This window comes from Micromonospora sp. NPDC023633, from assembly GCF_040640035.1.
In the GTDB taxonomy this organism is placed as follows: domain Bacteria; phylum Actinomycetota; class Actinomycetes; order Mycobacteriales; family Micromonosporaceae; genus Micromonospora.
The window spans coordinates 1-43,033 of the sequence record NZ_JBFABB010000058.1 but is presented as its reverse complement, the minus strand read 5'-3'; the positions used below and the strand labels follow the sequence as shown (position 1 = coordinate 43,033).

Annotated in this window: 32 protein-coding genes and 1 pseudogene; 20 read left to right on the top strand and 13 right to left on the bottom strand. The window is 70.9% G+C overall.

The genetic code is table 11. The features are described from left to right. Positions 1 to 489 precede the first annotated feature (489 nt). On the top strand, positions 490 to 1,041 hold the full coding sequence (locus tag AB0G13_RS19390; protein ID WP_357875983.1) for a hypothetical protein: 552 nt from the start codon (positions 490 to 492) through the stop codon (positions 1,039 to 1,041). A gap of 230 nt (positions 1,042 to 1,271) precedes the next feature. Here the strand turns inward: AB0G13_RS19390 and AB0G13_RS19385 are convergent, their stop codons facing one another. The 3 genes from AB0G13_RS19385 to AB0G13_RS19375 form a co-directional block, all read right to left on the bottom strand. Beyond that, positions 1,272 to 2,741, bottom strand: a complete 1,470-nt coding sequence (locus AB0G13_RS19385) for a GTPase domain-containing protein (protein ID WP_357875981.1) — start codon at positions 2,739 to 2,741, stop codon at positions 1,272 to 1,274. Further along, complete coding sequence (locus tag AB0G13_RS19380; protein ID WP_357875989.1) at positions 2,738 to 4,588, bottom strand: dynamin family protein; 1,851 nt, start codon at positions 4,586 to 4,588, stop codon at positions 2,738 to 2,740. The genes AB0G13_RS19385 and AB0G13_RS19380 overlap by 4 nt, the downstream gene beginning before the upstream one ends. Before the next feature lie 101 nt (positions 4,589 to 4,689). Beyond that, a complete protein-coding gene (locus AB0G13_RS19375) occupies positions 4,690 to 5,571 on the bottom strand; it encodes an IniB N-terminal domain-containing protein (protein WP_357875979.1) in 882 nt (293 codons plus the stop codon). Between the two features lie 296 nt (positions 5,572 to 5,867). Between AB0G13_RS19375 and AB0G13_RS19370 the strand changes: the two genes are divergently transcribed. The 3 genes from AB0G13_RS19370 to AB0G13_RS19360 all read left to right on the top strand — a co-directional run bounded on the left by AB0G13_RS19370 (position 5,868) and on the right by AB0G13_RS19360 (position 11,660). Then, a complete protein-coding gene (locus tag AB0G13_RS19370) occupies positions 5,868 to 7,139 on the top strand; it encodes an Hsp70 family protein (protein WP_357875978.1) in 1,272 nt (423 codons plus the stop codon). Continuing rightward, positions 7,136 to 9,706, top strand: a complete 2,571-nt coding sequence (locus tag AB0G13_RS19365; RefSeq protein WP_357875977.1) for a helix-turn-helix transcriptional regulator — start codon at positions 7,136 to 7,138, stop codon at positions 9,704 to 9,706. Before AB0G13_RS19370 ends, AB0G13_RS19365 begins: the two co-directional genes overlap by 4 nt. A gap of 301 nt (positions 9,707 to 10,007) precedes the next feature. After that, the gene (locus AB0G13_RS19360) at positions 10,008 to 11,660 is read left to right on the top strand and encodes a hypothetical protein (RefSeq protein WP_357875976.1); all 1,653 of its coding nucleotides are present in this window, start codon (positions 10,008 to 10,010) and stop codon (positions 11,658 to 11,660) included. 447 nt (positions 11,661 to 12,107) lie between these two features. Here AB0G13_RS19360 and AB0G13_RS19355 read toward each other — a convergent pair whose 3' ends face one another. Beyond that, on the bottom strand, positions 12,108 to 13,370 hold the full coding sequence (locus AB0G13_RS19355; protein WP_357875974.1) for a Gfo/Idh/MocA family oxidoreductase: 1,263 nt from the start codon (positions 13,368 to 13,370) through the stop codon (positions 12,108 to 12,110). Between the two features lie 149 nt (positions 13,371 to 13,519). Here AB0G13_RS19355 and AB0G13_RS19350 point away from each other — a divergent pair, with 149 nt between their 5' ends. The 7 genes from AB0G13_RS19350 (at position 13,520) to AB0G13_RS19320 (ending at position 20,741) form a co-directional block, all read left to right on the top strand. Continuing rightward, entirely contained in the window at positions 13,520 to 14,761 is a 1,242-nt protein-coding gene (locus tag AB0G13_RS19350) for a sugar ABC transporter substrate-binding protein (RefSeq protein ID WP_357875972.1), read from the top strand. Between the two features lie 61 nt (positions 14,762 to 14,822). Further along, positions 14,823 to 15,728, top strand: a complete 906-nt coding sequence (locus tag AB0G13_RS19345; RefSeq protein ID WP_357875970.1) for a sugar ABC transporter permease — start codon at positions 14,823 to 14,825, stop codon at positions 15,726 to 15,728. Next, on the top strand, positions 15,725 to 16,627 hold the full coding sequence (locus tag AB0G13_RS19340) for a carbohydrate ABC transporter permease (protein WP_357875968.1): 903 nt from the start codon (positions 15,725 to 15,727) through the stop codon (positions 16,625 to 16,627). The genes AB0G13_RS19345 and AB0G13_RS19340 overlap by 4 nt, the downstream gene beginning before the upstream one ends. Continuing rightward, positions 16,624 to 17,628, top strand: a complete 1,005-nt coding sequence (locus AB0G13_RS19335) for a hydroxyacid dehydrogenase (protein WP_357875966.1) — start codon at positions 16,624 to 16,626, stop codon at positions 17,626 to 17,628. The genes AB0G13_RS19340 and AB0G13_RS19335 overlap by 4 nt, the downstream gene beginning before the upstream one ends. Before the next feature lie 56 nt (positions 17,629 to 17,684). Beyond that, positions 17,685 to 18,566, top strand: a complete 882-nt coding sequence (locus AB0G13_RS19330) for a Gfo/Idh/MocA family oxidoreductase (RefSeq protein ID WP_357875964.1) — start codon at positions 17,685 to 17,687, stop codon at positions 18,564 to 18,566. Positions 18,567 to 18,660: 94 nt separating this feature from the next. Then, positions 18,661 to 19,677, top strand: coding sequence for an NAD-dependent epimerase/dehydratase family protein (locus tag AB0G13_RS19325; protein ID WP_357875987.1), 1,017 nt, complete (start codon positions 18,661 to 18,663; stop codon positions 19,675 to 19,677). An 8-nt stretch (positions 19,678 to 19,685) separates the two neighbouring features. Further along, on the top strand, positions 19,686 to 20,741 hold the full coding sequence (locus AB0G13_RS19320; protein ID WP_357875962.1) for a dihydrodipicolinate synthase family protein: 1,056 nt from the start codon (positions 19,686 to 19,688) through the stop codon (positions 20,739 to 20,741). Positions 20,742 to 20,831: 90 nt separating this feature from the next. Here AB0G13_RS19320 and AB0G13_RS19315 read toward each other — a convergent pair whose 3' ends face one another. After that, a complete protein-coding gene (locus AB0G13_RS19315) occupies positions 20,832 to 22,052 on the bottom strand; it encodes a hypothetical protein (protein ID WP_357875960.1) in 1,221 nt (406 codons plus the stop codon). A gap of 81 nt (positions 22,053 to 22,133) precedes the next feature. Between AB0G13_RS19315 and AB0G13_RS19310 the strand changes: the two genes are divergently transcribed. The 4 genes from AB0G13_RS19310 to AB0G13_RS19295 are packed head-to-tail and all read left to right on the top strand — an operon-like array spanning position 22,134 to position 25,664. Further along, the gene (locus AB0G13_RS19310; protein WP_357875958.1) at positions 22,134 to 23,306 is read left to right on the top strand and encodes a DegT/DnrJ/EryC1/StrS family aminotransferase; all 1,173 of its coding nucleotides are present in this window, start codon (positions 22,134 to 22,136) and stop codon (positions 23,304 to 23,306) included. Beyond that, positions 23,303 to 24,199 carry a dihydrodipicolinate synthase family protein gene (locus tag AB0G13_RS19305; RefSeq protein ID WP_357875956.1) on the top strand — a complete coding sequence of 299 codons (897 nt, stop codon included), beginning with the start codon at positions 23,303 to 23,305 and terminating at the stop codon, positions 24,197 to 24,199. Before AB0G13_RS19310 ends, AB0G13_RS19305 begins: the two co-directional genes overlap by 4 nt. After that, positions 24,196 to 24,936, top strand: coding sequence for a hypothetical protein (locus AB0G13_RS19300; RefSeq protein WP_357875954.1), 741 nt, complete (start codon positions 24,196 to 24,198; stop codon positions 24,934 to 24,936). The genes AB0G13_RS19305 and AB0G13_RS19300 overlap by 4 nt, the downstream gene beginning before the upstream one ends. Continuing rightward, positions 24,933 to 25,664 (top strand): amidohydrolase family protein, encoded by a 732-nt coding sequence (locus tag AB0G13_RS19295; protein WP_357875952.1) that lies wholly within the window; start codon positions 24,933 to 24,935, stop codon positions 25,662 to 25,664. The genes AB0G13_RS19300 and AB0G13_RS19295 overlap by 4 nt, the downstream gene beginning before the upstream one ends. A 245-nt stretch (positions 25,665 to 25,909) precedes the next feature. On the opposite strand, the gene AB0G13_RS19290 is transcribed toward AB0G13_RS19295, so the two are convergent. Together AB0G13_RS19290 and AB0G13_RS19285 are read right to left on the bottom strand one after the other, a co-directional pair. Then, positions 25,910 to 27,730 (bottom strand): hypothetical protein, encoded by a 1,821-nt coding sequence (locus AB0G13_RS19290; RefSeq protein ID WP_357875950.1) that lies wholly within the window; start codon positions 27,728 to 27,730, stop codon positions 25,910 to 25,912. Between the two features lie 398 nt (positions 27,731 to 28,128). Next, positions 28,129 to 31,770, bottom strand: a complete 3,642-nt coding sequence (locus AB0G13_RS19285) for a S8 family serine peptidase (RefSeq protein WP_357875948.1) — start codon at positions 31,768 to 31,770, stop codon at positions 28,129 to 28,131. A 345-nt stretch (positions 31,771 to 32,115) separates the two neighbouring features. Between AB0G13_RS19285 and AB0G13_RS19280 the strand changes: the two genes are divergently transcribed. Continuing rightward, complete coding sequence (locus tag AB0G13_RS19280) at positions 32,116 to 33,069, top strand: helix-turn-helix domain-containing protein (RefSeq protein WP_357875946.1); 954 nt, start codon at positions 32,116 to 32,118, stop codon at positions 33,067 to 33,069. Between the two features lie 675 nt (positions 33,070 to 33,744). Beyond that, positions 33,745 to 33,929 (top strand): annotated as a pseudogene (locus AB0G13_RS19275) (hypothetical protein); the annotation flags it as partial. A 7-nt stretch (positions 33,930 to 33,936) separates the two neighbouring features. On the opposite strand, the gene AB0G13_RS19270 reads toward AB0G13_RS19275, so the two are convergent. From AB0G13_RS19270 to AB0G13_RS19255, 4 genes are all read right to left on the bottom strand, one after another. Then, entirely contained in the window at positions 33,937 to 34,716 is a 780-nt protein-coding gene (locus AB0G13_RS19270; RefSeq protein WP_357875944.1) for an SDR family oxidoreductase, read from the bottom strand. Positions 34,717 to 35,201: 485 nt separating this feature from the next. After that, the gene (locus AB0G13_RS19265; RefSeq protein ID WP_357875942.1) at positions 35,202 to 36,242 is read right to left on the bottom strand and encodes an NAD(P)-dependent alcohol dehydrogenase; all 1,041 of its coding nucleotides are present in this window, start codon (positions 36,240 to 36,242) and stop codon (positions 35,202 to 35,204) included. A 215-nt stretch (positions 36,243 to 36,457) separates the two neighbouring features. After that, a complete protein-coding gene (locus AB0G13_RS19260; protein ID WP_357875940.1) occupies positions 36,458 to 37,453 on the bottom strand; it encodes a PQQ-dependent sugar dehydrogenase in 996 nt (331 codons plus the stop codon). 382 nt (positions 37,454 to 37,835) lie between these two features. Further along, entirely contained in the window at positions 37,836 to 38,726 is an 891-nt protein-coding gene (locus AB0G13_RS19255) for a helix-turn-helix transcriptional regulator (RefSeq protein ID WP_357875938.1), read from the bottom strand. Positions 38,727 to 38,828: 102 nt separating this feature from the next. Between AB0G13_RS19255 and AB0G13_RS19250 the strand changes: the two genes are divergently transcribed. Then, positions 38,829 to 39,548, top strand: coding sequence for a PP2C family serine/threonine-protein phosphatase (locus AB0G13_RS19250; RefSeq protein WP_357875936.1), 720 nt, complete (start codon positions 38,829 to 38,831; stop codon positions 39,546 to 39,548). Between the two features lie 79 nt (positions 39,549 to 39,627). On the opposite strand, the gene AB0G13_RS19245 is transcribed toward AB0G13_RS19250, so the two are convergent. After that, positions 39,628 to 40,164, bottom strand: coding sequence for a hypothetical protein (locus tag AB0G13_RS19245; protein ID WP_357875934.1), 537 nt, complete (start codon positions 40,162 to 40,164; stop codon positions 39,628 to 39,630). Positions 40,165 to 40,249: 85 nt separating this feature from the next. After that, positions 40,250 to 41,032, bottom strand: a complete 783-nt coding sequence (locus AB0G13_RS19240) for a trypsin-like serine protease (RefSeq protein ID WP_357875985.1) — start codon at positions 41,030 to 41,032, stop codon at positions 40,250 to 40,252. Positions 41,033 to 41,114: 82 nt separating this feature from the next. On the opposite strand from AB0G13_RS19240, the gene AB0G13_RS19235 reads away from it, so the two are divergent. Together AB0G13_RS19235 and AB0G13_RS19230 are read left to right on the top strand one after the other, a co-directional pair. Next, a complete protein-coding gene (locus AB0G13_RS19235) occupies positions 41,115 to 41,795 on the top strand; it encodes a hypothetical protein (protein ID WP_357875931.1) in 681 nt (226 codons plus the stop codon). Between the two features lie 261 nt (positions 41,796 to 42,056). Then, a partial coding sequence (locus tag AB0G13_RS19230; protein ID WP_357875929.1) for a hypothetical protein occupies positions 42,057 to 43,033 on the top strand: 977 nt, incomplete at its 3' end.

The following is a 43,033-nucleotide window of genomic DNA, read 5'->3' as shown; positions in this document are numbered from 1 at the left end:
GATGACCGCAACCATCACGCGATGAAGAAACCGGATAATGATCATGTCAAGCATCTGGTGGGACGCGAGTGTCAAGCATCTCCCGTGACGGGACAGCAGAGCAGCGCGAGCAGTTGCCGAATTCCGCTCTATCAGATCAAGGCGGCCCGCAAGCGGGCCGCGCCGGCCCGGCCCCGGCCTGCTGGCGACCTCCGGCCGGCATCGGCCGGGCCGGCCGGCCACGCTTGGGGAGACAACAAGACCTTGAAGACCCTGGGGGCTCCGTCCCGCACCCCGACCCTCCTCAGAGATGCCGCCGCGGATCCCCTCGCCGGGGACCACAAGGGCTACCGCCTCCCCGGACGGGGCCAAGGTCGTTCGGCTGGTGAGGCGCTCCACCTTGTCCCCGTCTGGGGAGGCTGGAAGGTCGGGGACTGCCCGATGAGGAGATCCGCGTCAACGTGGACGTCAGCATGGAACCCTTGTGGCTTCACGCGCGTCGGTGATCGTATGAAGCTGCGCGCGACGATTCTGGCTGTCCTGGCCACTCTCAGCCTCGGCCTGGCCGTGCTCGCCTCACCGGTGAAGCCCGCTTGGGCCTGCTCGTGCGCCTTGCGGCCCGACCAGGAGGACGAGCGGGCGGACCTTATCGTCGTCGGCACTGTCACTGGGGTGACGGACAGGGCCGTCCAACTCGCGGTCGAGTCGGTCGAGAAGGGCAATCCCGGGGCAGATGCCACGCTCAGGCTGGCCGTGAGCCGCGGCGAGGCCAGCTGCGGCTACGACTTCCGCGCTGGCACCCGGTACCGGGTGAATTCCATCGACGGCGCCACGGGGCTGTGTATCGGGATACGCCAGTTGCCGGATACGCCGTCCGCTCCGGCAGCGGCCCCGACGCCTGCCACGGCAGCACCTACGCCTGAGCAGTGGCCGGGCCGTTGGCGGCTCGCGACCGGTGCGATGCTGACCGTCCTCGCCGCCGGATTGGTCGCTGTGGCCCTGTGGCGGCATCGGACCAGGGCGGGCAGCCACCGAACGCGCGGGCCAGCCACGGGCCAGTAAGCAGTTCGTCGAACGGTCACCGACGGGCATCAGCGGTCACCAACGCCCGTGCCATTAGCGTGCCATTGGCGTAGGCCAGCCAGGGGCAGACCAGGCCGCTGAGGACCGAGCCGACCAGGCCGTGCGGTCTGTTGGCAGCCGCACATCGACAATTCCCAAGCTGATGCTGCGTACTGGCCTCGGCCCCTGAGCGGTCCACGCGGCTGGCTACGGCACGGTCGGTCGGGACGTCACCGGCCACCCTCGGCCAGTTCGGCGAGCATCCCCTCGCAGCTGCGGACGACGACCTGCGCCCCGCGCCGCTGGGCTAGCCGGAGCGTTGTGTCCTCCGCCCGTTTCCGCCACCTCCACTGGGCGTCGGAGGCAGCCTCCCAGAGCTGCTGCACGGTCACGTCGTGTGGGATCCCGAGTCGGGGGGCCAGACCGATGCCGTCGCCGCCGACCAGCCGCCGGGCCTCTGCGGCCAGCTCGGTGTCGAATCCGAGCCGGGTGTTTCGCAGCGCCGCGAGCAGGCGCAGCTCCCGGAACTCGTGTGCGCCCGCGAGGATCTGCTCCAGCATGGCGAGTAGTTCACCGCTGCCCGGTTCGGGTTCGGCTCGCAGTAGTGCCTCCACGGCCGCCAGCGCCGAACGCGCCTTGAGCGCGTCCCGCCGGTCGAGGAGCAACCGGTTCACCGACTCGCGTAGTTCGGTCAGGCCGCTGCGGCGGATGAGTTCGGCGGACAGCTTGGCCCGGTCGTCGCAGCCGGTACGGACCAGGGTGGTCGCGAGCTTGATCCCGAAGAGGCCGAGCCGGTCCAGTAGCCCGGCGCGTACCTCGGCGTCCAGCCGGACGGGCAGTTCGCCGACGGCGAAGCGGTCGGCCGAGAGCAGGTGGGGCTCCAGTGCCTCGCGAGACACGCGGGCCAACTGCGCGAGCGTGGCGAAGTCGGACTCGCTGAGCACCCGGCCAGCCAGGCCGATCAGCCCGCTGCACGCCACGGTGTCGAGGCAGAGTGCGTTCACCCGGGGGTCGCGGTACTGCCGGCGGGCGAGTTGGCGGGCGGTGAGCAGCGCGTCGATCCGTCCACCCCCGGTCTCGTCGGCCCGGGCCAGCACCAGGATGGCCGTCACCGGTGCCGCCTGCCCGACCGCGCTTTCCCGGCTGGACTCGAGCACCCGCAGGTCGGTGCCGCGACCGTCGCGCGTCAGGTATAGCACCGCGTCCGCGTCCCGCAGCGCCCTGTCCATCACCGGCGCCCGCCCGTGCTCGTCGATGCCGGTGATCGCGGGTGTGTCGATGAGGGTCAGCTGTCGCAGGGCCCGGGTAGGCCACCGCACCACGATGTCGCGCAGCTCGCCCGCCCGCCAGCCGACGAGGTCGACCCGCATCCCGGTCGCCGACTTGGTCATGGCCAGCTCCTGCGGCGGGTGGGTGGTCGAGTAGGCGATGGCGTGCGGTCGCGCCGCGTCCTCGTACCAGGTGAATACTCCGGTGCCGTCCGCGTCGCCGACGGGCGCCACCTCCTCGCCCATGACCGCGTTCAGCATCGTGGACTTGCCGGATCGCCACGGGCCGGCGATCGCGACACGCAGCGGCTGTTCGAGCCGGGCCAACTGGTGCCGGAGGTGACCGGTGGCCCGGCGATTGTCCCGATAGAGGTCGAGGGCGTGCTGCAGCAGCCCCCACACTGCCTCGCCGAGCCGCAGGCCGACGGTCACGCGGGGGGCCCCAGCCTCGCGGGGGTGGCCCGGGCGGTCAACTGCTGGGCCTGGTCGTAGAGCGCGGCCAGCCGGGTCATCTTGAGCCGGATCTCGCGCTGGCGTTGCTCACGGACTGCCGCGTCGGTGTCGGCAGCCTGCTTGGCGGTGCGGAACGACTGGACGATGGCCTCCTGCAACTCCTCGGTCAGCGCGGTGAAGTGGTCTCTGAGGATCCGCTGCACCTGGCGGGTGGTGTCCCGGCAGTCCTTGTTCATGCGGACGAAGAAGTCGTCGACGTGTCGCTGGATCGCCGTCTTGACGGTCGACTGACGGCGGCGGAGCATCTGTTTGCCCTCGTCGCGGATGCTCTTGCCGCCGAACAGCGCGCCGGCGCCGATCGAGACCGGGTTGATCATCGGCATGCCGGCCAGCGTCATCGCCAGGCCGAACATCAGCAGGCCGCCATAGGAGCCCTTCATGCCGGTGATCACCTTCTGGCTCGCGGTGAACCGGTCGATGTTCGGCCGTTCGATCTCCGGGAGCCGGTCGCCGAGGTCCTCAGGCACGCTCAGGGACCAGGGGGGCAGGACGTCGTAGCCGTACCGGGCGAAGTTGGCAGCCACCCGGCGCGCGGTCCAGTCGCAGCGCTGGATCAGCCATTCGTGGTTGGCCTCCGCCGCCTCGACCAGGCTCTGTTCAAGCCATTCCTGGAAGGTGTCCCAGGCGACCAGGGGATCGGCTGTGTCGAACGCCTCGTCGACCATCCGCAGGATCTGCCGGGTCCGGTCGCGCAGGTCGTACTCGATGTCGGAGAGCAGGTCGGCCACCTCGTCGATGAGGGTGTTCTGCCACCGCGTAGAGCAGCGACGCAGCTCGTCGACCTCCCGCTGGGCCGCGTGCAGGCGGGAAATGGGGCCGGACTGCTGCTCGGCTTCCTGGCTTTCCAGTTCGGCGCGCAGAGGCGCGGCGAGCTGTTCCACCACCGTCCGAGCGGTCAACGCCACCGAGGCGCGGGCCAGCACGTCGGCCTTGCCGGTCAGGTCCCGCTGAAGCCGGGCGATCAGCACCGGGAAGCCCGACTCGGTGTTGAGCCCGCGATCGTCGGTGGCGGCCGCTCGCAGACGCAACGCCGACGAGACCGGAATCAGCGCTGCGGGCACGCCGGCCTCGACCAGATGCCGCCGGTTACGCTCGGCGACCGCACGCCAGTCCGGCACCAGGTCGATCTTGGTCTGTACCACCACCACGTTGGGATGGGACCGGGCGACGTGCAGCAGCATGTTGATCTCGGCGACCGAGAGTTCCCGGGTCGAATCGGAGACAAGGAGCACGGCGTCCGCGCGGTGCACCGCGGCGACCGGGGTGCCGCCACCGATCGTAGCCACCTCGTCGCTGCCGGCAGTGTCCACCAGGACCAGCCCGGCACCGAGGAGCGCGCGCGGCAACGTGACGTCGACGTACGCGTGGCCGCCACCGGGCCGTCGCCCGAGCGTGCCGGCCACCGCGGCGGCGATCTGGCCCACCGGTACCGCGGTCCGTTCGGCGCTCGCCGAGGCTGCGGACGCGACTGCCCCGCTTCCTGTCGACGGCGTGTGGACCACCGCGGCCGAGGCGACCTCGCTGTGCCGCACCACGGTCGGCAGGACGGTGGTGCGGCCGTCGCCGACTGGGCAGACCGGGGCGTTGACGATCGCGTTGATCAACTGGCTCTTACCCTGGTTCGGCTCACCGATGACCAGGACCCGCAGCGCCGGGTCGAGTAGTTGGACACGCTTGTCCCGGACGACCTGGAGCAGATCGCCCCGTCCGTGTTCGCGACAGGTGCGGGCCATCCCGTCGAGCACGTCCAACCAGATCCCCGCCATCACCGCACCAAGTGTGCTGATTTCGGCTCACATATCAAGAGGGATGCGGAGAAAGCCGGATTAGCATAAGCTATCCGGCTTTCCCTCCCACATGGACCGAGTCAGAGCAGACCGCCGGTGAGGCCCAGCAGGCCGCCGCCGGACGAGTCGGGCGCCTCGGCGTGATTCCCCGCATCGCTGGTCAGCCCGCCGGTGACGCCACCGGTCAGGCCGCCGACGGCGCCGGTGACGCCCGGGAGAACGCCGTCCACCTGACCCGTCACACCGCCCACGGTGGACGGCACGTCGACGGGCGGAACCACACCGCCAGCGCCGTCGCCCAGACCGAGCCCGCCCAGGGCGTCGTCGACACCCAGCGAACCGACAACTCCGTCGACCTGGCCCTGGGTGCCCGGCACCGTGCCCCCGAGCAGGCCGTCCGGAGCGCCGAGCGGACCGTCAGCGCCGTCGAGCACGGTGTCCGGGTGGCTGACCGTGCCGGCCACGTCCCCGACGATCGGGTCGGCCGTCGTGTCCACGACGCCGACCACATCGGCGTCGAGGGTGTGCGCCAGGTCGTGCACGCCGATCAGATCGGCGCCCAGACCGTCCGGCCCGAAACTCAGGCTGATCCCGGGCAGCACGGTGGCCCCGACGGCGGCGGCCGCCGGATCGACGGCGATGGCTCCCAGCACGCCGGCCTTGGCGTCCACGCCGCTGTAGCCGCTGATGGTGATCTCCGGCGTCACGGTCTGCATGTGACTGACCCCGTCCGTGACGTCCGCCAGGAGCGGGTCGGCTCCAAGTTGACCGGCAACCGGGGCGATCGGCGCGAGTCCGTGGGCCGGGGCGTAGTCGACCACCAGCGGGACGACGTCCTGCACGTCCGTTGGGGTGATGTCGGTGAGCCCCGCAGCCTGCAGCGCGCCCTCCGGGTCGAGGTCGAACGCCGCCTTGGCATCGGGGTCGGTGAGCAGATTGAGCACGAAGTCGTGCAGGGTCATGAGCGGGATCTCCTCCGAGGTGCGTCAGCGACCGTTGATCGTCGACAGTGACGGTATGGCCGGCGACCGACCCCGGTCATCGGGGATGAGCCCGCGAGCCCCTCCGCCGGACTAGGGCATGCACCCCCTCGTACGTTAGGGGGAATGGGGGACCCGGGTCGGCGGAATTTAGGGTCCTGATGCCGGAGTGATCTCTGGTACGAACGTAGGAGCCCACGGGGTTCGCCGGGGTGTCGCCGCACGGAGCGGACGCCGTCGCCACCGACCGGCCAGCTCGGGTGAAGGAAGAAGAGCGGATGCCGTACGTCCTGGGGATAGACATCGGAAGCACGAACACCGCGGCCACCGTGGCCCGACGACAGGGCGCGACCTGGAGCCGTCCCGAGGGCGTCCCTTTGCACACGGGGTCGATGGCCGTGCCGTCGGTGCTGCACCTCACGATGGACGGAACGCTCGTGGTCGGCGAGCCCGGCATCGACGACCGGGCCCGGACGGCCCGAGGCTTCGTCCGGCGCGTCGGCGACGATGTGCCGTTGATGCTCGCCGACGAGGCGTGGCCGCCGCACACGCTGACGGCGGCGATGACGACGTGGGTGGTCGAACGAGTGCTCGAGCGCGAGGGCGAGCCCGCCGAGGCCGTCGTGCTCAGCCATCCGGCAGGTTGGGGCCAGCACCGGCGGGACCTGCTGGACACGGCCCTGCGCGATTTCGGCCTGGACCACGTGACGCTGCTTCCCTGCACGGTCACGGTGGCCGAGAGCCACGCGGCGCGGGGCTTCCCCGGCAGCACGGCCGTCGTCTACGCATTGGGCGGCGACACCTTCGAGGCGGCCCTGGTGCGCCGCAGCCCGCACGGCACCTACGAGACCCTCGGTCTGCCCCAGGGTGTGGACTGCGTCGGTGGCGCCGACTTCGACGAGGCGTTGGCCGAGCACGTGCGAACCGTTCTGGCCCGCGAGTTCGGCAGTGACGGCCCGCGGCAGACGGATGCCGCCCTGGGCAGACTGCTGCCGGAGTGCGAGCGGGCCAAGCGTGAGCTGACGGTCGGCACGCAGACTGACGTGCTGGTGACCCTGCCGAGCGGGCCGGCCCGTGTGCCGGTGAGCCGGGTGCAGTTCGAAGACATGATCCGCCCGGTGGTGCAAGTGACGGTCGACCTGCTGGTTCGGGCCGTCCACTCTGCCGGGCTGCTGCCGGCGCAGCTCGACGGCGTCCTGCTCGCCGGCGGCTCCACCCGGATCCCGCTGGTGGCCGAACTGCTCGCCGCAGCCCTTCCGGTGCCGGTCGAGGTGGAGTCCGATCCGCAGCTGACCGCCGCCACCGGCGCGGCCCTGGCCGCCTGCCAGATGGTCTCACCGCGCCTCCGCCGTCAGGATCCCCACCGCCAACCCCATCTCGTCAGCAGTGCGGGCCGGGCGACCCCGCCGCAGCACCGACCCGATCGACCTGATCACCACCGTGCGGTCGGCGGCGAGCCACCACCGCGTCCCCCGGTGCGCATCACTCCGCTGGAACTGCCGAAGGCGTCCCGCCTGGTGCTGACCCGTAAGCGGGGACGTGAAGGATGACCGCCATGATCATGAGCGGCGTCGGCGAGGACCGGCTCGTGCTGGACCAAGGGTCGCAGGCCGTGCTCGACGCGGTGGCGGCGACTCCGGTGGCTCCGCTCGCGCTCGGCGTCACAGGTCCCGGCGGCCACGGCCGCAGTGCGTACCTCCAGGCACTGGCCCGGGTCTACCGGCGGGCCGGCATCACCGTGCTCGAGAGCGCCCCCGACCAGCCGGATGCGGTCGACCCGGACACGGTGCTGCTGGTCGACGACGCGCAGTTGCTCGACGACGCCCGGCTGCGGGTACTGCGTCACCTGGTGGCCGCCCGCCGGCATCGCCTCATCGTCGGCTACCGACCGTGGCCCCGGCCGGCGGCGCTGGTCGAGCTGGCCGCTGCGCTGCGGCGGGACGGGCACCTCGTCCTGCTCACCCCGTTCACCAGAGAGCAGACGGCCGCCTACCTTGCCTGTGCGCCCGAGCTCGACCGACACCCCGACCTGGTCGACTTCGTGCACGGACAGACCGGCGGAGTGCCCCGCGACGTCGAACGACTGGTCCGTGGGCTGCGCGGCCAGGAGTATCGTTCGGGCCTCCCCACGGAGCCGTCCCCGCAGGTCATCCTCGAGTTCGGGCCGGATCTGGAGGACCTGGCCCCCGACATTCGGCGGCTGCTGTTGGCCGCCGCCGCCGACGTGCCGTTGCCGGTGGACCTGCTCGGCACGCTGCTCGGTCGTGAGCCGGCCGAAGTGGATGAGCTGATCGGCGAAACCCGGGCGGCCGGGCTGCTCGGTGCGGACGGCCGCCTCACGCCGATCGTGCGGCGGGCGGTGACCGTGCTGAGCCCGGCCACCGAGCGCACCACGGTCTGGGTTCGGCTCACCCGGTTGCAGCTCGCCCGGGGCGGGCCGGTGCTACCGCTGGTCCGCCCGATGCTCGCGGCCGGGGTGACCGACGAATGTCCGGCGCCGACGCTCGAGGCCGCTGCCGAGGAGGCGCTGGCCGGCGAGCCGGCAGTCGCGGCGGAGCTCTTCGCCGCGGCCACCGCCGCCGGGCGGCCTGCCGTCACCCGGCAGGCGGTCGCTGCGGCACTCGCCGGTGATCTCGACCTCGCACTGCGGCTGGCGGACCGGCGCCTTGCCGCGGCCCCTGCGGCCGACCAGGTGGAGGCGGCGGTGGTCGCGGCGACGGTGTTGGCGCACCGTGGCCAGGTCGCTCGTAGTGTGGAGCTGTACCGGTGGTCGGAAGGCGCCTCGGCGGAGGCGTTCGCCGCTCTGGGTGCGCTCGCCATCGGCCAGCAGGTCGACGGAGCGGGTCCGCCGGCGGGCGACCGTGCCGGTGGACCACCCACCCTGCATCACAGCGCCGCCCGGCTGATGGCTGACGCGATACGCGACAGCGTCGCCGGGCCACCCACCGCCGCGCTGTCCACCCTCGTGCAGGCGGCCGCGCTGCTGGAACCGGCCGGCCGGGCGGTGCTCCTGCCGGACAGCCCGGCGGCCCTCGCCGCGCTCACGGCGATGCACTGCGGCGAACTGGACACCGCGGAGGGGGTGCTCGACCGGGCCGTGACCCGGGGCACCGGCGGTCCGCTGATGGGCCGGCGGCACCGGTTGCTGCAGGCCTGGCTCGCGATGGTGCGTGGCCGTACCGGCTTCGCGGCCGATCGCCTCGCCGCGGTGACCAACGGTGGCCCGCCGCTCGAATCGCGGGACCTGCTCTTCGCCACGGCGTTGGACATGGGGATCGCCCGGCGCAACAGCGACCTCGGCACGCTCCAGCGCGGTTGGGGACATGCGCTGGACGCACTGGTCCGCCACCCGGTCGACCTGTTCACGCTGCTGCCCCTCGGCGAGTTGGCCGTCGCCGGGGCGCGGCTGGGCCACCTGAGCCGGCTGGAGCCTTACCTGCTGGAGGCACGGCAACTGCTGGACCGGCTCGGTCATCCGCCGCTGTGGAGTGCGCCCCTGCACTGGAGCGGCCTGCACGCGGCGATCCTCGCCGAGCGGCCGGCAGTCGCCGACGAGCACGTGAGCGCACTGCTCGACGCGGCGGACCACAACCGGTACGCCACCGTGGTCGCCGCTGCCGCCGCCTGCTGGGTCGAGGTGCTGCGCGGGACGGTCGATCCGGTCCGGGTGGAGAGTGCCGCCCGGGGCCTGCACGACGTGGGGCTGCGTTGGGACGGCGCTCGGCTCGCCGGCCAGGCCGCGATCCGCACCGAGGACCGGCGGGCGATGACGAGCCTGCTGGACTGTGCCCGGATGCTGCAGGGCCGTCCGGCCGGGGCCAAGGGTGGGCAGCAGCCACCGGGCGGCGACGCCATTTCCGTCGCTGGCCCCGCACCCCACCGGCTCAGCGACCGGGAGCGTGAGGTGGCCGAGCTGGTGCTCGCCGGATCGACCTACCGCGAGATCGGTGACCGGCTGTTCATCTCGGCCAAGACGGTGGAACACCACGTGGCGCGGATGCGGTCCCGGCTCAACTGCGCCAACCGCGCCGAACTGCTCACCCTGCTGCGCACGATCCTTTCCGACCGGTCGAGCAGCGTCGCCCGACAGCCCTGGCCGGAGCGGCCCCCGGCGTGAGTCCGCCTCGAGGGGCCATCTACGACCAGGCTGCGGGACGCCGCCGAAGCAGCGGTTGGCAGGACACCGGCCAGGGGGCAGCCCGGACGGTATCGGCGGGTGACGATCGGCAGTGAGTGTCGTCCCTTGGCGGACAGCTGCCGCCGCTCGGGCCGGGCCCCACGCTGAGTCTTTGTCCACTGTGTAACGGTGCTGGCGGGAAGGCCGCTAACTCCACGACGCGACGATCTGGTCGCAGGCCCGGCACCGGCTCCGCCGGCCGCCGCGGCATCACGGGGTTACCACCGAAAGGGGACCGCACGTGCGAATCCGCACAGTGATCGGCTCAGTCCTGGCATCGACGATGGCCGCCGCGGCCAGCCTCGTCGTCACCACCGCACCCGCCGCCGCCAGGGACACCGCCACCCTGATCCAAGGCGTCACCGGCGTCGTTGACACGGCTGCGGCCGGTGGCCGGGTCTTCGTCTCCGCCAATGACCGGATAGTGGTCGCTGACGCCCGCGGCACGCTCACCGGCAACATCACCGGCCTGGCCAGCCCAGCTGGCCTGGCCGCCACGCCCGACGGCAGCCGGGTCTACGCGGCGCTGACCGGCTCGAACGAGATCGCCGAGATCGACACGGCCACCCTCGCCGTCGTCCGACGAATCAACCTGGCCGCGTACCCGTCCCCGGCGAACCTGTCTGTCGACGGCGACCAGCTCTGGGTGGGCTACGGCATCAGGAACGACTTTGTCGGCGGCGTCCTCGGCCTCGACCTGTCCGTGGCGACGCCCACCCCCGTCCAGGTTGCCAACCGGATGTACGGCGTGCCACTGGTCGCCGGCGCCGGCAACACGGTCTTCACCGCCGAGGCGGGGATCAATCCCGCCAGCCCGCGGGTGTACGACGTCAGCACCACTCCGGCGACCCTGCGGGGCGTGATCGACGGCGCCGACAACGGCCTGTCCAACCTGACCGACCTCACCATCACGCCCGACGGCACCCAGGCCGTCTCGGTCTTCGCCACCTCCGGCTTCGACGTCTGGGATACCAAGACCCTGACCAAGGTGCGCAGCTACGGCTCGAGGGCCGACCACCCGGGCGTACCGGGCGCGATCGCGCTCGGCCCGGACGGCGAACACGTCGCCACCGCCTTCTACGGCTCGAACTACGGTCCCTACGCCAACGTGTACGACGCCGCCACGGGGGCGAAGACCTACCAGGCGCAGATGACCTACAAGGGCGACCTGGTCACCGGAAGCCTCTCCGTGCTGGGCGACGACCTCTACGCACTGCTCAACGACTGGCCGTACAACCGGTACTACCTGTGGCGAGTGGAGGGCGCCTTCCTGCCGGCGTCCACGCTGGGCCTGTCGGCCACCACCGCGGCGACCGCGCTGGACCCGTTCACCATGACCGGCCGGCTCGCCTTCCCCGACGGCTCCGCGCCCGGGGCACAGCCGATCGAAATCAGCCGCACGCTGCCCGACGGCACCACCGCCACCCTGCCCGGCGTGACCACCGCCGAGGATGGCACCTTCACCGTCGCCGACACCCCGCCGGTCGGCGGCAGCGTCAGGTACACCGCCACCTGGGACGGCAGCCCCACCTTCCGCTGGTCGAAGATCACGACCGAGGTCGGCGTGGCCCAGCACCCCACCTCGCTGACCGTGACCGGCCCGACGACAGGGAACACCAGTTCGCTCACCCTCACCGGTCAGATGAGCACCGCCGGTAACGTGCCCACGCCGGCCTCCGGGTCGATCGTGGTGTACCGGGTCTACACCAACAAGAACGGTTCCGTCGGGGCCGACCTGCCGCTGGTGCCGCTCGCCGCTGACGGCTCGTTCACCATCACCGACACGCCCCCGGTCGGCGGCCAGTACACGTACCACGTCCGCTTCGACGGCAACGCCACCTACGCGTACGCCTACACCAGCCACGACGTCACGATCCGAGGCCCGGGCGCCTGAGTGGCGTCCGCGGTGACGTCGGCGGTGCCCGTCCGGTCACCGGGCGGGCACCGTCCGCCACAGAGTAGATCGTGGAGAGCCAGGGGACGGACCATTCGGCGGTGCTCGCCTGCGTTACTGCGCTGCGGGCCCTCACCTGCGCCCGTGGCAGTCAGGTTGCCGGCGGGGCAGCGGTCCACCGGGCACCGCAGCGGGGCGGCAACACCGTGCCGGCGTACGGGTGGTGACGCGGGACTTCAGCGCAGCTGCCGAGGTGAGGCCACATCCCGGTCAAGATTCATGTCAAGCTCATACGTGGATTCCAATGCGGCTCCGGGTCCGGAACATCCCCGCGGGAACCAACCGGCTCCCCGCAAGAGAGGAGCAACGACCCCGGCCCGGTAAGTCGTACCGCCGGCTGACCGGACGCCGACGGGACAGGACGGCCGGAGCAGGGGAGCGGCCGGGTCAGCGTGAGATGGGCTCGAGTGCCACCGGCACGCCGCCCGCGAGCCGACTGCGTTCCGCGGCAAACGCCATGCGGTGGCTGTCCAGGGACTCCCGCGGCCCTGAACGCACCCGCGACCGGTCGCCGGTGGCCACCGCCTCGACGAAGGCCGCCATCAGTGCCATGTCGCCTCCGCCGTGGCCGGAGCCGGCGTCCGCCCCGCCGCCCCGGGTGTCCGTGGTGACGCTGGTGCCGGTCACGAAGTCGGTCACGGTGACCTGCTCGCCGTCGCCTTCCAGGTAGCCGTGGGTGCCCATGATCCGGGTTCGGCGGTGCCCGCCGGGGGTGAAGGCGCTCATGGTGAGGGTGGCGGTCGCGCCGCCGGCGAACGACACGGTGACGCTCTGGTGGTCGACGACGTCGTTGCCGCCAGCGTAGACGCACCGCCCGTAGGGCCCGTCGCGCAGCGCGGCGTCCACGCCGTCGCCGGTCAGGTCGCGGGTCACCACCGACAGCGGCCACTCGTGCCGGGCCGGGTCGGCGAGGCAGGCGCGGTAGAAGCGGGCGGCCGAGTAGGGACAGGTCGACTCGACCCGGCAGTCGAGGCAGCGGTCGGCGGCGCCGGACGGTCGGTTGCCGGGATGAAAGTGGTGCAGCGCGCCGACGCTGCTGACCTGTGCCGGGGTGTCGTCGACGATGTAGCGGAGCCAGTCCAGGTCGTGGCAGCACTTGGCGAGCAGGCTGCTGGAGGAGTCCTCGGCGCGGCGCCAGTTGCCGCGGACGTAGGAGTGGGCGAAGTGCCACCAGCCGACCGGCTCCAGGTGTTCCACGCCGACGATCCGGCCCAGTGTTCCGGCGTCGACGTGCCGCTTCACCGCGTCGGTGTAACGGGTGTAGCGCAGCACGTGGCAGACGGCGAGCAGCACGCCGGTGCGTTCGGCCGCCGCAGTGACCGCCTCGCACTCGGCCTCGGTCGGCGCGATCGGCTTCTCCAGCAGGATGTGGTAGCCGAGGTCGGCGAGGCGGGCGGCCGGTTCCGCGTGTTCCCGGTCGGGGGTGGCGAGGACGACGGCGTCGGCCAGTCGGGGTTGCGCGGTGAGGGCCTGCCAGGATTCGAAGGAGGCGGACGCCGCGACGCCGTGGGCGTCGGCGAGCGCGGCCCGGTGGGCGGGCCGGGGGTCGGCGACTGCGACGATGCGGGCCCGCTCGGGGTGGCGCAGTGCGTATCCGGCGTAGGTGCTGCCGCGGTTGCCGGCGCCGACGACGGCGAGGGTGACGGTCATCGGAGTCCTTCGCTATTACGGTTCTGGATCGATCTGTCCAGGCATTCGCACGAACAGTAACGATGTGACCTCGGTACATGCGGGCTCTAGTATCGGCCCGGACCGTAAGTTAATGTACTGCGAACATGACCCCCCCGGAAGGATGCGAGATGCGTGTTCGGAAGAGCCTTTCGGCCGTGGCGGTGGCGCTCGTCGCCGCGCTCGCGGCCACGGGCTGTGGCGGTTCCGGCTCCGGTGACTCCGGCAAGGCGACCGTGACAATGTGGAAATATCCGGTGATCTTCGAAGAGGCGAAGCACCGCGCGCACTGGGACGAGACCATCAAGGCGTTCCAGGCGGCCAACCCCGACATCGAGGTCAAGGTCGAGATCTTCCCGTGGGCCAACCGCGACCAGGCGTTAGCCACCGCGATCGCGGGCAACAAGGGGCCGGACGTCGTCTACCTGATCCCCGACCAGCTGCCCAAGTACGCCCGCAACATCGAGCCCGTCGACAAGTACCTCGACGAGGCGACCAGGAGCGACTACCACGAGAACGTGGTGCAGTCGGTGAGCATCGACGGCAAGATGATGGGCGCCCCGATCCTCACCAGCGCCTCCACGCCGATCTGCAACAAGAAGGTCTTCGCGGCCGTCGGCGAGACGACCTACCCGACCAGCTGGAACGACCTGCTCACCCTGGCCCCGAAGTTCAAGGCCAAGGGCTACGACGTCGCCGCCTACGCCGGTGACGCCAAGCAGACCCTGAACCAGACCTTCTACCCGCTGCTCTGGCAGGCCGGCGGCGACGTGTTCAGCCCGGATGGCAAGTCGGTCGCCTTCAACAGCGACGCCGGCAAGAAGGCGCTGAACTTCCTCAAGCAGCTCGTCGACGGCGGCTACGTCGACAAGTCCCTTGTCACCGCCGTCCCGCCGATCGAGCAGACCCGCATCGCGCAGAACAAGGTCGGCTGCGTGTGGAGCGTGCCGGTGACCGAGATCGAGAAGTTCTGGGGCAAGGACAACATCCAGGTCGTCCCGCACTTCACCGAGACCAAGCAGATCGGCTACGGCACCGTCGGCTCGCTGTCGATGCTGAAGACCTCCAAGAACAAGGAGGCGGCCGGCAAGTGGCTCGCCTTCGCCACCAACGCCGAGAACACCAAGAAGTACGACCTGGCCTCCGGCTTCTTCTCCCCGCGCAAGTCCACCGGCCCGCTGTACACCGGCGACCCGGTCCTCGGTGAGCAGGAGAAGCAGGTGGGCACCAGCACGGTCGGCCCGCTGCACGAGAAGGCCCGCGACGTCCAGGGCGTCCTCTCCCCGGAGATCCAGGCCGCCCTGCTCGGCAAGAAGTCCGTGGAGCAGGCGCTCGACGACGCGGCGAAGGCCGCCACCCCGCTGCTCGGATAGCGCCGGCGCGGCTCGCGGTGGGCCTACCCGCCCACCGCGAGCCGCCGAGAAAGGTTGTCAGATGGTTGCACTACCGGGGAGCCGCCGCCAGCGCGTACGCGTGCGCCGCCCCTCCGCCCGCGAGGCCGGCGCGGCGCTGCTGTTCGTCCTGCCGTTCCTGCTGCTCTTCGTCGTGTTCCGGTTCGGGCCGGCGATCGCCGGGGTGATCCTGGGCTTCACCGACTACACCATCGGTGGCGAGACCAGTTTCACCGGGCTGGAGAACTTCCGACGCCTCGTCGACGATCCCACGTTCTGGTCGGCGCTGCGCGTGACGGTCCTGTTCACCGGGCTGTCCGTGCCGCTGTCGATGCTGGCCTCCCTCGGCATGGCGCTGCTGACCCGCCGTGCCTTCCGCGGCGCGAAGCTCTTCCGGTCCATCTTCTTCCTGCCGGTGGTGACCAGCCTGGTCCTCGCCGGTGTGGTCTTCACCTGGGTCTTCGCCGAGGACGGGCCGTGGTCGCGGGCCATGGGCGCGATCGGCCTGCCGGCCGGCTCCTGGCTCGCCGACAGCGCGCTGGTCGTCCCCGCGCTGGTGCTGGTCTCGGTCTGGTCCCGCTTCGGCTACGGCATGCTGATCCTGCTCGCCCGGATGCAGGACATCCCGGCGGAGCTGGAGGAGGCGGCGCTGACCGACGGCGCGTCGGCGTGGCAGCGCTTCCGGTACGTGACGCTGCCCCAGCTGCGGCCCGCACTGTTCTTCGTCGCCATCATCGAGACCACCGTGTCGTTCCAGGTCTTCGACATGATCTACGTGATGACCGGCGGTGGCCCCGTGCGGTCCAGCTACAGCCTGGTCTACCTGCTCTACGACCAGGGCTTCAAGTACTTCGACCTGGGCTACGCCAGTGCCGTCGGGGTCGCGCTGTTCGTGCTGACGATCATCGTGGCGCTCATCCAGCGGCTGACCCTCGGGAGGGAAGAATGACGGACACGATCACGCCACCGGCCACCGTCGTGCCCGCCCCGCCGCCGCCACCCAGGCGCGCCCGGCGGCCGTACCGGCCCGGCAGGCCCGGCAAGGGCTGGATGGTCGGCCGTACCGCCCTGCTGGTGGTCGGCGCGGCGGTCACCCTGTTCCCCTTCTACGCGATGGTCGTGCTGTCGTTGAAGCCGACCGGGCCGGTCACGTTCCCGGACAGCCTGCTGCCCTGGCCGTTCTCCACCGAGGCGTACGACCAGGTGATCGGCGCCAAGAGCGTGCTGCGCTGGATGTGGAACACCGTCGTCTACTCGGTGGTGTCGGTGGTCGGCGTGCTGCTGTTCGCCTCGATGGCCGGTTACGCCTTCGCCAAGAAGCGGTTCCCGGGCAAGGAGACCATGTTCTGGTCGTTCCTGGCGATGCTGATGGTGCCGTACCACGTCACGATGATCCCGACGTTCATCATCATCTCCGAGCTGAACGGCGTGGACACGTACTGGGGCATGATCGTGCCGACCCTGGCCAACGCCCAGGCGGTGTTCCTGATGCGGCAGTTCATCGCCTCGCTGCCCGACTCGCTGTTCGAGGCGGCCCGCCTCGACGGCTGCTCCGAGTGGCGGGTGTACGTCTCGATCGTGCTGCCGCTGATCAAGCCGATCCTCGCCACGCTCGGCGTCTTCGTCTTCCTGTGGCACTGGAACGACTTCCTGTGGCCGCTCATCGTCGGGCAGAGCCTGGACATGCGTACCCTCACCACCGGCATCGCCTCGCTGCAGCAGGAGAACGTGGCGTTGAACATGCTCCTCGCCGGGTCGGTCGTGGCGTTCGTGCCGATCTTCATGGCGTACCTGATCGGACAGCGCTACTTCCAGGAGGGCGTCGCCACCACGGGTATCAAGGGATGAGCGTCATCGCGGTGGCGGCCTCGCCGGAGGTCCGCGAGCTGTTCTTCGACGCCGACGGCTGGGCAGCGCTGGGCCGGCTGGGGGAGGTGCGGCTGCCGGCCGACGGCGCCGACGTCGGCGACGAGCGTGCCCTGGCCCGGCTGCTGGGCGACGCCGACGTCGTCGTGACCGGCTGGGGCACCGCCCCGCTGAGCGCCGACGTGCTCGCCGCCGCGCCCCGGCTGCGGCTGCTCGCGCACACCGGGGCCAGCGTCAAACCGTTCGTCACCCCCGCCAGCTTCGCCCGGGGCGTCCGCGTCACCCAGGCCGGCGAGGCGATGGCGTACGCGGTGGGGGAGCAGGCGCTCGCGCTGACCCTCGCCCTGCTGCACCAGCTGCACCGCTTCGATCACGCCCTGCGGACCGGGGTGGACTGGGCGGCCGCGAAGGCGGCGCCGCCCCGGCGGGAGCTGCGCGGGGCGACGGTCGGGGTGGTCGGGGCGTCCCGCACCGGCCGGGCGTACCTCGGCCTGGTGCGGGCGCTCGGGGCGCGGGTGCTGGTCGCCGACCCGTACCTGTCCGACGCCGACGCCGGAGTGCTCGGCGTCGAGCGGGTCGACCTGGACGACCTGCTCGCCCGCAGCCTCGTGGTGTCCCTGCACGCGCCGGTGCTGCCGGAGACCGTCAAGATGATCGGGGGGCGCGAGCTGGCCCTGCTGCCCGACGGCGCGCTGCTGGTCAACACCGCCCGCTCGGCCCTGGTCGACGAGGCCGCGCTGCTGGCCGTACTGCGCTCCGGGCGGATCGACGCCGCGCTGGACGTCTTCGACGCCGAGCCGCTGCCGGTGGACCATCCGTTCCGGCGGCTGCCGAACGTGCTGCTGACCCCGCACGAGGCGGCGGGGACGGTCGGGTCGCGGCGGCGGGCCGCCGACATCGTCATCGCCGAGATCGACCGGTTCCTACGCGGGGAGCAGCTGCGCCACGAGGTGCGACCGGAGCACCTCGATCGCACGGGCTGAGCAGGGCTGACCTGCCCCTGGCGCGGCGGGAGGCCGGATGAGTAGCCTCTGCGCTCATGCGCATCGCCCTCGCCGGACTGGCCACCAGTCACCCCTACACCGACGCCCGCACCCTGCGCGACGACGCGGAACTCGTGGTGTGGGAGCCCGACCCGCAGCGACTGGCGCGGTTCCGGGCCGAGCAGCCGGACGCGGCGGTCGCGCCGGACCTCGCGGCGCTGCTGGCGACCGGCCCGGACGGCGTGGTCCTCACCGTCCCCACCTCGGACGTGCCGGAGGCGTTGTCGCAGGTGCTGGAGCGCAAGCTGCCGTGCTTCGTCAACAAGCCGGCCGCCGCGACCGTCGGGCAGCTCGACCGGTTGGAACGCGTCGTGGCGCGGGCCCCGGAGCTGGTGCTCTCCTCCTCGGTGCTGCGCTTCGCGCCGGACTTCGTCGCGTTCGACGTGCCGCGCGAGGAGGTGCTGTCGGTGCGCGCCACGGTCCGCCACGACGTCGGGCTCTGGGCCACCGGCTACAACCCGTGGCAGGACGACCCGGCGGTCGGCGGGGGCACCTTGGTGATGATGGGTCTGCACGGGGTGGAGCTGCTGGTCGCGCTGCTCGGGCCGGCGGTGCGGCTGGTCGGGGCCGCCGGCACCGTGCGCCGGCACCGGGGCCTGCGCTCGGAGGACACCGGGCTGCTGGCCGTGCAGTGGGACGACGGGGTGCCCGGCACGGTGGAGGTGCTCGGGGTCAGCGAGGGCGAGGCGTACGAGGTCACCGTGCACACCGCCGCGGGGGAGCGCCGGGTGGTGCTGCGCGGCGGGGCCGACGAGCTGGGCTACCGGGCCACCATCGACGCGTTCGTGGGCATGGTCCGGGGCGCGCCGAGCCCGGTGCCGTGGGCGCAGACCCGGGCCGTCCTGGACGTTCTCACCTCGGCGCGCGCCGTGGCCTGACCCCCGCCGGCCCGATCCATGCGTCGGGTGCCTTGACGCCCCTCCGGCCGGAGGTTACGGTCATGACCGTTACTTCGGAAGGGGCGTGGCTGGCATGCGTACGGTGGCGGAACTGGAGGAGCGGCTCTCGCGCCCGCGGGACGTCCTGGTGGACGACCTGCGCAAGCTCGACGGAGACATCCTGATCCTCGGGGCGGGCGGCAAGCTGGGGCCCAGCCTCGTCCGGCTGGCGCTGCGCGGCGTCGCGGCGGCGGGCACCGGCGCCAAGGTCATCGCCGTGTCCCGCTTCTCGGAGGCGGGGCTCGCCGACGCGCTGCGCGACGAGGGCGCGGTGGTGGTCGAGGCCGACGTCACCGACGACGCCGCCCTGGCCGCGCTGCCCGACGCGGCCAACGTGGTCTTCCTGGTCGGGGCGAAGTTCGGCACCTCCGGCCGGGAACACGCCACCTGGGCCACCAACACCTACCTGCCCGGGCGGATCGCGCAGCGCTTCGCCGGCTCGCGCCTCGTGGCCCTGAGCACCGGCAACGTCTACCCGCTGGTCCCGGTGACCTCCGGCGGCTGCGTCGAGCAGACCCCGGTCCAGCCGGTCGGCGAGTACGCCATGTCCTGCCTGGGCCGCGAGCGCATCCTCACCCACTTCGCGCTGCGCGACGACACCCCGCTGGCCCTGATCCGGCTCAACTACGCCGTCGAGATGCGCTACGGCGTCCTCGTCGACATCGCCCGTACCCTGCACGCGGGCGAGCCCGTGGACCTCACCATGGGCCACGCCAACATCGTCTGGCAGGGCTACGCCAACGAGGTGACCCTGCGCGCCCTGCACCACACGCGGACACCGCCGTTCGTGTTGAACCTGACCGGGCCGGAGCTGGTCTCGGTCCGTCAGGTCGCCACCGCGCTCGCCGCCCGGCTGGGCCGCGAGCCGGTCTTCACCGGCACCGAGGCGCCGACCGCGCTGCTGTCCAACGCCCAGCTCTGCCACCGGCTCTTCGGCTACCCCGACGTGCCCGTCGCCGACCTGATCGACCTGACAGCGGACTGGGTCGCCAACGGCCAACCCCTGCTCGGTAAGCCGACCGGATTCCAGCGCCGCGACGGCAACTTCTAGGAGAGACCGTGTTGACCGCATCGAGCACCCGACAGACCTCGGCCCTGGCCCGGTTCCGGCGCGGCTGCGTCATCCCGGCGCACCCGCTCGCCCTGGACGCCGACCGCCGGCTCGACGAGCGCCGGCAGCGGGCTCTGACCCGCTACTACCTGGCTTCCGGCGCGGGGGGCATCGCCGTCGGCGTGCACACCACCCAGTTCGCCATCCACGACCCGAAGGTCGGGCTGCTCGCCCCCGTGCTGGAGCTGGCCGCCGAGACCGCGGCCGGCTCGGACGCCATCCTGGTCGCCGGCGCGTGCGGGGACACCGCCCAGGCGGTCGCCGAGGCTGAGCTGGCCGCCTCGCTCGGCTACCACATGGTGCTGCTGCCGCCGTACGCGCCGCTGGACGAGGACGCCCTCGTCGAGCGGGCCCGGGCGGTCGGCGAGGTGCTGCCGGTGATCGGCTTCTACCTGCAGCCCGCCGTCGGCGGTCGGGAGCTGTCCCGGGGCTTCTGGGCCCGGCTGGCCGCCCTCGAATCGGTGGTCGGGATCAAGGTGGCGCCCTTCGACCGCTACCGCACCCTCGACGTGCTGCACGGCGTGTGCGCGGCCGGCCGCAACGGCGACCTCGCCCTCTACACCGGCAACGACGACCACATCCTCGCCGACCTCGTGGCCCCGCACCGGGTCATGGTGGACGGCCGGGCCGTCGAGGTCGAGTTCGTCGGTGGGCTGCTCGGCCAGTGGGCGGTCTGGGCGAACACCGCGGTGACGCTGCTCGACGACGCCCGCCGGGCCCGGGCCGGCGACGACGCCGCGCTGCGCCGGCTGCTCACCCTCGACGGTCACCTGACCGACGCCAACGCCGCCATCTTCGACTCCGCCAACGGCTACCACGGCTGCATTCCCGGCATCCACGAGGTGCTGCGCCGGCAGGGCCTGCTGGCCGGCCGGTGGTGCCTGGACCCGGCCGAGGAGCTGTCGCCGGGGCAGATGGCCGAGCTGGACCGGGTGCACCGGGCGTACCCGCACCTGCGCGACGACGACTTCGTCGCCGAGCACCTCGACACCTGGCTGTCCTGACCGCGTCCGACGCGGTCAGCAGGGCGGCGGCGCGCGACGGCATCCTCGCCGCCGCCCTCGCGGCCGCCCGCCCGGGACCGGAGCGGGCGGTCAGAGGGTCAGGCGGTAGAGCGTCAGCGGGCGGCCGCTGGTGCCGGAGGCGAGGTTGCCGGTCCGCTCGGCCAGGCCGGCCAGCTCGAGGCGGTGCAGCATGCGCCGGGCGGTGCGCTGTTGCACCCGCAGCTGGTCGGCGACCTCCCGGCTGGTCAGCGGCTCGTCGCCGACCGCCGTGCGCACCTCGCGCAACCGCAGCAGGGTCGGCACGGACAGGCCGACCCGTTGGGCGATGACCGCCAGGTTCACCTCCGCCGGCGGCGGGGTCGGCGTGGTCGACTCCAGCACGATGTCGGTCTCGCCGCGCAGCGACAGCACGGCCGTGGTGGGGCCGACCCTGCGGGCGCGGCTGAGGGCGCGGCGCGCCAGGTTCTCCGCCTCGGCGGCGCTGCGTCCCAGCCCGAACCCGATCTGGACGGTCTCGTGCCGGTCGGCCAGGCGGCGCAGCATCGGCAGCGCGGTGAAGCCGCCGGTGGCGTCGTGCAGCGGCCCTCGGGTGGTGACGATGAGGTACGTGTCGGGGGCGAAGCGCGCGACGGTGCCGCCGAGCCCGGCCACCTCCTTGAGCAGCCCGTCGTCGCCGTCGGACAGGTTGGCCAGCCCGAGCGCGATCTGGGCGTCCTCCTGGGCCTGGCTGCCGACCTGCAGCAGGAGTTGGCGCAGCGCGGTGCGTACCGAGTGGTTCGACGGGGCGAGGCGGAACGCCGGCATCTCGTGGCGCAGCGTCTCGTAGACCGAGCTGAGGCAGGTGACGGCGACGTCCGCGCCGGCCTTGCGCTGGCGGCGGTGGAAGGCGATCACGTCGTCGGAGCTCAGGCCGCTGCGATAGGGCAGCGACCGGACCCGGTCCACCGGCAGGTCGGCCTCGCCGAAGGTGCCGGCGAGGTCCGCGCCGGTGACGGTGTCGATCGACATGCGGGTGACGTCGCGGCCGTCGCGCAGCAGCCGCACGGCGGCCTGGAGCAGGGTCGCGCCGGTGTAGTCGACGAAGACCGCCGGCCTGTTCAGCAGGTTCGCCTCCCGGGCGAGGGTGTACGGCACGACGCCGGTGAACAGCCACGCCTCGACCTGGCCGGCGTGTGCCTCCACGATCGCCGGTGCCTGCGACTCGTGGTCGTAGTGCAGCCGCCGGGCGGTGACGCCGGGCTGCTCCTCGCAGGTGGCGGCCACGTCGTCGACCAGGTCGTGCGGACCCACGACCCCGATCTCAATGGTCACCGCTGCCTCCTGTCAGGGTTGCATTGTTCGCAGCACAAGATTACGGTCAGGCCCGGTATTACTGTAGCCCTGGGAGGGTGCGTGTCGTTCCCCAGCATGGCCGATGCCGGCGGCCGGACGATCGGCGCGGAGGAGCTGGCCGCTGTCAGCCGGGTGCTCCAGTCGGGCATGCTCAGCGCGGTCTGGGGCACCGAGGTCCGCGCTCTCGAGCGCGAGATGGCCGAGCTCCACGGAGTGTCGCACGCCGTGGCCGCCAGCTCGGGGACCGCTGCCCTGCACCTGGCCGTCGCGGCCGTCGCGCCGAACCCGGGCGACGAGATCATCACATCTCCGATCAGCGACTTCGGCACGGTCGCGCCCATTCTCGCGCAGAACGCCGTTCCTGTGTTCGCCGACGTCGATCCGTACACCGGCAATCTCGACCCGGCGGCGGTCGCCGCCGCGATCGGGCCGCGCACCCGGGCGATCCTCGGGGTGCACCTGTTCGGCGCGGCCGCCGACCTGCGCGCGGTCGCCGACTCCGCCGGCGTGCCGCTGATCGAGGACTGCGCCCAGGCGTGGCTCACCCGCTATCCGGACGGAACCCTCGCCGGCACGGCCGGCGCGATCGGCTGCTTCAGCCTGCAGCAGTGGAAGCACATCACCTGCGGCGACGGCGGCCTGACCGTGACCGACGACCCCGTGCTGGCCCGCCGGATGCGGCTCTTCGCCGACAAGGGGTGGCCGCGTGACGAGGCGCGCCGGCACGTCGGCCTCGGCCTGAACTACCGGATGACCGAGCTGGCTGGCGCCGTCGCCCGCGCCCAACTGGCGAAGCTGCCCGGCGTGCTGGCCGACCGGCGGCGCACCGCCCGGCGGCTGGCCGCCGCGCTGGCCGATCTGCCCGGCGTGCACCTGCCGGCGGACCTCGACGCGCACGCCTGGTGGCTCTTCCCCATCGTGCTCGACCCGCCGCTGACCAACCGCGAGGTGGCCGGCACGCTCGCCGCCGCCGGCATCCCCGCCCGCGCCGGCTACCTCGACCAGCCGCTGCACTGCGCCCCGGCGCTGACCGAGGCCCCCGTCTACGGCACCTCCCGCTTCCCGCTCACCGTGCCGCCGGCCGACCGGCTGCCGGCGTACGGGCCCGGCGCGTTCCCGGTCGCCGAGCGGCTCATCGCGCAGACCCTGCTGGTGATCGACTGGAACGAGCGGTACACCGACGCGCACGTCGACGAGATCGCCCGGGCCGTCCGCGCGGCGGTGGCCCCGTGATCGCGCCGGCCGCCGCGGCCCTGCGCGACCGGCTGCGCTGGCGGCTGGTCGCCGCCACGGCCACCCCGATGGACGCCGACCGGGTCGTCGACGCCGCGGTGCTCGACCGGTACCTGCGCGGCCTGGTCGCCGACGGTGCGGACGCCCTCGCCGTGTGCGCCCACACCGGCCGCGGCCCCTTCCTCGACCCGGCGACCCGCGACCTGGTCGTGCGCCACGCCGTCGACACCGGTGTGCCGGTGGTCGTCGGCGTGGGCGGCCGGCCGGGGGAGCGCACCGACGAGGTCGCCGCGCAGGCCGCCCGGGCGGCGGACCTGGGGGCGGCCGGTGTCCTGGTCTTCCCCGTCGACGGCGACGCGGTCGCCCACCACGACGCCGTCTGGCAGGCCGCCGGCCTGCCGATGCTCGCCTTCGACCTCTACACCCGGCCGTACGCCCCGGCGCGGCTTGCTGCCCTGCTGGAGCACCCCGGCGTCGCCGGGGTGAAGGTGGCCCGGCTGCACGACGCGCTCGCCTGCCAGGCCGCCCTGGCCGCCGCGCACCGGGCCGACCGGCTGGCCGTCACCGGCGAGGACCGGATGTTCGGGCCGTCGCTGATGTGGGGCGCGCAGGCAGCCCTGGTCGGCCTCGCCGCCGCCGCCGTGCCGGTCACCGCCGCCGTGCTGCGGGCGTACGCCGACGGCAAGCACGACGACTTCGTCGCCGCCTCCGCCCGGCTCGACCGGCTCGCCGAGGTCACCTTCACCGATCCGATGGAGGGGTACGTGCTCCGCATGCTCCAGATCGCCGCCGACGAGGGGCGGATCCCCGCCACCCACGCCGTCGACCCGTACGGTCCGGCGCTGCCGGACGGCGACCGGGACCGCGTGCTCGCGGTGGCGAGGCAGCGGTGAGCGACAACCCGTTCGTCGCGGGCGACCTGCCGTCGGTCACCTTCGACGTCGACGTCCTCGTCGGCCGGTACGCCGACCGGCCGGGCCCCACCGGCGATCCCCGCGACGTCGCGGCCACCCTCGGCGCGAACGGCATCGCGCGGGCGGCCGTGGCCAGCCTCCGCGCGGCGCTGTTCGACGTGTCCAGCGGCAACGACGAGGCCGCCGCCCTGGCCGGGCCCACCGTGCTGCCGGTCGGCGCGCTCGACCTGCGCGATCCGCTCGGCGCGGAGCGGGAGGTCGTCCGGCTCGCCGAGCGCGGCTTCCGGGCGGTGCGGCTCTTCCCCGACGAGCAGCGCGTCGAGCCGGACTTCCCCTCCGTGCGGCACGTCGCCCGCCGGGCCACCGAGGCCGGCCTGGTCATCCTGACCGGCGGGGACGTCCGCCGGTTCTGGCGGCCGCTGCGCGGCGCGACCGTGGTCTTCCTGGACACGCACTTCTACCACCTGGGCGACTTCGTGGTGGCGGCCCGCGACGAGCCCGGCTTCCACACCTCCACCCGGCTGCTCAACTCGCCCGACGCGCTGGAGACCGTCGCGGCCCACGTCGGCGTCGGGCGTCTGCTCTACGGCTCCCGCACCCCGTTCTACGAGCCGGCCGTGCCGCGTCTGCGGCTCGCCCGCGGCGGCCTCGGGCCGGACGAGGTGGCCGCCGTGGCGGGCGGCAACGCCCGCCGGATCCTGGAGGGCCAGGAATGATCATCGACGTGCACGCCCACTGGGGACCCTGGTTCTTCAGCATGGACGTCGGGGCGGTCGCCACCAACCTCGCGGTGATGGACCGCTACGGCATCGACCTCGCCGTCGTCTCCGCCACCGAGGCGGTCATCTACGACGTCGCCGCCGGCAACCGGGCGATGGCCCGGGTCCTGGAGACCAGCGAACGCCTGCTCGGGTACCTGACGATCAACCCGCGCCGCCTCGACGACGCCGAACGGGACCTGCGCGAACTGCTCCCCACCGGCCGGTTCGTCGGAGTGAAGATCCACACCGACTACACCGCCTCCCCGGCGGACTCCCCGCAGACCCGCGCGGCGCTGGAACTGGTCGCCGCGCACGACCTGCCCGCCCTCGTGCACACCTGGGACGCGACGCCGCTCGACCTGGCTCAGGCCGTCGCGGACATCCCGGGGCTGCGCGCCATCGCCGGGCACATGGGCGCGAACGGCTGGCGGCATGCCATCGAGGCGGCCAACTCGGTCGACCGGCTCTGGCTGGAGCCGTGCTTCTCGCACACCGAGGCGGGCCGGTTCGCCGCCGTGGCCGCGGCGGTGGACCCGGGGCGGCTGCTCTTCGGTACCGACGCCACGCTCATCGACCCGGCTGCGGCCTTCGGGGCGGTGCTCGCCGCCGACCTCGACCCGGAACTGGCCGCGCGGGTCGCCTGGCGCAACGCGGCCGAGCTGTTCCGCCTCGACGTGTCCTGACCCCACCCGTCCCTGGCCGTTCGGTGCTCGCGCCTGAACTACCCGTGGGGAAGGGGGCGAGCCCGGTGCAGCCGCGCGGATCCGCGTACTCCCGGAGGATCCGGGCCGCGTCCGCACCGCCCGTGAGCTCGGGCTGGCCGGTGCGGCGGCAGATCAGCACTGGTGCAGCGACTTCTCCGTCCACGCGCCGAGCGGGACCAGCCCGGGTGATCCGGGCCGGTCCCGCCGTTCATCGGCGCGCCGGTCTACTTCCCGGGCAGCGGGAAGAGGGCCAGGTCCATGCCGTGCATGCCCCAGGTCGCCTTGCCGTTCGGGGTGAAGTGGAACGACGGGTTGTTGTACCAGCCGCGCGGCACGTTGTCGTACAGCGTGCTCACCTCGCCGCCCGGCACGGTTGGCAGCTCGCTGATGTCGTTGGTCCAGTGCACCCAGGAGAAAACGCGGCCGTCGACCCCGTTGAACTGGCCGTACCCGCCGAGGTCGCCCTCCATCACGATGGTGCGGGTGTGCAGGTCGTAGGCGAACCAGGCGCCGCGCGGGCGCCGGCCCATCGCGTAGAGCAGGTTGCCCACCACGTGCAGGCTCTCGTACGACTGCCAGTCCGGCTTGATCTCCTCGCGCCACAGCAGCTTGCGGGTGACGATGTCGACGGCCGCCACCTGCGCGACCTTGCGGATCGGGCCGGTGGTGCCCTCGCCGTAGGTGTCGCCGGCGATGTAGGCGGTGGTGCCCTGCACCACCACGTCCATGACGCTCTGCTCGGGCAGGAACTCGCGGTGCGAGTCGAAGGCGTTGGTGGCCAGGTCGATGAAGGTCAGCGCGCCGGTGTGCTTGGTGGTCTGTGGGCTGGACGCCACGATGAGCTGGTTGCGCGGCTGGTCCACGACGATCCGCTTGGTGCGCAGCTGCTCGTTGCCGAGCAGGCCCAGCACACTGATCTCGTAGTTGTCCGGGTCGATCGCCACGATCTGGGTGCTCGGGTAGAGACCCGCGTAGACCACGCCGGCCCTGCCCTCGGCCATCGTCTTGACCTCGCCGTTGATGTCGAACCGGTCGCTGGTGCCGGCCTCGGTGCGGTGCACCGTCATCGCGTAGTGGCCGCCGACCCAGATCTTGCCCCGGGTGTGCCGCATCATCGACTGGATGGTCTCCGGGTAGCCGAAACCCCGGGTGGCGGTCTGCCACACGCTGGCCGTGCCGCCCGGCGTCGTCCTCCACACGTGCCCCAGCCCGCTGACGCCGAGCAGCGCGCCGCCGGGCAGCGGGGTGAGGAGCTGGTTCTCCACGTCGGCGAGGGGCTGGCCGACCTTCACCAGTCCGTCGGCGGTGACCTCGTACAGGTTGGTGGTGAGCCGGGTCAGCGCGTACACCTTGCCGTCGCTGCCGACGGTCACCTGGTCGATGTAGCGGTCCTCGGCCGGGATGTCCCGGGAGACCCGGTCGGAGCCGTCGCGGCGGAACGAGATCAGCTGCCGGCCGCTGGCCACGTAGATGACGCCGTTGGAGACGGTCATGTCCAGGATGCCGACCGGCGAGGAGCTGAGGTGCGGGGTCAGGTTGGTGGGCGCGCCGCCGGCCTTCGGCCAGGCCAGCAGCGTGCCGGGCGCGGCCGACCCGCCGTAGACGTACTCGTCGTCGACCGCCACGGCCGCCGCGTACTGCGAGGTGGAGATGCGGCCGTACGTCTCGATGGTCGCGTCGGCCAGGCGGATCCGCTTGACCGTGCAGTCCGGGTACGTGCCGATGTAAAGGTGCTCGCCGTGCACGACCATGTCGTAGTACCAGGTGGTGCTGCCTCCGGCGCGGGCCCAGGCCACCAGCTCCTTGGTTCGTGGGTCGAACCGGTAGACATGGGCGTTGCCGGCGGGGCCGATGTAGACGTACCGGCCGTCGGCGGCGAGTTTCTGCCCGCCGTTGCTCGGGATGGTGAGGTCGTCGATGCTGCGCATCTCGCCGGTGTTGACGTCGAACTCGCCCAGCCGCATCTTCCCCTCGGGGGTGTTGAACCGGGAGGTGACGAAGACGCTGTCGCCGATGACGGCGGCGCCCCGGATAGCGGCGGTCAAAGAGGCAGGACCGAAACTCGTCGGCATGAGATTCTGGTCGCCCTGTGCGAACGCCGGGCCGGCCGCCGCTCCATGGCCTACTACCAGTGCGGCGCCGGTGAGGCAACTGCTTCCGAGGAGTGAACGACGGCTGAGCGGCATGGTGGACTCCGTTCGTCTAAGTCATTACGGACCGGACCCTAATCGGGGTGCTGTGGGCCGTCAAGGATCCGTCCGCGCCGTCGGGCGGCAGGGAGTCGGCCGGGGGCGGCAACCCGGCCCCAACCAGCCCGAATCGATGCGACCGGCCGGCAGCCGCCGCACGATCGGGTCGCCCACCGTCGCGCCAGCGAGGTGTACGCGCATCGGACGCTCCCACCCGGAAGGCCGGGTGGGAGCGTCCAAGGGAGTGCTATCTGTTACCGGAGCTGGTAGGCGCGGGTCACGGTCTGCTCGACGGTGTTGCCGTCAGCGTCGGTGGCCTGCACCCGCAGCGACACGAACCCGTTGGTCGCGGCCAACTTCGGGTGCCGGATGGCGGCCTCGAACTGCCCCGTCCGCTTGCGGTCGACCTCGGCGAACTGCCAGCTCGCGCCGTCGTCGTAGGAGACCCACAGCTTTGCGTTCCGTACCGCCGGCCCGGACAGCCCCTTCGGGTGCCGGACGGTCAGGTCGATGTCGAACCGGGAGTCGGCCTTGGCCCGGTTGTTGAGGTCGACATCCACGCCGTAGTCGACCGACAGCATCGGCATGATCTGCCGGGCGTCCGCGCGCTGCGAGTGGAACGTCCAGGCAGTGTTTACCTTGGTGGAGGTCGTCCACCAGGGGTCTTCCCTCGCCACGTCGAGCGTCACCCGGTACTCGGCCCGCTGCGGCACGGCCGGGAAGGCGAACACTGCCCAGTTCGCAGCGCCGACAAGCTCGCCGTCGCGGTGGACGGTGGTGCGGACCTTGTCGGTCTGGATGACGTGCGGCTGCTGCGTGTGGTCGGCTCCGACGTCGAGCAGTGCCGCCGACTGGACCACGACCAGGTCGTCGTCGCGGTAGGCGGCCCCCGCCAGATCCGGCGGCAGCGCCGTACGGACCACGGCCTGGTTCCAGGTCCGGGACAGCCGCTGGCCGGGCCGCAGCACCGCGACCGCCTCGGACTGCTCCGACCCGCCCAACTGCCACACCGGGCCAAGCTGCGTGACCTGCCTGGTCCGCAGTCCGGCGCTGACGTACTCGGTCCGGGTCGCCGGCATGATCAGCCGGTCCGGAGCGCCGTACGCCACCTGCTGTCGGGGTGCCCAGATGTAGCGGATCTGGCCGCCCTCGGTGCCGTTGGCGGAGGCATGGTACGAGGTCCGCAGAGTAGCCAAGTCCTTGTCCCGGACCCGGTACCGCTGGTCCGCCGGCAGGCCACCCTTCTCCACCTGGAGCAGTTCATAGGCGTACGGGCTGACCGCCACCCCCTTGAACTCGACCGTGACCCGGTCGCGACGCAGGAGGCCGAGCAGGTGCCCACCCTGGGCACCGGAGAGGGTCATCGCCGGGATCGCGGTGGGGGTGCGGGTCCAGAAGTCGACCCCCCAACGCTCGGGGACGTTGTTGTAGATGATCACCGCTGACGCGCCCGCGGCAACCGCGTTGGCGAGTTGCTGCTGGGGGGAGACAGCGGCGCTGCGCTTGACCAGCGCGGTCCTGCCCTCCACGGCGAGCCCGGCGTACTCCTCGGGGGTGCCGGTCCCGGCCGACACCACCTCGAGTCGCCTGGTGCCGTCGAACCGCACCGAGCCGCCGTTGCCGCCGAAGTAGGCGGCGTCCAACGACGTCGCGTTCCGGCCGACGATCCGCGCGGCCAGGTCCGGCGCGGTCAGCGTCAACCCGGTGTACGCATCCAGGTTGTCGTTGCTCTGTTCCGTGGGGATCGAGTAGTGCGCGGTCTCGCCACCCGTCCACATCTCGAGGCCGTACCGCTTCTGCTGATCGGAGCTGAAGTTGTTGAAGCCGATCCGGGTACGGTCGGTCTTCGTGGGCTTCGGCGTCCGCATGCTCACCGAGGAGGCCTTGCGGCCGTCGAAGGTGATCGTCCGGTCGGCCTTGATCGACACGTTCGGCAGGATGCCCTGGGTGTACTCCCAGACCCGGTTGTATTCCGCGCTCGGGTCGGAGATTCCCGCGTGGAGGGTGTACTCACCAGCCGGCAGGGACAGCGTGATCGTCCCGTCCAGATCCGGGTACAACACCTCGGGCATGGCGAGTCGCCCGAAATCGAAAAGTCGCACCTCGGCCTTGGCGAGCGCGGGTGCCTTGCCGTCCCGGCCGATGACCTTGACGTCGACCTTGAACCGCTCCACGTCCTTGACCAGGCCGACAGCCGTGGAGACCACCGTCTTACCGTCGGCGGAGACACCGGCCAGGTGGGCGCCGTAGGTGCCCGTCGGCACCCCTGCGGGGTTCATGGTCACCGGCACCGTGGCGGTGCCCTTCGCCGGCACGGTCACCGTCTCGGCACCGAGGCTCAGCAGCCCGGCGGGCAGTTCGGCACCCCGCAGGGACAGGGCCAGGGTGACCGGCTGGTCGCCGTCGTTGGTGTACGTCACCTGCTTGACCACCGGTGCGGTGGCATCCCACCGCACGATGCCGTAGTTGACCACGCCGTTGCCGAACACGTCCTGCTGGACGGCCTGGGACACGTCCACCCGACCCGCACCCTGGCTGAACACCGGGTCACTGGTGTGCGCCTGCGACGTGCTGACCAGGTGGGCCTTGAGCCGCTCGGCGGTCCAGTCCGGATGCTGCTGGGCGAGGATCGCGGCGGCACCGGCGACGTGGGGAGTGGCCATCGACGTGCCACTGGCCGAGGTGTAGTGCTGGTCGACCACCGTGCCCATCTCGGTGCCGGCGGCTCGGGCGGCGACGACGGCCACCCCGGGCGCGGTGATCTCGGGCTTGATCGCACCGTCGCCGACCCGTGGACCACGGCTGGAGAAGTCGGCGATGTCGTCCGCGTCGTCGACCGCACCCACGGTCAGCGCCGCATCGGCCGTACCCGGGGAGCCGAGGGTGCTGGCCCCGTTGCGGCCATCGTTGCCGGCGGCGATGGTGAACAGGGCACCGGTCTCGGCGGTCAGCTCGTTGACGGCCAGCGCCATCGGGTCGGTGCCGTCGGTTCCCGGGCCGCCGAGGCTCATCGAGACGACCTTGGCACCGGAGCGGGCCGCCCACTCCATCCCGGCGATGATTTCGGAGTCCGAGCCCGTACCGCCGTCGCTGAGCACCTTGCCGATGAGCAGTTGTGCGCCGGGTGCCACCCCCTTGTGCTTCCCACCCGAGGCCGAGCCGGAGCCGGCGATCGTCGAAGCGACGTGGGTGCCGTGGCCGTGTCCGTCCTTGACCTCCTCGCCAGCGATGAAGCTCCGACTCTCGACGATCTTTCCGGCGAAGTCCGGGTGGTTCGGGTCGATGCCGGTGTCCAGCACGGCCACCTTCACACCGGTGCCGTCGTGGCCCGCCGCCCAGGCGCCGGGCGCGCCGATCTGGGGCACGCTCACGTCGAGCAGCGCCGTGGCCTTGGCATCCAACCAGATCCGGTCGATTCCACCGGCCAACTGGGTCCGCGCCGTACCCGCCTGCGGGCCGTCGTCGTCAATGGCTTCCCAGAACGCCTCCGCCTGCTTCTTGTCCGCTGCCACCGCCGCACCGTTGATGCTGGTCAACGGCCGGAGCACCTGGCCGCCCGAGGGGGCCGCCGAACGTGCCGCGACGCCGTTGCCCCGGTACCGCACGATCAGCGGGATCGACCCGCTGCGGGCGTCGTCGTACCCCTGCTCGATCAGACCAGTCACGTTGAACAACCGCCGGTCCAACCGCCCGGCGGTGATCAGCGACTGGGCCTCCTGAGGCAGGACGTAGATGTCCTCGCCGACGGTGGTGATGGTGGTTCTTCCGTTCGAACCCTCGTGCCCGTTCACTGCCACCGCAGTCGGCTGGTTCGCGCCGCTCGTCACCGTGACGACATCACCGGTGAGCAGGGTGACCTGGCTGGTCGTCTGCGCCGACCGGGGGACCGTGGTCACACCGCCGTGAGTCGCCGGCGGCTGTCCATGGGCTGCCGCACCGCCGCCCGTCGCGACGAGCGCGGCAGCGACGGTGACGCCGAGCAGCGTCCGTCTACGCCATACCCGCATCTCAATGACTCCCCTCTACCGGCGCCGTAGAGCGCCTGGTGATCGAACAGCCTGGTCAACGTTCCGCCGGCGGCGCTACGGTGCAGCCTGGCGAGCACCAGACATGTCGGGTCCTCGCCACGCGCCGACGTCTTCGGAGGGGGCCGCCCGATCCCACATGCCGAGTACCTGGTCAGCGGCCGATGGCGGTATCCGAGACTGGTGCGGCGCAAAGCGGCACGTGGAAGGGGCGAGATGCTCAGTGGGTTCGGCATTGACGAGCGCGAGGAGGCGGTCTACGCCGAGATCCTCCGCCGCCGGCAGACCACCGTCACCGAGGTGTCGGACACTCTCGGCATCGCCCCCGCGACCGTCGGCGACTGCTTGGCCAAGCTCGTCTCACTCGGTCTGGTCACCGGCCACGACAGCGGGCTGCACACGGCGGTGGCCCCGGACGTCGGACTCGGCGCACTGATCGTGCAGCGTCAGGCCGAGCTGCAACGGGTCCACGGCAGGCTGGCGGAATTGGTCGCGGTGTACCGCACCGGATCGTCCTGGCTGGCCGGTCAGGTGGAGGCGATCACCACGCCCGAGCAACTCGCCACGTGGGTCGACACCATGGAACGGGGCGCACAGACGGAGATCGTCGCGTTCTTCCGGCCGCCATACATCCTGAATCCCGATCTCGAAACCTTCAGCAGATTCGCGCCGACGTACCGCTACGTCTACGAACGCAGCGCCTTTGACGACTCCCGAGTTCCCGAAGAGATCAGCGGATTTCTGAAGAACGGCTACGAGGTCAGGATCGCGGATGCCCTACCGAACAAAATGATAATCATCGACCGGCAGGCCGTCCTCCTGCCGATGCGATCGGACCAGACGCACATGCACCCCGGTTTCCTGCTGATACGTGGCGAGTCTCTGGTCCGTTTGTTGGTTGACCTGTTCGAGCGGGTCTGGGCGGCGGCAACACCACTCCGGGTCACCGCCGCCGGCCTTGCCGACGGCGTACAGGCCATGGACGAGGTCGACATCCTCCTGCTCACGCTGCTGCTGTCCGGGCTGCCGGACAAGACCGTCGCCGGCCGGCTCGGCACCAGCGAACGCACGGTGCAACGCCGGCTCCGTCGCCTGATGGAACTGACCGGAGCCAACAGCCGGATGCAACTCGGCTGGTACGCCGCCCGATCCGGCCTCATTCCGCTATAACAGTGACCCGCCCGGCTCGGGTGTTCGGAAGAGCCCCTGCTGCAGCGCTTGAAAGGACAGTATATTTACAGCCAGCCGGTGTCGGATTCGAGGGTCGTGCCGGTCTGGGCGAGGAAGCCGGCGTTGAAGTCGGGGCGACGTTGAATCTATTGTGGTCGCTGACCTGCCCCGGTGATCGGGCTTGAGGCAGACCGGGAAGGGAGCCACGCACGGGCACGGCGCCGGCATCGCCCGAAAGGCCACGGTGGTGAGTTCGACCTTCAATGTCGTGGTCGAGCAGGGGGTGGTCGGCGGGCCAGCGCAGCGTACGCGGCATCGGGTCTGGTCTACGACGGCGAACGGACCCCTTCATCTGCTGACGAGACTTGTTTAGTCGCACCGGGGCGACCAGCCCTCCCGCATGACCGACGCCACCGCGGGGACGAACCAGCCCGTGCTGCCGTGGAACCGGTCCAAGCCGCCCGTCCTGCTCGGCCAGATCAACCCGGAGGAACACGCCGACCGGACGGTCGGCCCGATCGAGCACGAGGAACTGGAAGAGTGCCCGGCCATCATCCGCAACATCGGCTGGACGTCGGGCAACGGCGACGGCCGCCAGGTCGACGCTCCCTCCTCGAACATCGGCCACCTGTTGTCGGAGCGGCATCGTCGACGAATCCCGAGCCGGCAGGATCGTCCATCGGGGCGCGCCTGCTGCTGGTTCGCACGCTGCTCGGCCTCGAGCCGTACGGCGAGGATCTGGTGGTCGCGCCGTCGTTGCCCGAACGGGTCGGTCGGATCGAACTGCTCGACATTCCCGGCGGTGGGGCCGCGTTGACGCCATCGGCAGTGTGGCACCCCAGGAGGCGGTTGGCAGATGAGCCGCGATCACAGGCCGGCTGTCTGGCCGCCGTCGATGACCATGGCGTGTCCGACGACAAAGCCGGCCGCGTCGGAGCACAGCCAGGTGACGGCGGCCGCGATTTCCTCGGGCGTGCCCATCCGGCCGATCGGTTCCTGGGAGATCACCCGCTCCCGTCCCTCGGCGGTGCCGCCGGTGAACCTGTCCATCATGGCGGTGCCGATGATCCCGGGGCAGACGGCGTTGATGCGGATGCCGGAGCTGGCGTAATCCAGGGCGGCTGACTTGGTCAGGCCGATCACGCCATGCTTGGCGGCGGCGTAGGCGGCCTGACCAGCGATGCCGACGACCCCCGCGCCGGACGAGGTGTTCACGATCGCCCCACCACCGTGCGCGAGCATGAGTGGGATCTGGCGTTTCATGCACAGGAAGACGCTGCGCAGGTTGATGGCGACGACCCGGTCCCACTCCTGCTCGGTCAACTCCGCGGCTGCCGCGACGGGCTGCTCGATGCCGGCGTTGTTGAAGGCGAAGTCGAGGCGCCCGAACACGGTGCTCGTCCGATCCAGAGCCGCCGCGACGTCCTCGGTGCGCGTCACGTCGCACCGGACGGCGACAGCTCGGCCGCCGAGGTCCTCGATCATGCGTGCCGTTTCGTGGTTGCCGTCGTCCGACAGGTCCGCGATCACGACGCTGGCGCCCTCGCGGGCGAAGGCCAGGGCCGTAGCGCGGCCGATGCCACTGGCCGCGCCGGTGACGAACGCGACCCTGCCGGTAAAGCTTCCGTTCTCGTTTGTCGCGGACATTGAACCCTCCTCTGCTGATGACATGGACCGTGCGAACCGGGATCTGGGTCAGGGGCGCGGCAGGACCCTGATGGCGCCGGCACTCATCCATCGCCCGGCTGTCCGTTGCAGCCTGATCGAGCGAAAGGTCGAGGTCAAAGACCTTGCCCGGGTCGATTTGCCGGGCCAACCTGCCCTCCGGGGCGGGTGACGCGGATGGCCTGCATCATCGACACCTGGGGACCGACCGTGTCGATGACCGACTGTGCGCCGAGCCGCCCGCGAGATCCTTGATCCACGCCACGCCCTCGTCGCCGCGCAGGCCGGGCGCCATCCAGCGAACTCGGGTTTCACCAGGCGCGGAGCTTTGCTGGAGGGTGTACCGGCAGGCGGCACGCCGCAGGCCGCCCGACGTGCCGGCGCAGCCGTGGATGACCGCAACAAGGTTCTCGGATTCCTCGTCTCGGGACGAGCCAGGATCACCCCGGAGTGGTCAGGGACCTGGGTCAGCCGAGGGTGGTGGTGTCGACGACGAACCGGTAGCGGACGTCGGAGGCGAGGACGCGGTCGTAGGCGTCGTTGATCTTGTCGGCGGAGATGAGTTCGATGTCGGCGGCGATGCGGTGTTGGGCGCAGAAGTCGAGCATCTCCTGGGTCTCGCGGATGCCGCCGATCATCGAGCCGGCGTAGGAGCGTCGAGCGCCGATGAGGGAGAAGACGTTGAGGGTCAGCGGTTCGGCGGGAGCGCCGACGTTGACGAGGGTGCCGTCGACCGCGAGCAGGTTGAGGTAGGCGTCGACGTCGATGTGCGCGCTGACCGTGTTGACGATCAGGTCGAACCGGCCGGCGAGCTGCTCGAAGGTGGCGCGGTCGCTGGTGGCGTAGTAGTGGTCGGCACCCAGGCGGAGGCCGTCCTCCTGCTTCTTCAGCGACTGGGACAGCACGGTCACCTCGGCGCCCATCGCGTGGGCGATCTTGACTGCCATGTGCCCCAGCCCGCCGAGGCCGACGATGGCGACCTTCCTGCCCGGGCCGGCGCCCCAGCGACGCAGCGGCGAGTAGGTGGTGATGCCCGCACACAGCAGCGGCGCGGCGGCCGCGAAGTCGACTCCCTCGGGCACCGACAGGACGAAGTCGGCATCGACCACGACGTGGGTGGCGTAGCCGCCCTGTGTGACGGTGCCGTCCCGGTCGACGCCTCCGTAGGTGGGCACCATGCCGTCGAGGCAGTACTGCTCGTCGCCGTTGCGGCAGTTCACGCAGTCCCGGCAGGCGTTCACCATGCAGCCGACCCCGACCCGGTCTCCGACCTGGTGCCGTGTGACCTCGGAGCCGACCTCGGTGACGATGCCGACGATCTCGTGGCCGGGCACCAGCGGGTAGGGCTGGGGTCCCCAGTCACCGCGGACCGTGTGGATGTCGGAGTGGCAGATGCCCGCGTACCTGATCTCGATGAGCACGTCGTTGGGGCCGACGTCGCGCCGCTCGATGGTCGTAGGGGCCAGCGGCTCGGACGGGCCGGACGCTGCGTAGGCGTGGACACGCATTGATGTTGCTCCTGTTCGTCGTGACGATGTTTGGCCGCGGCCTGGCCGGTTGGCTTACGGGCACCTCACTGGCCGTCGCGTTCATCGCCATCCAGAGAACCTCGTCTGCGGCCTGTTGGGGAGTCTCTGATGAGAGGTGTACTGGCAGGGCGCCCATCGCAACGCCGTGACACGTACGGTCGGACACACCCCCGAAGACCGAGTTCGTTGCCCACCTAACGGGCGGGGAAGCGCAGGATGCGATCGTCGTCGTCGCGTACGTCACCGCGGCCGTCGGTGTTGGAGGTGGTCAGCCACAAAGCTCCGTCCGGCGCAATCTGCACGGTCCGCAGGCGGCCGTGGCGTTCCTCCAGTTGCGCCGACGGCTCACCGGCGGTGCCGCCGTCGAGGGGGATGGTCCAGAGCCGTTCGCCTCGCAGCGCCGCCACGTACGCGGTGTCGGCGGCGATGGCCAGGCCCGACGGCGAGGCGTCGCGGACGGGCCAGGTGACGAGCGGGTTGGTGTACCGCCCGCCGTCCGTGTCGCCGGTTCCTTCGGCCCGGGGCCAGCCGTAGTTGCGTCCCGGCTCGATGCGGTTGACCTCGTCCAGCTCGTTCTGCCCGAACTCGGTGGCGAAGAGCCGCCCCGCGGAGTCCCAGGCCAGGCCCTGCACGTTGCGGTGTCCGAGGCTGTACACGGGGGAACCGGCGCTCGGATTTCCGGGAGCCGGCGCGCCCTCGGGGGTCAGCCGCAGGATCTTGCCGTTCGGGCTCGCTGGATCCTGGGACCGCTGTGTCTCACCGGCGTCCCCGGTGCCGACGTAGAGCATGCCGTCCGGGCCGAACGCGATCCGCCCACCGTTGTGGTAACTGGCCTTGGCGATGCCATCGAAGATCACCTCAGGGCGTCCGCCATCGAGCCGGAACCGGACGATCCGATTGTCCCGCTCCGCGGTGAAGTAGGCGTAGACCAGGTTGTCGGCGGCGAACGTCGGCGACACCGCGAGGCCGAGCAGCCCACCCTCACCGCCCGCCACCACCCCCGGCACCTCGTACACCTGACGGGGATCTCCGCCGCCCGGACTCAACCGCAGCACCCGGGCGCTGTTTCGCTCCGCGACCACGGCGTCGCCGCCGGGCAGGAACGCCAGACCCCACGGAACGTCGATGCCCCGCGCAATCTCTTCGCCGGCGTCGAGATCGGGACTTCCTGACGGCGTGCTGGTGGCCACCCCTTGCGGCGCTCGACCGGACTGCTCCCCGCCATCAGGGCCACTGCCGCAGCCGGCGAGCACGCCTGCCAAGAGCATCGCAGCGCTCGCCGTACACCACTGTCTGCCTGTCGCGACAATTGCCATTCGACTTCCTCCGAGACTAGTAGAGAGCGTGTTCCGCGGCCGCTGAAGACGGGCGGGAGCCAGGCCACCACAAGCGGCCGAAACACCCGAGAAAGACGGCTCAGCGGACAGCGCTGGGTGCGGGATGTGGTGGTGGTCGCCGGGTCGGATCAAATGAATGGCGACGTTCGGTTCCGTCCCGGCGGCCGTTTGCCAGCCACTGGGGTCCGACGAAGCAGCCAGGCCGGCCAGGCGGGTACGCGAGGTCGGCGCCGCATCACTCCGAAAAGGCGTCGTGTGCGTCGATGCTCGTTTCCTGTGAGGCGGCCCAGGAGGCGAGCAGGCGGAGCGCGTCCTCGGACGGGGACCCCGGTTCGGCGGTGTAGATCGTGAGGGTGAGGCCGGGTTCTGCGGCCATTTCCAGTCCTTCGTAGGCGAGGGTCAGGTCGCCGACGATGTGGTGACGGAAGTTCTTGGCCCCGGTGCCGTGGTGCCGGACGTCGTGGGCCCCCCAGCGTCTGCGGAACTCGTCGCTGCGGGTGGACAGCTCGCCCACGAGGTCGTGGAGATCCTTGTCGTGGGGATCACGGCCGGCTTCCGTACGGAGGATGGCGACGCAGATGTCGGCGGCGAGGTCCCACTCCGGGTAGAAGCGGTGCGCCTTCTCGTCCAGGAAGGTGAACCGTGCGATGTTGGCGGGGCGTTGGGGTTCGGCGTACACGTCGGCGTAGAACGCTCGTGCGAGCCGGTTCGCGGCGAGCAGGTCCATGCGGCCGTTGCGCACGAAGGCGGGTCCGTGGGTGACCGCGTCAAGGGTCCACTGCAAGCTGGGGCGCACCGACCACTGCCGCGCGGTACGGCGGCGGGGCCGCATGAGGGCGCTGCTGCCGTCTGCGGCTCGTGCGAGGTCGAACAGGTGCGCCCGCTCGGCGTCGTCGAGCTGGAGCGCCCGGGCGATCGCGTTCAGCACGCCGGGCGACACCCCGGCGAGGGCGCCCCGTTCGAGTTTCGAGTAGTACTCGATGCTCACGCCGGCCAGCGACGCGACCTCGCTTCGACGCAGTCCCGGGACCCGCCTGCTGGGGCCGGCGGGCAGGCCGGCCTGCTCCGGGCTGATCTTGGCGCGCCGCGAGACGAGGAACTCGCGGACCTCTGTGCGGTTGTCCACGTCTCGACCGTACGTGCCACGGCTGACCGGTGGGATGCCCTGTCAGTACACCTTCCAGGAGAAACTCCCTGAGCGGGCCCTGACGGGGTCTGCTGGAAGGCGATGACGCCACCGAAGGCCGCCGCGCCCCGTGGGGTCGCTGTACCGTCCGCCGGCCATGCCGACGGTTCCATCAGGCAACCAGAAGCGCCGCAGGCCCTGAGGCGGTACGACCAAGAAGTCGAGCCAGACACCCTGGCTGTCACGCTCGGTCAGGTAGTCAGCGCCGCCAGCTATGCCTTGCAGCGCCAGATTCAAGCTGAGCCCGAACTAGCGGGCATGGGCACCACCCTGGTCGCCATGCTCATCAGCGGCACAGCCGCAGCTCTAGCCAACGTTGGCGACTCCCGGGCGTACCTTGTCCATGGCCAGGGCCCACAACACGGCCAGACGATTCGGATTACCGAAGATCACGTTTACCAACGGCTGGTAGCCGACGCCGCCGATGTGCCAAATCCTCCTGAGAGGCTGACGCGCTTCCTGGTCGGACGGGCAGACGGCCGCCCACCCGACATCACCTTGTTGACCTTAAAACCCGGTGACCGATTCCTGCTTTGCTCCGATGGGCTCAGCTCGTACGTGCCGGAGGACCTGCTGCACGCCGTGCTGGCTTCCGCTCCGACCCCAGCGGAGGCGGTTGAGGGCCTGAGCACGGCAGCGTTCGATCACGGTGGCCCGGACAATTCACGGTGGCTGTCGTCGACGTCTATGACGCCGACAGACCCGGAGTGCCTTGAGCTGCGGAACGGCTACCGACTACAGAGGCGGTCGGTATCATGGTAGCTGCATCCAGGGCGCCCCCAGCTGGCGCATCGCCGAAGATGACTCGCCGCCGTGTATGCCTCGGTGCTTGTCTGCAACGTCAGCGTTCGCTCGGATGCTCGGCTGATGTGATGGTCGGCGCAGCAGGGCACTCGTTTGGGTCCGGTTCGGGCCAACGCCCTTTCCGCGTCGCCTTGTGGGCCTTGACCGTGACGGTGATCGACCAAGCCAGGGCAATCAACAGCGCCATGATGGCGGCTGGGATTGCCCCCCAGGGTAGGGCTCGCGGCGAAAGCACCCATGCCTGCCCACTGTCGGCGAGCACCCACGGCCGCTTGGCGGAAGCCGGAACGGCAACCTCCCATTCGTAGGCGCTGTTAGGTTCTTCGTCGATGACTTTCCAGGATTTGTCGACATCGACGCCGTAAATAGGTCCTCGATGTCCGCGTCCGCCGCGGGCCCAGTCGCCGACGCACCGACCGTGCATGGCCTCCTGCCGGTCGTAGGTGATATAGCAGTGATTTACACTGGCACGCCCCTCGTCTCCGGGCCACAGGCCGGCGGTCCAGCTCAGTACACCGCCGAGGGTGGTGCCCATGACGACGACCGCGGCGAGTCGCTTCCAAAGCTCAATCATGGGCACGTCCTCCTCGTTCGTATGCGCTGCTGGCATGAAGATATAGCGTGCGGGCCATCCAGAAGGGACGGTCCGCACGTGATCGTTAGCCGTTCTGAGTCGTGATGACCCGGAACAGTGAGCCGCCCGTATAGCCTGCGCTATACCAGTTGTCCATCACCTCGTAGATCTTGCTGATGGGCACGTAGTTGTTCATCTCATGGGAGTAGCAAGGGTCCGTCCGGGCCTGCTGGTTACCCTCGAGGATGCCGTACGCCGTGTTGTCGATCTGGCTGAACAGCGGCCCGCCGCTGTCGCCTGCGCGGGCGCAAACGTCGGTGTTGATGCCGACGTCGGTCGACGTCACCCGGCCGCAGCGGGTGCCCACCAGGTAGCCAGCGCCCGCTCCGCTGCCATAGGACTCGGGGTAGTTGGCGGTGTCGGAGGCACTGCCGGTTGCGCACACGATCCAGCCGGCCTTGATCTGGCTGAGTGCGTAGTATCCGTTGATCAGAACCGTCGCCTCAGTTGCCTGCGTCCCACACGGGGTGTCGGCGTTACTGTCATGACCACCGTTACGGCAATACTTCAGCACCTTGTTGCGGTATGCCTGGTTTTCAAGCCACGCGACCGACTCGGTCCCGCTCTTATAGCTGAGGAAGGCGAAGTCGTAGGGATAGGAGTTGGACTCCATCAAGTACTGCCCACCAGCGACTCCGTGCTGGTTCACGATGTTGTAGCCGTTGTGATGGACGGTGGTGTCGTTGGTCTTGCCGACAACACAGTGGCCGGCGGTCAACACCCAGCCCCAGCCGTTGTGGGTGCCCCCCGTGGTGCGGGCGTTAAACCCAGCTGTGCAGCCGCCCCAGGTGCCGTTGTCGCGCTTGATGTTGAGGCGCAGCCCAGGCCCAGGGCGCGTTGGACGTCTTGTCGCATCTGCAGCCGGTTAGCAGTTCGGCTAGGTTGGCCACGTGGATGTCCAGGTGCTGGAAGGTTCGTTCGTCGAGGTGCCGACTGCCGAGGGCGAGGGCGCGGGAATGGACCGCCGCGCATTCGGCGAGTTCGTCGGGCCTCGCGGCGAGTTGGCCTCGTACGCGTTCGGCTGGACTACGCGGTCGCAGCCCCACGTCGCCCGACTGTCGATCGGGATCGGTGCCGGCAATCCAGGTGGCGGCACGTTCCACGCCGTCGTGTTCCAGCACCAGGACGGTCATGCGTTCTCACTCATCGACGAGCCGTTCGAGCGGGTACCACAGGGCGGCCCGGATTTGACCGCAGATCAGGCTCGATCCCATGAGGATCTGCCGTTCGTGTGGTGGGTTGCGGACCACGTCATGCGGCATGATCGACGCGCGTGGTGGATGCGGCACTGGCTGGTGGGCACCACGTGCATCCAGACCATCGAGGTCTTCGACCGTCGCGAACCTGTTCTGCTGGTGAGCAACGAGGTTGACGACGGGCTCTGGCAACTTATCGGCGCCACGGACGCGGACAGCAGCACCGGCAGGATCGGACACCTCCACCACGTTGTGGACGAAGATCCGACCTTGATCGACGTTCTCGACCTGCCGCCGGGAAGTAGCGCACAACGCGCCCGCCGCGGAGAACCTTGGACCGGCCACCCGACCACCCAGCCTGAGCCGATCGCGTAAGGGCTTCCCTGACCGGCGGCAGGCTCGGCGAGACGAATGCACACGCACTACTTTGCCGCGATGCGCTCGTAGATAACGAGCGGATGGTTATGTCGGGCGCGGATTTCAGGTGCCCGTTGGCGTGGTGTATGCGCAGCCGGGCCGAGTCTCTGCCGGCGATTCTGTGGCGCTGCGACCGACGTCCGGAAGTCTGTCGCGGACGCGCGGTGTCGTGGGTACGGTGGCCCACGATTCGCACTCCGAGGAGCGTACTGGCCTACGATGACCGAACCCACAACGGCTATCTGGTACTACTCCAAGCCAACAACCTTCACAGGCTCGCTCCAGCACGGCCTCGGCCGCGGCGCGTACCGGGCGCTTCACGACCCGCAAGCGCCACAAGCCGTACTCGCGTGTGTCAAGCAGGACTACCGGTGGGACTGGCTTGTCGACGAGCGCGCCGTCTACCTGGCCCGACTGATCCGTGATCTTGCGCTGCCGGTACCTCCACTGCTCACTCTGCTGCGCGAACACCCGGTCGATGACGATGACAACACGTTCGACAACACCCTCGAGGTGCTCGAGGTGTTGGGCCGCGCGGGTGACCCGCACGCGATCGACGGGCTGCGGTGGTACGTGCACAACGGCCCGCGCTGGGTCGACGTGCTCCACACGATTGCCCGGGACTGGCCCCGCGAGCTATGGGACGATCTGTTGCCGGTCGCGCTGACCAGGCTCGCACAGGGTTACCGCGCGGACGAGGTGTTCTGGCGTAGCCGGCCCTGGCTGGACTGGGCCGCCGTGGACAACCAGATCGCCAGCGAGGTCGCGGCGTTCCAGCCGCAACCGGCACTGGCACGACCACTTGAGCGGCAGCCGACCGAGGATCTCCTGACGATGCTTCGCACCGGCGGGACCCACCAGCAGGAAGCCGCGTTGCGCGAGCTGAACCACCGAGGGCCGCAGACAGCCCTGCTGGCGATCGTGGATGAGTTGCCGGTGACAGAGCTTTACGCCCCGCTGGGTCGCGCCATCCGAATGCTCGGCCCCCAGGCACTTCCGCTAGCCAGGGCCTGGGCCGCACCCCCGTTCCATCCGATGATTTGGACCGCCTGCTTGGTGCTGGCCAAGCACGGCGACGACTCCGACCTTGCGGCACTGCTCGCTGGCTGGGACTGGCTGGACCGCAGGACCGAAGACCGCTGTGGATACGATGACCTCGCCGAGGGCATCGCCCGTATTGGCGGTCCGGCCGCGCA

Excerpts from the sequence above, each read along its gene's own strand:
- AB0G13_RS19390 (WP_357875983.1), top strand. The coding sequence starts at position 490 with ATGAAGCTGCGCGCGACGATTCTGGCTGTCCTGGCCACTCTCAGCCTC.
- AB0G13_RS19380 (WP_357875989.1), bottom strand. The coding sequence starts at position 4,588 with ATGGCGGGGATCTGGTTGGACGTGCTCGACGGGATGGCCCGCACCTGT.
- AB0G13_RS19375 (WP_357875979.1), bottom strand. The coding sequence starts at position 5,571 with ATGACCCTGCACGACTTCGTGCTCAATCTGCTCACCGACCCCGATGCC.
- AB0G13_RS19370 (WP_357875978.1), top strand. The coding sequence starts at position 5,868 with ATGCCGTACGTCCTGGGGATAGACATCGGAAGCACGAACACCGCGGCC.
- AB0G13_RS19365 (WP_357875977.1), top strand. The coding sequence starts at position 7,136 with ATGACCGCCATGATCATGAGCGGCGTCGGCGAGGACCGGCTCGTGCTG.
- AB0G13_RS19355 (WP_357875974.1), bottom strand. The coding sequence starts at position 13,370 with ATGACCGTCACCCTCGCCGTCGTCGGCGCCGGCAACCGCGGCAGCACC.
- AB0G13_RS19350 (WP_357875972.1), top strand. The coding sequence starts at position 13,520 with ATGCGTGTTCGGAAGAGCCTTTCGGCCGTGGCGGTGGCGCTCGTCGCC.
- AB0G13_RS19345 (WP_357875970.1), top strand. The coding sequence starts at position 14,823 with ATGGTTGCACTACCGGGGAGCCGCCGCCAGCGCGTACGCGTGCGCCGC.
- AB0G13_RS19340 (WP_357875968.1), top strand. The coding sequence starts at position 15,725 with ATGACGGACACGATCACGCCACCGGCCACCGTCGTGCCCGCCCCGCCG.
- AB0G13_RS19335 (WP_357875966.1), top strand. The coding sequence starts at position 16,624 with ATGAGCGTCATCGCGGTGGCGGCCTCGCCGGAGGTCCGCGAGCTGTTC.
- AB0G13_RS19330 (WP_357875964.1), top strand. The coding sequence starts at position 17,685 with ATGCGCATCGCCCTCGCCGGACTGGCCACCAGTCACCCCTACACCGAC.
- AB0G13_RS19325 (WP_357875987.1), top strand. The coding sequence starts at position 18,661 with ATGCGTACGGTGGCGGAACTGGAGGAGCGGCTCTCGCGCCCGCGGGAC.
- AB0G13_RS19295 (WP_357875952.1), top strand. The coding sequence starts at position 24,933 with ATGATCATCGACGTGCACGCCCACTGGGGACCCTGGTTCTTCAGCATG.
- AB0G13_RS19280 (WP_357875946.1), top strand. The coding sequence starts at position 32,116 with ATGCTCAGTGGGTTCGGCATTGACGAGCGCGAGGAGGCGGTCTACGCC.
- AB0G13_RS19270 (WP_357875944.1), bottom strand. The coding sequence starts at position 34,716 with ATGTCCGCGACAAACGAGAACGGAAGCTTTACCGGCAGGGTCGCGTTC.
- AB0G13_RS19265 (WP_357875942.1), bottom strand. The coding sequence starts at position 36,242 with ATGCGTGTCCACGCCTACGCAGCGTCCGGCCCGTCCGAGCCGCTGGCC.
- AB0G13_RS19250 (WP_357875936.1), top strand. The coding sequence starts at position 38,829 with ATGACGCCACCGAAGGCCGCCGCGCCCCGTGGGGTCGCTGTACCGTCC.
- AB0G13_RS19245 (WP_357875934.1), bottom strand. The coding sequence starts at position 40,164 with ATGATTGAGCTTTGGAAGCGACTCGCCGCGGTCGTCGTCATGGGCACC.